Consider the following 56188-nt stretch of genomic DNA (forward strand, 5'->3'; position numbering starts at 1 on the left):
GCCTCGGCGCCGCCGGACCAGTTGCGCGCGGCCAAGCCGCGGGTGCCGCGGGTCGAGTCGCTCACCGGTCTGCGCTGGTGGGCGGCGTTCTTCGTCTTCACGCACCACATGACGAACCTCGCGCCGTTGCCGATCGCGGAGTTCCTCAAGTGGGGCACCTCGGGCGTCACCTTCTTCTTCGTCCTGTCCGGTTTCGTGCTGACCTGGTCGGCCCGGCCCGGAACGAAGATCCGGACCTTCTACCGGCGCCGGTTCGCCCGGATCTGGCCGGCTCACATGGTGGCGCTGCTGCTCGCCGTGTTCGTCTTCTACCGGCCCGACCCGGATCCGTCGATGCCGTGGATCAAGCCACTGGCCGTCGGGGTGCTGCTGCTGTCGGTGGTGCTGCTGCACGGCTGGTCCAACGATCCGACCATCATCTGGGGCGGCAACCCGGCCTCCTGGACGCTGTCGGTCGAGGCGTTCTTCTACGCCTACCACCCGTTCGTGCAGCGGGCGACGGCGCGACTGCGGGTGGCCGGCGGCGCGATCATGTGCGCGTCGATCGTCGTCATCGGATGCGCCTACTACCTGGCGCTGTTCCATTTCCCGAAGACCGTCCCGGTGTTCCCGCAGCCGGTGCTGCACTCGGTGGCGTTCCTGTTCGGCATCGGCCTGGCGATCATGATCAGGTCGCAGTGGCGGCCGCGCCTCCCGGTCTGGGTGGCGTTCCTGATCTTCGCCGTCGGCCTGTTCACCCTGTACTACACCGGCGAGCACCCGGCGCAGTTCCCGCTCGCGACGACGTTGGGTCTGACCCAGCGGGTCTGGCTGACCGTGCTCTACGGCATCGTGATCGTGGCCGTCGTGTCCAGGGACCTGCGCGGTGGCCGTTCGTGGCTGCGCAGCCGGCCGCTGGTCGCGCTCGGCCAGTGGTCCTACTCCTTCTACCTCGTGCACGCCACGCTGATCTACGCCGTCCGTGAATTCAACGGCCTGCAGGGTCCGCGGTCCTCGGACAACCTGACCTGGTACGCCGGCCTGCTCGTCCTCTCGATCTTCGCCTCCTGGCTGCTCTACAAGTTCGTCGAGCACCCGCTGGAGCGGCGACTCAGAGGTTCCCGATGAACGATTCAAACCAAGTGTTGGAGTTTCCGTGCGAGTGACAGTAGTTGCCCTGGGCAAGATCGGACTGCCGTTGGCGGTCCAGTTCGCGACCAAGGGCCACCAAGTGGTCGGCGTCGACATCAACCAAGGGCTGGTCGACCAGGTCAACGCCGGGCAGGAGCCGTTCCCGGGTGAGGCGCACCTGGCCGAACTGCTGGCCGAGACGGTCGGTGACGGGCGTCTGCGCGCCACCACCGACTACGCCGACGCGATCCCGGGCAGCGACGCCGTCGTCATCGTGGTGCCGCTGTTCGTGGACGAGAAGACCGGCGAGCCCGAGTTCGGCTGGATGGAGAACGCGACCCGGTCGCTGGCCGAGCACCTGTCGCCCGGCACCCTGGTCAGCTACGAGACCACCCTGCCGGTCGGCACCACCCGGAACCGCTGGAAGCCGCTGATCGAGGAGGTCTCCGGCCTCACCGAGGGCACCGACTTCCACCTGGTCTTCTCCCCGGAGCGGGTGCTCACCGGCCGCGTCTTCGCGGACCTGCGCAAGTACCCGAAGCTGGTCGGCGGGCTGTCCGAGGAAGGCGCCAAGCGGGCCACCTCGTTCTACGAGGCCGTGCTGGACTTCGACGACCGTCCGGACCTGGCCCGCGGCAACGGCGTCTGGGACCTCGGCTCGGCCGAGGCCTCGGAGTTGGCCAAGCTGGCGGAGACCACCTACCGCGACGTCAACATCGGCCTGGCGAACCAGTTCGCCCGGTTCGCCTCGGCGAACGGCATCGACGTGCACCAGGTGATCGAGGCCTCGAACTCGCAGCCCTACAGCCACATCCACCGGCCCGGCATCGCCGTCGGCGGCCACTGCATCCCGGTCTACCCGCGGCTGTACCTGTGGACCGACCCGGAGGCGACCGTCGTCCGCGCCGCCCGTGAGGCCAACCTCGGCATGCCGGACTACACCATCGGTCTGCTCGAGGGCGCGTACGGCGACCTGACCGGCGCGCGCGTCGTCGTGCTCGGTGCCGCCTACCGTGGTGCGGTCAAGGAGACAGCCTTCTCTGGCGTTTTCCCGACCGTCGAGGCGCTGAAGGCCCGTGGTGCCGAGGTGTTCGTGCACGACCCGATGTACACCGATGAGGAGCTGCAGGGCCTGGGCTTCACGCCGTTCCACCTCGGTGACGCGGCCGACGCCGCCGTCCTGCAGGCGGACCACCCGGAGTACAAGCAGCTGACCCCGGCCGAGCTGACCGGCGTGAAGGTGCTCGTCGACGGTCGTGACAGCACTGACCCGGCTCGCTGGGCGGGTGTCCGTCGGATCGTGATCGGAAGGTCGGTCGGCCTGTGACGAGGTCCCCGGAAGAACTTCGGGTGGTGATGCTCGTCGCGAACGACGTCACCAACGACAGCCGGGTCCGTAAGGAGGCCGCGACGTTGGCCGCGGCCGGTGTAGAGGTCACTGTTCTCGGGATCGCGCCGACCGGCGAACCCCAGTCCCGGGAGATGCTCGACGGCGCCCTGGTGGTCCGGGTCGCCGCGCCGTTCAACCTGCGCGAGGAGCGCAAGGAGCGGCGGACCCGGCGGCGGGACTGGCGCCCGCCGCTGGTCGGTTACAAGACCAAGCGCGCGTACGTCGCCCGCAGCCACCGGGTGCAGGCCGGCCTGAAGGAGCTGAAGGCGGACTCCGGTCACGCGATGACCGCGAAGAAGCCGGGCCCGGCCGGATCGCTCGCCTTCAAGGCGGGCGTGGTCACCCGGCTGGTCCGCCGGGTCGGCTGGCAGACCGCGGCCAAGGGTGTCTGGGTCCGCAAGGGCGTCGGCAACAAGCTGGACAAGCCGTTCAAGTTCGGCTGGCGCGCGTACGACGGTGTCATCCACCGGATGAGCTGGCCGGCGCCGTGGCGCCGGGTGCATCCCGAGGCGATCGATCTGGAGCTCGCCTTCGGCGACCTGGTCGACCGGCTCGAGCCGGACGTGGTGCACGCGCACGACATGCACGTGATCGGCGTCGCCTCCCGGGCGGCGGGCCGGGCGAAGCTGCGCGGCAAGGAGCTCAAGTTCGTCTACGACGCGCACGAGTACGTCGCCGGCCTGTCCCGGTACGGCGGCCGCACGCGCCGGTTCATCTCGGCCTGGGCCAAGCACGAGGCGGAGTACATCGGCACGGCCGACCGGGTGATCACGGTCAGCCCGGCGATCGCCCGCACGCTGAAGAGCCGCTACAAGCTGACCGCCGAGCCGACCGTCATCATCAACTCGCCGAGCCTGTCCGAGGTCTCGGCCGACGTCATCGACCTGCGCACTCGGCTGTCGCTGCCCGCGGACGTGCCGTTGATCGTCTACAGCGGTGGGGTGACCCGGGCCCGTGGGGTCGAGACCGCGATCGAGGCGCTCAAGTACCTGCCCGCGGTGCACCTGGCCGTGGTCTGCGTGCCGTCGACCAAGATCCCGTCGGTCGACGCGCTGAAGGAACTGGCCATCTCGCTCGAGGTCGACGACCGGGTGCACTACGTCGAGCCGGTCGGCTACGACGAGGTGGTCCCGTTCCTGAAGACCGCGGACGTCGGGCTGATCCCGATCCTGCGCTACCCCAGTCATGAGATGTCCCTGCCGAACAAGGTCTTCGAGTACGTCTTCGCCGGCCTGCCGGTGGTCACCAGCAACATGCCGAGCCTGACCGAGTTCGTCGAGCGGACCGGGATCGGCGAGGTGTTCGAGGCGGCCGACGCCGTGGACCTGGCCGCGAAGGTCAAGGTCGTGCTCGCCGACCCGGACCGCTACCGCGAGCGGCTGACCGACCCGGAGTACCTGCGGGAGGTTTCCTGGGACGGCCAGGCGGCGCACCTTCGCGACCTCTACACCGAGATGCTCGGCCGGCCGCTCGAGGTCGTTCGCCGGCCCGGTGACGAGACGCACGGCCGCCGGGTGCTGATCGGCCCGGTCAACAGCGCGGGCCAGGCCTACCTGTGGGCCACCTCGCTCACCCGTGAGGCCCCGTCCATCGCGGCGGAGTCGCTGACCACCGGTGGCGGCAAGTACGACTTCAAGGTGCATCGCACGGGGACATACAAGCAGTACCGCGGCGACCTGCGCTGGCAGCTCGACCTGACCTCGTGGACCCTGCGCAACGTCACGCACGTGCTGTTCGAGGCCGGCCGGCCGATGTTCGGGCAGCTCCGCGGGCAGATGTTCGACGTGGATGTGCCGATGCTGGACTCGGCCGGGATCAAGCACGGGCTGATCTTCCACGGCTCGGAGGTTCGCGATCCGGCCCGGCACCGGGCGAAGTACCGGTTCTCGCCATTCGCGGACCGCAACGACGAGCTGACCATGCGGTTGCAGGCGGCCAACGACCGGATGCGCGAGCACCTGGCCGGGTACGACGGGCCGCGGTTCGTCACCACCCCCGACCTGATCGAGTACGTCGACGACAGCGAGTGGCTGCCGGTCGTCGTCGATCCGGACGAGCTGGCCTCGTCGGAGCCGGTGCTGGAGCGTGAGATCCCGGTGGTGCTGCACGCGCCGTCGGCGAGCGCGCTGAAGGGATCGGTCTTCGTCGACCCGGTGCTGACCGCGCTGGACGCGAAGGGCGTGATCAAGTACCAGCGGGTCCGCGGGGTGCCGCACTCGGAGTTGATGGCGATGGTGAAGTCCGCCGACATCGTCGTCGACCAACTGCTGCTCGGCTCGTACGGCGTGTTCGCGTGCGAGGCGATGGCGGCCGGGCGGGTCACCGTCGGCCATGTCGCGGACCACGTCCGGGCCCTGCTGCCGACCGAGTTGCCGATCGTCGAGGCGACCCCGGACGACCTGGTCGAGGTGATCGAGCGACTGATCGCCGAGCGGGAAGAGGCACGCAAGCTCGCCGACGCCGGACCGCGCTACGTCCAGGAGATCCACGACGGCCGGAAGTCCGTCGAGGTGCTGCTGCCCTTCCTGGGTGGACGCTGAACCTTGGCGGAAGCTGACCTGCGGGTCCTGATGCTGGCGCAGTCCCCGATCTCCGGGGACTCGCGCATCCTGCGGGAAACCGCTGCGCTCACGGCGGCCGGCCACTCGGTTCATGTGGTCGGTCGCGACGTGCCGGATGGCTTTCCGGTGGAGGCAGGCGCGACCGTCGAGTCCGTCTCCCGTTCGGCCGGTCTGCGGGCCGGAGGGAACGGACCCGTGGTCGGCCACGGCCGGCGCGGGCTCAAGGTGCTCGCCCAGCGGGCGGTCCGGTGGCTGCTGCTGCCGGAGCACCGGCTGCGCACCGAGAAGCAATGGCGTACTGCGGCCGCCGGCCGGCTCGCCGCGATGCAGCCGTACGACGTGGTGCACGCGCACGACTTCAACACCCTCGAACTGGCCGCGGAGTACGCCGGTCGCTGGTCGGCCATCCTCGTCTACGACAGCCACGAGTTGTGGTTCGACCGGGCGCTGCCGGGCCGCCCGACTCCGTTCTGGCGGATCCGTGGCCGACGGTACGAGCTTGGCCTGGCTCGCCGGGCAAGGGTGGTCTTCACGGTCAGCGACGGGATCGCCCAGCGTCTGCGCGAGCGGGGTCTGCCGGACGTGCGGGTCGTGCGGAACACCTTCCCGCGGCCCGAGGTCGCGCCCGTTCTGCCCGCGAGCCCGGCCGGCCTGCTGTACGCCGGACGCGTCGGCGCGGGCCGGGATCTGCCGACCGTGGTCGAGGCTGCTCGTCAGTTGGCGCCGTTCAAGACGCTGCTGATGGGATCGGTCGACCCGAACTACCGGCTCGACCTCGGACCGGTGGAGAAGGTGCCGGAGACCTCGATCGACGAGGTCGACCGGGTCCTGCAGGAGTCCGGGATCTCCCTTGTCACGTTGACGAACACGTGCGAGAACCACCGGCTCGCCCTGCCGAACAAGCTGTTCCACGCGGTGCGGGCGGGAGTACCGGTGGTGGCCGCGGATCTGCCCGAACTGCGGGCGGTGATCACGAAGTACCACCTTGGGACGCTCTACGAACCAGGGAACGCGTCGTCACTGGCGGCGGCGGTGCGGGCGATGATCGCGGACTACGCCGGCTACGTCGACGGAGTACGGGCCGCGGCTGACGAGCTCAACTGGGAGCATGACTCCGAGCGGCTGGTGGCTGCCTACTCGACGTTGGCCAAGAGCATCCAGGTGAAGTGAGAAAGGCCCCGGCTAAGCCGGGGCCTTTCCTTTACCGCGAGGCTTCGACGAACTGTTCCATCAACTTGACCGGGTCCTTCTCCGGCTCCGGCTGCGCCAGCCGGGTGGCCGCGACCCGTGCCTGCGGGCCGTCCGTCGTGGTCAGGCTGGAGGTCGCGCCGGTCAGCGGCAACGTCAGCGACGACTTCGCCGGGTCCAGCGTGATGGTCGCGCCGGTGAAGGGGACCGACGGGTTGTCGGGCTCCACCGTGAGCACCAGGCCGAGCCGGTGGCCGGCCGCGAACACGACGTCGTCCGCGTTCAGCTCGAAGGTCAGGTCGTACCACTGGCCGGACTGCAGCGACTCCTTGCGCTCCAGCGACTTGTAGTGGCCGACGTCGGCCAGGGTCCGAACCACCACGGAGGCGTCCGAAACCGCCTTGTTGATCTGGGTCTGGGCGTAGCACCCGGTGTCGAGCGCGTTGCCGTCACCCCAGCACTTGCTGGTGTTCGGGATGTTCGACACGCTCGTGTAGCGGGTCGCCGTACCGTAGTCGACCAGCCGCGCCTTGATGCCGGCGGCAACCTTGTTGACCTTGACCCGGACCGTCACCTTGCCGGTGCCGGAGACCCGGACGGCCTGCTCCAGATCGTTGCTCAGGAACACCGCGCGATCCGGCCGCGTCGTGGTCGGGTCGAGCACAGCGGCGTCCGTCGACTCGTTGGCGCCACCGGTGAAGCTGACCGGGTCGCTCGTCGCCGCGGCGATCGAGAGGCCACCGGTCTTCGCGTCCAGTGGCTTGCTCAGGTTGAGCTTGGTGCTCTTGACGCCGGTGGCCGGCCACTTCGCCTCGTCGACGAAGGTGCCGTCCTCACGCTGGACCGTCGCCTGCGGGGTCTTCATCACGTCGTTCTTCAGGCCCTGCAGCCAGTAGTCGAACCACGGGTGCAGCTTGTCGACCCACGCGTCCCGGAAGCTGAATCCGTCCAGGTGCACGCCCTGGTGCAGGAAGATCTTCCGTGGTACGCCGTTCTTCGCCAGCTCGTCCCACCACTCGCCGAAGTGCCGGGTCTTCACGTTCTCGTCGCCGAGCCCGTGCACGACGTACACGGAGGCGTCGATCTTGCTCGCGTCCAGCCGGTAGTTCCGCGGGTCCCACCAGCGGCTGTAGCTGCCGGTGCGGGTGTCGGAGTCCTGCTCGATCTCATTGGTGAGCTCGACGCAGCGCGGGCTCTTGTCGTTGCTCACGTAGTCGTGCAGGAAGCCCATGTACTCGTCGTAGAAGGGCACTCCGTTGCTGCGGGTGTAGTCGTACCAGCTGGAGATCGCGGCGATCGGCACGATCGTCTCGAGCCCCTTCACGCCGGTGCTGGCGACCGAGTTCGCGATGGTGCCGTTCCAGGAGACGCCGATCATGCCGGCCTTCCCGGTGGACCAGTCGGCCTTCGCGGGCGCACCGGCCGGGGTGTAGCCCGGGACGCGGTGGTTCAGCCAGTCGATGACGGCCTTGCTGCCCAGCACCTCGTAGTCCCCGCCGACGTCGCTGCAGCCGGTGGACCGGAAGGTGCCCGGCATGTCGACGAACGCGACGGCGTACCCGCGCGGCACGAAGTAGTTGTCCAGCCAGCTCCCGAAGACCTGCCTGGTGCCGTCGGCGTCGAAGTACGCCTTGTTGTCGCCGGCGTAGTACGGCGACGCCTGGATGATCACCGGTACGTCGACGCCGGCCTGGGCGGCCTCACCCGGCCGGATGATGTCGACGGTGAGCCGGTCCTTGATCCCGTTCGCGTCGCTGTCGATGCCGGGGACCTCGACCTCGACCCGCTCGTGGATCGCGTTGTCGTAGTCGTAGGCGGCGACGGTCCGGGTCCCCTGCACGAACGGCTTCGCCGGCGCGGTCAGCTCGACTTCGGTAGCTGGTGCGGCCGGGCCGGCCGTCGCGGTCAGCGACGCCAGCGGAGCCAATGCGGCGGCGGCCAGTAAGGCAACGCCGGTGCGGAATGCGGTTCTCGATCGGTTTCGAGATGGGCGCATGCGTGTCTCTCCCCTGTGGGCGGTGGGTGGAGCACCCCAGCCCTCCCTCGACAGGGCCGTTGTGGTGAACGCACCTTAAGCAGAAGGTGACACCGTTGTCTGTACGCATCTCACCCGTTCGGTCACTTCGCGTGGACAGCACGGGAAAAACTTCGCCCGCGGCCGGGCCGAACTTCTTCCGGCCGGGCGCTGTCTACACCGGTGAGGAAGGCCACAGGGGAGCCTTCGGGGGACAGGGGAGAACTACATGAAGCTTCGCAGGACCATCAGCCTGGCCGGTGCCGCGGGCCTGGCGCTGACGCTGGGATCCACTCTCGCGCCGGCGAACGCCGCGGTGGCGGACGCCAACGCGCCTTGCTCACTCCACCTCGGCTCGGTGACCGCCGCCGGCGCCCACACCAGTCGCGTCATCACAGCGGGGGCCTCGCCCACCGTGGGCGCGGTGCGAACCACGGCCGGCGTCTACCAGCCGGGCCAGGTGAAGCACACCACCACCTTCAGCTTCGTTCCCAAGCCCGTCGGTGACCTGCGGGCCGGGATGACCGTGTTCGGCGGCGCTCTCTACAACACCGGGTACGGCACCCGCGCGAACGGTGACCTCGACCCGAACCACCCGCTCGTGCAACGGCGGGTCGGTGGCGGCTGGTCCGACTGGCGCTGGATCGAGCAGTCGGTCCACAAGCCGGCCGGCAGCACTCAGCCGCTCCGGTCGACGCTGTACGCGCAGAACACCGGTGGGACCTTCCACCGCTGGACCAAGGAGAACGGCGCCTGGCGCAGTACCGGCGGGATCGGCGGCCTCACCACGATGAAGTCGTTCACGCTGATCAGCCGCAGCCTCACCCATGACACCTTCCTGGCCAACAACCGCAACGGCGGGCTGTACACGGTCCGGATCCCCACCTCGCAGCCGTTCAGCCCGCAGGGCACTCCGGTCCGCACCGCGACGTGGCAGGGCCTCGATCAACTCATCGCGGCTCCGTGTGGCGCCGCCGGGACGGTGCTTCTCGGCATCGATCGGGACACCAAGTCCGCCTACCTCTACACGCTCGGCCACGCCAGCGGCACGAGCACGGTGATCAAGGGCCTGGGCAAGGTCCCGGGCACCTTCGCCGACCCGCACTACTTCCGCTTCGCCCCGGATCACGACACCCTCAACGGTTAGTGACCGCCCCGCCTCAGGATGGTTCAGCGAACCAGCCTGAGGCGGGTCTCCGCGATGGTGATGTCCAACCGCTGGCCCCAGGTGATCGAGAGAGTGTCGGACTCGATGCCGTCGCCGAAGACGACCAGGTCGGCTTCGGCGGTGACGGTCAGCCGGTCGTCGACCGTCAGCAGGCCCTCGGTGCAACTGGTGCCGGTCGCCGGTGAGGGCCAAGCCTCCCGAACGAACCAGCTGAGCGCGGCTTCGGTTGCCCCCGGCAACCTCAGCCCGCTGCCGCGTTCCTGCCAGGCCGACCGGCACCACCCCGTGGAACCTGTTCCGGTGCCGACCAGCAGGCCCGAGGAGGACTGCCGCTCCTCCAGACCTTCCGGCGAGGCGAGTCGATAACGAGCCGACTGGTGCGTCCGATGCCCGACATAGACCTCGTTCAGCGCCAGCAGTCGCTGGCCGTCATCGGTGCTCGCGGCAACCATCGTCCGCTCCTCGACGGTCCTGCTCCGCAACAGGTCCGCGGTCGCGGCCGGCTCGTGCGGCACCAGTACTCCGGGGTTGCGCGCGGGCTCCGGGTTGACTCCGATCACCGCCTGCCCGTCGAGGTACTTCGCGACGTTCGCGACCAGGCCGTCCTGTCCGACCGCGATCACCACGTCCTCCGGACCGAACACGAACCGGTCGAGGTCATCGCGCTCGGCCACAGCGCGCCGCCAGTCCAGCGGGATGGCCGCGGACACCACGGCCAGTGCATCTTGCTGAGCCTGGTGCCGGGCGTCCAGCTCGGCCAGGTCGCGGCCGCGGGTGGTCAGGAAGAAGCCGGCCTGCTGGCGGGTGCCGTGCCGGGCGACCAACTCGGTGAGCTCGGTCGCCCGGTGGACCACTACTGCCCGGGGAGGCAGGCTCATACCTGTTCTCCGGCGGTCAGCTTCGTCAGCAGCGGGGTGATCAGGTCCGGCGTCAGGTTCAGCGTGCCGATGTTCGGCAGCGCGCCCTGCTTGATCGCCACCGCCAGGATCGTTCCCTGGTCCAGCTCCGCATAGGCGTCGAGCAGGGCCTTCTCAGCGGCTGCCTCGGCCGCGCCGATCACTCGCTTCGCGTCCGCCTCGGCCTCGCTGAGCAGCCGCCTCCGGCCGGCCGCCGCCTCGGTTTCGATCCGGCCCGCCGCCGCGGCCTCGGTCGCGCGCTGACGCTCGTTCTGACCCTTCTGGGTGACCAGTTGCTCCTCCCGCCGGGCCAGTTCGATCTGGTTCTGCAGTTCGTTCTCCGCGATCGACCGCTCCCGCTCCACCGCCATCGCGCGCCGCTCGTACGTCGCCTTGTCCGCGGCCTGCTGGACCATCTCCCGGGTAGGAGTCTGCAGCGCACGCTCGACATCCTTCTCAGCCCGTACTGCGACCACGCGGACGTCCTCCACGCCGATCCCGAGACCGGTGAGCCGCTGGTCCTCGCGGAGCCCCGTGCTCACCGCCTGGCGCAGCGACGCCATGCCTTCGGACAGCGCCTGGGTCAGGTTCATCCGGGCCAGCAGGTCGAGCGCGGTCTGCTGGGCCAGCTCGGTCAGGAGTCCGCCGAGTTGCTCCAGCGGCGTGGACCGCCACAGGCCGGTGTCGGGATCGATGCCGAAGTCGAGCCGGGTCGAGGCCAGCGCCGGGTCGATCACCCGGTAGGTCACCGTCGCCTGGACCACGACGTCCTGGAAGTCGAGGGTGCGGCCGTGGAATAGCAGCGGCTGCTCCCGGTCGTCGATCGGCACCTCGCTCAGCGACGAGTTCAGCGCCCGGAACCAGAACGCCTGGCCGGCGCCGTCGTGCGCGAGCCTGCCCTTGCGCAGGTGCCGGACGTGCGTCGTCGGGTTCGCCCGCAGGTGGCTGATGAAACGGAACCGGGTGATGTCGGCCATCGGTCTTTCTCCTCACCGGACCCGGGTCCGCCCGGGTCGAACTGTCTTTGTCGTCACTCTGACGATAAACCTTGGGTCGCTTTTCGTCAAGGTGACGATTAGAGTGGTTCGCCATGGACTTCGTGCCGCTCGGCGTCGCCGTCGACCTGGTGATCCTGACCGTTCGCGACGGCTCGCTGCAGGTGCTGCTGATCCGCCGCGGGATCGCCCCCCACAAGGGCCGCTGGGCGCTCCCGGGCGGCTTCGTGCGCCCCGAGGAGGACCTTGCGGACGCCGCTCGCCGCGAGTTGGCGGAGGAGACCGGCCTGGTCTCGGACCGGATCCACCTCGAGCAGGTCGCGACGTACGGCGAACCCGGGCGCGATCCCCGCGGCCGGGTGATCAGCGTGGCCTATCTGGCGCTGGTCCCCGACCTGCCGGTCCCGGTGGCCGGCACGGACGCGGCCTCGGCCGAGTGGGTCGCGGTGAACGACGTCCTGGCGGATCCCCAGCGGCTCGCCTTCGACCACCACCGGATCCTCGGCGACGGCGTCGAACGCGCCCGGGCGAAGCTCGAGTACTCGCCGTTGGCGACCGCGTTCTGCGTCGACGAGTTCACCATCTCGGAACTGCGCGGCATCTACGAAGCCGTCTGGGGCGTCCCGCTGGACCCCCGCAACTTCCACCGCAAGGCCACCAAGACCGAGGGTTTCGTCACCCCGCTAGGTGCCACCACCACCCGCGACGGCGGCCGTCCGGCCCAACTCTTCCGCCGCGGCCCAGCCACCACCCTGCACCCACCCCTGACCCGCGGTTGACCTCGACTGCGCTTCAGCCGGTCCTGTCACCTCGAGCAGGCCTGGTCTGTAGGTACATCAACTGCTCGGCGGTGATCAGGTCGGTATGGGTGCCGGGGGAGCCGCAGGCCCAGGCGCCTGCGATGGTGCCGGCTTCGGCCGCCTCCTGGAAAGTGCGGCCGTCCAGCCAGGTGGTGAGGAAGGCGGCCACGTAGGCGTCGCCCGCGCCGTTGGTGTCGACGACCGGGCGGCCCGGGATGTCCATCGCCGGGAAGTGGACCGGCTCCTCGCCCCGGACGTGCAGGTAGCTGCCGTCGGAGCCGGCCATCGCGACCACCACCGAGGCCCGGCCGCTGGCGAAGATCCAGTCGATGGCCTTGTCCCGCAGCGCGCTGGTCGAGACGAAGACCAGGTCCGCGGTCAGCGCGAAGTCCCGGTGGTACTCGTTCTCGCCGTCCCAGTCGTGCAGGTCGGTCGACATCGTGCACTCCGCGGCGAGTACGTCGGGAAGTGCCCGCCGCGCGAAGTCCATGATCGAGACGTGCACATGCCGGGCCCGTCCGACGTGCCCGCGCCAGAGGTTCGGGTCCACCCGCATGCCCGGCGGATGGCGGTCGTCGTACAGGGAGACGCGGCTGCCGTCGGGCGACACCAGGTTGACGCTTCGCCGGGTGCCGCTCGGGTGGAACGCGACGGCCAGCGGCAGGCCGAGTTGCTCGTAGGTGGCGCGGATCCGGGCCCCGGCGGGGTCGTCGCCGATGACGTCCGCCAGCCCGGGGTACAGGCCGAGCCGGGAGCAGCCGAGGACGACGCCGTGCCCGGTGTGGCCGACGTACGTCTCGACGGGTGGAACGTGGATCGTCTCCTGATCGGGCAGCGGTAACCCCGGCACCCGCACGATGGTGTCGATTCCCACGCCGCCGATGACGAAGACATCCAGGTCCATGCATCCCATCCTTACCGAGACCGACTAATGGCAGGGTTGACGTCAGTCTCTGGTACCCATCCAGCGGCGCCCGACCCGAGCGAGCGCCGTACCTGCGCGGCCGTCCGGTGCCTGGCGGAACTCACCGAGGCACCCGGACGTCGCATTCAGTGCTTGATCGGGGCGCCGGTCTTCTCCTGGAGCTCGTCGAAGGTGACGCCGTCGGCCAGCTCGACCAACTGCAGGCCGTCGTCGGTGACGTCGAGCACGGCCAGGTCGGTGATGATCCGGTTGACCACGCCGCGGCCGGTGTAAGGCAGGTCGCACTCCTGCAGGATCTTCTGCGAGCCGTCCTTGGCGACGTGCTCCATCAGCACGATCACCTTCTTGGCGCCGTGGACCAGATCCATCGCGCCGCCCATGCCCTTGACCATCTTGCCGGGGATCATCCAGTTCGACAGGTCGCCGGTGGCCGACACCTGCATCGCGCCGAGGATGGCCGCGTCGATGGCGCCGCCGCGGATCATCCCGAAGGACAGCGACGAGTCGAAGAAGGAGGCACCGGGCAGCGTCGTGACGGTCTCCTTGCCGGCGTTGATCAGGTCCGGGTCCTCGTCACCCTCGACCGGGTACGGGCCGACGCCGAGGATGCCGTTCTCGCTCTGCAGCACGACGGTGACGCCGTCCGGGATGTAGTTCGGCACCAGCGTCGGCAGGCCGATGCCCAGGTTCACGTACGAGCCGTCCTCCAGCTCGGCGGCGGCGCGGGCGGCCATCTGCTCACGGGTGAGTGGCATCTCAGGCCTCCAGCTTCTCGCGCTGGGCCTCGAAGGCCTCGCGGGTTTGCACCGTACGCTTCTCGATCCGCTTCTCGATGTCCTTGCCGACCGCAACCACTCGCTGGACGTAGACGCCGGGCAGGTGGATCTCGTCCGGGTCCAGCTCGCCGGGCTGGACCAGTTCCTCGACCTGCGCGATGGTGACCCGGCCGGCCATCGCGGCCAGCGGGTTGAAGTTGCGTGCGCTCCGGTCGAACACCAGGTTGCCGTGGGTGTCGCCCTTGAGCGCGTGCACCAGGCCGAAGTCGGTGGTGATCGAGTCCTCCAGCACGTACGTCGTGCCGTTGATCTCCCGGGTCTCCTTCGGCTCCGAGGCCTTCGCGACCGAGCCGTCGGTGTTGTACTTCTGCGGCAGCCCGCCCTCGGCCACCTGGGTGCCGACGCCCGCCAGGGTGAAGAAGGCGGCGATCCCGCAGCCACCGGCCCGGAGCTTCTCGGCCAGCGTGCCCTGCGGGGTCAGCTCGACCTCGAGCTCACCGGACAGGAACTGCCGGGCGAACTCCTTGTTCTCCCCGACGTACGACGAGGTCATCTTGGCGATCCGCTTGTCCGCGAGCAGGATGCCGAGTCCCCAGTCGTCGACGCCGCAGTTGTTCGACACGACGCTGAGCCCGCTGACCCCCTTGTCGTGGATGGCGCTGATCAGCTGCATCGGGTTGCCGCACAGCCCGAAGCCGCCGACCGCGAGGCTCGCGCCGTCGCCGATGTCGTCGACCGCGGCCTGCGGCGAGTCGTACGTCTTGTCCATCAGGCTGCTCCGTTGCAGTCGAGACGCTGGGCTAGGGATCAGCCCGACTCTAACCAGCCACCGGAATTCCGGCGAGAGCCGCCCGGTGTGGCCGCTGCCACAGCTCCGGACGCGGCTATCGCTGCCAGCTCGGCGGCCGCTTCTTCTCGGGCCAGCTCGCTACCTGCTGGGCATCCCTCCAGGGCGGCCAGTGCGAATTCCTTGGCCGCAGGGAGATCCCCGGCATGCCGCGCAGCCCTGGCTAGCCCGAGCCGCGCCACAATCGCCGTCTCCGGCGTGCCCGCGAACTGCAGTGCGCATTGGTAGTCCGGCCGAGCGGCCCGGACGTCCCCATGCCGCAGGTAGAGGTCGGCGCGCCGGCAGAGCAGGAGCGCGGAGTCCTCATCAGCGCCTAACTCCTCGGTCACCGCCAGAGCCTCCCCAGTCAGCTCCACACAGAGACCAAGCTGTCCCGACCACGCTGCCAGCTCCGCCAGAGCGCTCAGAGCCATCGAGACGCCCCACCGGTCCCCAAGCAGGCGGAACTGGGCCAAAGCCGCCTGTACGGCCTTCTCAGCGCCCTCCGGGTCAGTCCCGGTCAGCCGGGGAGAGCCGGTGCACAGCTGGATCGCCGCCAAAGTCCACGGATCATCACTGACCGTATTGCGAGCCAGTACGTCGGCCACCTGGTCAGGCGGCAGGAACGGCCCGAGCGCCACAGCCCAGAGCAGCACAGTCACCGGATGCCGGAACACCCCGTCCAGGCCCTCCACCACCAGCGCAGCTTGCTCAAGATGGTCAGCCAGATCGAAGTCCTCGGTACTACCGGCAGCCAGCAGTACTGCGAGCAGGTACTCCTCGCCGAGCCCTTCCGGCACCCTCGGCCCGAGCACGCTCAGCAGGTCACGCGCCGAGCGAGCGGCCTCCTGCCGCAGGCCGTGCATCCACCAGTACGTCGACAGCCCGGCGACCAGGCGGAGCCCCACCGCGGGATCGTGCTCGGCCGACCAGTGGACCGCGGGCTCGACGGTGCCGGTCTCGGCCCGCAGCAACGTTGCCCAGCGCAACTGATCGGGGCCACGCAGGTACGGGTCAGCGCGCTGCACCAGTGCGAGCAGGTGCACCGCCCGCCGCGCGCGAAGGTCCTCGGCCATATGACTCATTGTCACCTCGCCCCGGATCGCGCCCGGGGGCGGGGTCAGTCGGCGACGAACTCGAGCACGCCCCACTGGTCCGGCTTGTGCATGTCGACCACGTACTGCGGCGACCAGACCCAGAAGTCCTGCTCGCTGCCCTTGCGGTACTCGCCGTCCACGACCTCGTGGTTCCACTCGATCCGCATCAGGTTCATCCGCCACTCGTCACCCGGTGCCGGCGGCGTCTGGCCCTGGTTGAACTGCGCCAACTCCGCCCATGGCAGCGCGACCTCCACGGACCACCCGGTGTCGGTGTCGGCCGGGTCGTTCAACGTCCCGTCCACCTGTACTGCGGTCCGCAGGCCCGGCAGGTTCGTCGGATCCACCGCCACGCCACCCTCGGAGTACGGCTTGGGCAGGGTGAGCTCCCAGATCGTGCCGAGCGGGTTGATCTCGAACTCGTAGTAGTTCTGCCCGTCGCCGTCCGGGTCGAGGAACAACTCGAAGTTGTTCTGCTCGAACAGCATGGTGTTCTTGTCAGCCATCGTCGACCAGACGTGCGGCTCCTCCAGCACGGCGCCGAGGTACAGGAACTCGTCGTCGTAGAGCAGCTTGGCCCGGGTCCGGAACCGCGGGGTGGTGGCGTCCGCGCCGCGGATGTCGACGAAGTCGCCGGTCCAGGGCGCGTCCTGCCAGACGGGGTGCGACATCGTGCCGTCGATCGGCGGCGGGGTGCCGGCCCGGCGACAGGTGTAGCGGGGGAGTTCAGGCATCGGCTCGCTCCAGCCATCCGGCGATCAGGTGTGCGATCAGGAAGGTAATCGCCGTCAGCGCCGGGACGACCAGCAGGGTCCAACTGGACAACAGGTCGTCGGACAGGAAGGCCAGCACGATCAGCAGCATGAAGCCGACACCGAGGAACGCCACCAGCTTCGGGTGTGGCATCGCCAGCCGGGTCAGCGTGAAGGCGGCCAGCACGACCGTCACGATCACGGTCAGCACGAGCAGCGGGAAACCGGCCGGCCCGCAGTTCGGCGAGCCGCGGACCTGGTCGCAGCCCCGCTCGCTCAGCCAGACCAGTCCTACGGTGACGAATCCGGCCAGCAGTCCGACCACGGCCAGGATCAGCGGCGGCGGCAGCGGCGGGGCGTCGTACCGGCCCTCTTCGGCTGCCTCCGCGGCCTCCTCATCGGCCTGTTCGAGCATCTCCTCGAGGTCTTCGGGCATCCGCCGCGTCGGCTCCTCGTCCGCGTCCGCGGCGTTGACGCGCTCGTCACCCATCCCCGCAGGCTACCGGTGCCGCGGCGCCCCGGTCAGCTCGCCTGGCTGACAGTCCGCACCGACGGCGGCTGTGCTGCGCCGAGGGCGACGGCTACGGCGTCGCGCACCTGCTGGTCGGTCGGCGCCTGGATGCCCTGCTGGGCCGCCAGCTCGGCCAGCGAGACCATCGTCACGTCGTGCAGGCCGCAGGTGGTGAAGGTGTGGAACACCGACATGTCGGGGTCGACGTTGATCGAGAACCCGTGGCTGGTCACCCCACGCCGGATCCGCATCCCGATCGAGCACAGCTTGCGGTGGTCCTCGGTCCAGACCCCGACCAGGCTGCTCGCTCCCTTGGGCGTGTCGCGGCGGACCAGCGGGAACCCGAGCGAGCCGAGCGCCTCGATCAGTCCGTTCTCGACCCACCGGACGATGTCGACCGGCCCGCGCTGCTTGAGGTCGACGACCAGGTAGCCGACCAGTTGCCCGGGCCCGTGGTACGTCGCGAAGCCGCCGCGGTCCACCGCCACCGTCGGGATCGCCGCGGCCTCGACCGGCAGGTCGTCCAGGGTGGTCCGGGGTCCGTAGGTGATCACCGGCGGATGACTCAGCAGGAACAGCCGATCGCCGGCATCCCCCTCGAGCCGCTGCTCGACCCAGGTCTTCATGTCCGCGGCAGCGACCTCGTAGCCCACTTCGCCGAGATCAACCCGCTCGATAGCACTCACACCCGCCAGCGTAGGCCGGAAAACAAGCAGGGCCGGTCACTCGAAAGTGACCGGCCCTGCTTGGTGGTCGGGCTGACAGGATTTGAACCTGCGACCTCGTCGTCCCGAACGACGCGCGCTACCAAACTGCGCCACAGCCCGAAGTCGGCGTTAGCTTACATGCGCCTACCGCTGGGACGAAATCGGGTTTGCCGACTGGGCTGCCGGTGGTGTTGCGCGGGGCACCAGGGTGAGCAGGGTCGCCTCCGGCCGGCAGGCGAACCGGACCGGCGCGTACGGCGAGGTGCCGAGCCCGGCCGAGACGTGCAGAGCCGCCTGGCGACCGTCGTAGCCCCAGGTGGTCAGGCCCTTGACCCGGGACGTGTCCAGGTCGCAGTTCGTCACCAGAGCGCCGTAGAACGGTACGGCGAGCTGGCCGCCGTGGGTGTGACCCGCCAGGACCAGCGGATACCCGTCGCCGACGAAGCCGTTCAGCACCCGCTGGTACGGCGCGTGGGTGACCCCGATCGACAGGTCCGCCGCCGGGTCCACCTCGCCCGCGATCTCGTCGTACCGGTCCCTCTTGATGTGCGGGTCGTCGGTGCCGGCGAAGTCCAGGCGCTGGCCGTTCACCTTGAGGGTGGAGCGCGCGTTGTTCAGGTCGGCCCAGCCGGCCCGGGTGAAGGCGGCGCGCAACTCCTCGAACGGGAGATCCGGGCCGTGCGGCTTGTGGCGCTGCTTGTTCGCCGGCAGCAGGTACTTGCCCGGGTTCTTGAAGTGCGGCTTCCAGTAGTCGTTGGAGCCGAAGACGAACACGCCCGGCAGGTCGAGCAGCTCGCCGTGCGCGCGCAGCAGCGGCTGCACCGAGTCCGGGTGGGCGAGGTTGTCGCCGGTGTTGACGACCAGGTCGGGCTCCAGCCCGGCGAGCTCGCTCACCCACCGGATCTTCTTCTGCTGGTTCGGCATCAGGTGCAGGTCGGACAGGTGCAGCACCTTGATCGGGGTGGCGCCCACCGGCAGCACCGGCACCGTCACCCTGCGCAGGGCGAACCAGCGCACCTCCACACCCGCCGCGTAGGCGACGCATGCGGCGCCCACGCCGGTGACGACGGCGGCGGTCTTCAAGGTCGTGGCGGCAAGCCCCCGGAAACTCATTTCACCAGCCTGCCACAATCGTGGGCATGTCCAACTCCGAGATGAAGCAGCGCCTGCACGACGACATGACCGCGGCCCTCAAGGCGCGTGACGATCTCCGCAAGTCGACCCTGCGGATGGCGCTGACGGCGGTGACCAAGCAGGAGGTGGCCGGCAAGGAGGCCCGCGCGCTGTCGGACGCGGAGGTCATCGAGGTCCTCACCGCCGAGGCCAAGAAGCGCCGCGAGTCCGTCACGGCGTACCGCGACGCCGGCCGCACCGAACTGGCGGACAAGGAGCAGGCCGAGGCGGACATCCTCGCCGAGTACCTGCCCGAGCAGCTGACGGCCGAGGAGATCACCGCCCTCGTCACCGAGACCATCGCCGCCACCGGCGCGGCCGAACTGGGCCCCCGCGGCATCGGCAAGGTGATGGGCGCCCTGCAGCCGAAGGTCAAGGGCAAGGCCGACGGCGGCACCGTCTCCGCCGAGGTGAAGCGCCAGCTCGGCGCCTAGACCCCCGGAACGCGAAGGCGGGCCCACACCGATCGGTGTGGGCCCGCCTTCTGCCGGCTAGCGGCCGGTGCAGTTCGGATACTTCGGATGCCAGGGCGGGCAGTTGGGCAGCGGGTTGCCCGGTTTGCCGGTGTTCGGCGGGTTGGGCGGTTTCGGGGAGTTCGGCGCGGTCGGCGGTTGCTGGGCCTTGCTGCCGTTCGAGACGTAGATGGTGACCATCGAGCCCTCGGGGGCACCCTCGCTCTGGCGCGGGCTGGTGTACGCGACCGTGCCGGCCGCCTCCTCCGAGTTCACCTGGCCGGGGGCGATCTGCGCCTGGAAGCCCAGGCTGCGCAGCTTGTTGGCCGCCTCGTCGGGGTTCATCCCGCCCAGCGAAGGCAGGTCCTTGACGTCACCACGCCTGGTCTTGTCGCTCGGCGCGGTGAAGCGGGTGCTCGGCAGGCCCTTCAGAGCGCCCTGCATCGCCGTCTTCCACAGCGGTCCGGCGGTGCCGGAACCCGAGGCGTCGCGCATCTTCTTGCCGTCGAGCGTCTGGTTGATCAGGTTGGTGTACGGCAGGTTGGCGTCGGCCACCACGCTGGCCGCGGCCATCCTGGTGGAGTATCCCGCGAACCACACGGCCTTGTTGGCGTTGATCGTTCCGGTCTTGCCGGCCAGGTCGCTCGAGCCGAACTTCAGGCTGCCACCGGTACCGCCCGGCATCATCACCTGCTGCAGGACGTAGTTGACGCCGTCCGCCACCTCGGGTGCGAGCGCCTGCTTGCAGCTCGGCCCGGGCGTCTTGAGCGCCTTGCCGTTCTTGTCCGTGACCGAGGTGATCAGCAGCGGCGCGCAGTACAGGCCGCGGGCGGCGAAGGTCGCGTAGGCGTTGGCCATCATCAGCGGGGTCACCGTGTCGACGCCGAGCGTCATCGAGACGACCTGCTGGAGCGGCTTGTTGGTCTGCGCGTCGTACATGCCGAGGCTGGCCGCGACCTTGGCGATCGGGCACAGGCCGATCCGCTCGGACAGTTGCAGGAAGTAGGTGTTGGTCGACGCCCGGGCGGCGTCGATCATGCTCAGGTCGCCCTGGGCCGAGGTGGAGTTGCTCGGCCGGTAGTCGTTCCCGGCCGTGGTGGTCCCGGTGCAGGTGCTGAACTTCGCCCCACCCAGGTCGATCGTCCGCGGCGAGTTGATCCGGTAGGTGAGCGGGATGCCCTTCTGGATCGCGGCGGCGATGGTGAACGCCTTCATCGTCGACCCGTTCTGGAACCCGCCGTAGCCGCCGGCGTACGACTTCTCGACGTTGTAGTTGTACGCCGTCTGGTTCCGGCCGCCGCCGTACGGCTTGCTCTGCACCATCGCCTTCACGATGCCGGTGCCGGGCTCGACCATGGTGATCGCCGCCACCGCCGAGTCGGTCGGCTTGGAGTGCTCGTTGATCGACTTCTGCGCGGCTTCCTGGATCTTCGGGTCCAGCGAGGTCCGGACCACGATGCCGGCGGTCTTGATGTAGTGCTCGCGGGCCTTGTCGGTCTTGCCGAAGGCCGGGTTCTCCAGCAGTTTGGCGACGACGTACTCGCAGTAGAACGGGTACTTCGAGTTGGCGCAGCCGTTCGGGACCGGCTTGACCTTGGCCGGGTCGAACACCGGGGTCTTCAGTGCGGCGTTGGCCTGCGCGACGGAGATCACCTTCAGCTCGAGCATCCGCTTCAGGACGAGGTCCCGGCGGTCCTTCGCGCGCTTGGCGTTGTTGGTCGGGTCGTAGCCGCTCGGGTTCTTCACCAGGCCGGCCAGCAGGGCCGCCTGGGGCAGCGTCAGCTTGGCCGCGGTGGTGGAGAAGTAGTGCCGGGCCGCCGCCTCGACGCCGTACGCGCCGTCGCCGAAGTTGGCCAGGTTCAGGTACTTCTCCAGGATCTCGCTCTTGGAGAACTGCTTCTCGACCGCCACCGCGTACCGCAGTTCGGCGACCTTGCGCTGGTAGGTCTCGGCGGTCGCGGCCTCGATCGCCTCCGGGTCGTTGGCGGCGTTCGCCTTCTCGATCAGGCTCATCTTCACGTACTGCTGGGTGATGCTCGAACCACCCTGCTGGACGGTGCCCTCGGTCTGGTTGCGCAGCAGCGCGCGCAGCGTGCCCTTGGCGTCCAGCGCGCCGTGCTCGAAGAAGCGGTCGTCCTCGATGGCGACGATCGCGGTCCGCATGATCGGGTTGATCTGGGAGAGCTTCACCGGGATCCGGTTCTGCTCGTACAGGTTGGCCACCAGGGAGCCGTCGGCGGCCAGGATCGCGCTCTTCTGGGCCAGCGGGACGGTCTTGAGTTCCTGTGGCAGATCCTCGAGGGTCTCCGACGTCTTCTCGGTGGTGAACCCGGCCAGCCCCGCGAACGGAATCGCCAGACCCGCCGCGAGAGCCCCCGAAAGGACACTCACCCCCAGGAACAGAACCACCGACTGGACGACGCCTCGATCGCCCTTATCCCTTGCGCGCATGGTGATAGAGCCTACGTGATCACAGCGCCATGCCAATTCCTCGAATGTGTTTTATGTCACGTCAACCTGAGCGTCCTTCGAAGCGTCTGTAAGGGAACGCGAAACGGCCGGCGGGACCCGTGAAGGAAGGTCCCGCCGGCCGTTGTTCCGGCTCAGCCCGGTACTACGCCGCGAACTGCCGCGCGTCCACCTGAGCGGGTTCGAGGGCCAGGTCGAGCACCTGGCGGACGTCGCTCACGGGGTGCACCGTCAGCTCCGCCAGCACCGCCTCCGGCACGTCTTCCAGATCCGGCTCGTTGCGCTTCGGGATCAGGATCGTGGTCAGTCCGGCCCGGTGGGCGGCGAGCAGCTTCTGCTTCACCCCGCCGATCGGGAGCACCCGGCCGGTCAGCGACACCTCACCGGTCATCGCGACCTCCGACCGCACCGGCCGTCCCGACAGCAGCGACGCGAGCGCCGTCGTCATCGTGACACCGGCGGACGGACCGTCCTTCGGTACCGCGCCGGCCGGCACGTGGATGTGGGTGTTCCGCTCGGCCAGATCACCGACCGGCAGACCCAGCTCCGCACCGTGCGACCGCAGGTAGGACAGGGCGATCTGCGCCGACTCCTTCATCACGTCGCCGAGTTGCCCCGTCAACGTGACTCCGGTCGGGCCGGTCTCCTTGTCCGCCAGCGACGCCTCGATGAAGAGCACGTCACCACCGGCGCCGGTCACCGCGAGACCAGTGGCCACACCCGGCAGCGCAGTACGCTCCGCCGAGTCCGGCGTGAACTTCGGCGAGCCCAGGTAGCCCTTCAGGTCGGCGGCGCTGATGGTCAGCGACCCCAACTCCTCGCCCAGGGCCAGCTTGGCCGTCACCTTCCGCAGTACCCGGGCGATGGCACGCTCGAGCTGCCGTACTCCGGCCTCCCGGGTGTACTCGCCGGCCAGCAACCGCAGCGCCGAGTCGTCAATGGCGACCTCGTCGACCGACAGACCGGCCCGGTCCAGCTGACGCGGGAGCAGGTGGTCGCGGGCGATGGTGACCTTCTCGTCCTCGGTGTAGCCGTCCAGCTGCACAAGCTCCATCCGGTCCAGCAGCGGTGCCGGGATCGAGTCGAGCACGTTCGCCGTGGCCAGGAAGACCACGTCGGACAGGTCCAGCTCGACCTCCAGGTAGTGGTCCCGGAAGGTGTGGTTCTGCGCCGGGTCGAGGACCTCCAACAGAGCGGCCGTCGGGTCACCCCGGTAGTCCGCACCCACCTTGTCGATCTCGTCCAGCAGCACCACCGGGTTCATCGAACCCGCCTCGGTGATCGCCCGAACGATCCGCCCGGGCAGCGCCCCGACGTACGTCCGGCGGTGACCGCGGATCTCGGCCTCGTCGCGGACGCCACCCAGCGCGACCCGGACGAACTTCCGGCCCATCGCGCGGGCCACGGACTCGCCCAGCGAGGTCTTACCCACACCAGGAGGACCAACAAGCGCCAGTACTGCGCCACTGCGCCGTCCGCCGACTACCCCAAGGCCACGATCCGCCCTGCGGCGGCGTACGGCGAGGTACTCGGTGATGCGCTCCTTGACGTCGTCCAGGCCCGCGTGGTCCGCGTCCAGGATGGCCCTGGCCTCACGGATGTCGTAGCTGTCCTCGGTCCGCTCGTTCCACGGCATCTCCAGGACGGTGTCCAGCCAGGTCCGGATCCAGCCGACCTCGGGGGACTGCTCCGCCGTACGTTCCAGCTTGTCGACCTCGGCGAGCGCGGCCTTCTTGACGTGCTCCGGCAGGTCAGCGGCCTCGACGCGGGAGCGGTAGTCCTCCTCCTCCGACTCGGCCTTGCCGTCCAGCTCGGCCAGTTCCTTGCGGACCGCCGCCAACTGCTGGCGAAGCAGGAACTCGCGCTGCTGCTTCTCCATCCCCTCCTGGACGTCCTTCTGGATCGTCTCGGAGACCTCGAGCTCGGCGAGGTGGTCCTTCACCCAGCCGATCAGCTTGGTCAGCCGCTCGGAGACGTCAGACGTCTCCAGCAGCCAGCTCTTCTGCTCGTTGCTGAGGTAGGACGCGTAGCCGGCCAGGTCCGACAGCTCCGCAGGGTTGTTCACCTGCTTCACCGAGTCGATGACCTGCCAGGCCTCGCGGCGCTCCAGCACGGTGGTCACCAGCGCCTTGTAGTCACGCGCGAGCTCGGCCGACTTGTTGTCAGTGGTTTCGTCCAGAACGGTCGCGCCGACCCACAGGGCCGCACCGGGACCGGTGGTCCCCGCGCCGATCAGGACCCGGGCTGTACCCCGGATGACGGCTGCCTGGGCTCCGCCCGGCAACCTGCCGATCTGCTCGATCTCGCCGAGCGTCCCGGCCTTGGCATATTTCCCGTCCAGGCGCGGCACCAGCAGGACCTGGTCCTGACCGGAGGCCTGTGCGGCATCGATGGCGGCGCGAGCCTCGGTGTCGGCCAGCCGGACCGGCACGACCATTCCCGGCAGGACCACGACGTCGTCGAGCGGAAGAACGGGAAGATTCAACGTCTCAGTCACGCTGTCACACCCTCTGTTGAAGATTGAGTCTGACAGGCTCAACCAGCATCCCCACCTGCTCATTCCCGGCACCTCCGAGCGTTCGCTCAGGGTGAAAGCAGGCGGTCAGCCCCGAAATGGTGGTAACAGAACGTCATGGGAAGGTCGGTGAATGGTTCAGGTGACACCAGGCTCGGACTACCCGGGCCACGAATCCTGGCTGATGGGTCGTAGGCCGCCTCTCGCGGCAAGCTGACCGCCGACTCCCCTACCTCTCAGATCAGGCGGTGAGGAGGGCGCCGATGGTGCGGAGGCCGGTGAGGTCGTGGACGTCGTCGGGGAGGGCGGGGACGTCGATGGTGGCGATCGCGCGGTGGCCGCGGCGGAAGCGGTCGGCTCGCTTGCGGTCGCTGACCACCTGCTGCATGCGGACGGCGTGCAGGCGCAGTACGGCCGCGGTCAGTTCGGACTTCTCGGCGGCCTCCAGTTTCTCGGCCGCCGCCAGCGAGCCCTCGGCCGACAGGTCCGGCACGTGGGTGGTGGTCACCCGGTTGAGGACGACGCCGGCCAGCGGCATCTTCTCCTCGCGCAACCGCTCGGTGAAGTACGACGCCTCGCGCAGCGCGTCGTTCTGCGGCGCCGCCACCACCAGGAACGCCGTGTGCGGCTCCCGCAGCAGCGCCACCGTCTTCTCGGCCCGCTCCCGGAACCCGCCGAACAACGTGTCGAAAGCCGCCGCGAAGGTCTGTACGTCGGTCAGCACCTGCGCGCCGAGCACCTTGTTCATCACCGACATCGCCAGGTTCACCCCGGCCGACATCAGCCGCAGCGGTCCGCGAGCCGGCGCCAGCAGCAGCCGGAGGAACCTGCCCTCCAGCAGCGACGCCAGTCGCTCGGGCGCGTCCAGGAAGTCCAACGCCGACCGCGACGGCGGCGTGTCCACGACGATCAGGTCCCACTCGCCGGTGCGCTCGGCCTGTTTGTGCAACTGCCCGAGCTTCTCCATCGCCATGTACTCCTGCGTCCCCGCGAACGACGACGACAGCGCCACGTAGAAGGGGTTCGCCAGGATCTGCTCGGCCTTCTCCGGGGTGGCGTGAGCGAGCACCACCTCGTCGAAGGTGCGCTTCATGTCCAGCATCATCGCGTCCAGCCGGCCGCCATTGATCGGATCGACGTCGGCTACCGCTCGCGGGGTGTTGTCCAGCTCGGTCAGACCGAGCGACTGAGCCAGCCGCCGGGCCGGATCGATCGTCAGGACGACGACCTTCCGGCCGCGCTCGGCGGCCCGCAGCCCGAGGGCGGCGGCGGTGGTCGTCTTGCCGACCCCGCCGGCACCACACGTCACGATGATCCGGGTCTTCGGATCGTCGATCAGGGCATCCAGGTCGAGATCGGCCATCAGTACCTCAGCTCCTCGGCCAGGTCGAACAGGGCGCCGTGGTCGATCCCGTCCGGCAGCAACGCCAGCTCGGTCACTTTCTTGCCCAAGGCATCGATTCGGTCGCGGTTCTCCCGCTCCAGCCCGACCCGTACGGCGTGGTCGTGCGCCTCCTTGGACAGCGCGGCGACGGTGTCCTTGGTGGCGGTGATCCCGGCCGCCTTCAGCCCGCGGGTGAGCTCGGCCGCGGGCAGTTTCTCCTTCACCGCAAGGGCCAGCGACTCGTCGTCGAGCGGGCTGTGCCGGACCATGTTCACCACGATCGAGCCGACCTTCAGGTCCAGGCCCTCGAGCTGTTCCACCGCGTCCAGGGTCTCCTGCACCGGCATCTCCTCGAGCAACGTGACCAGGTGGATCCGGGTCACGTCCGAGCGGAGCATGCCCATGATCGCGTCCGCCTGGTTGCGGATCGGCCCGACCTTGGCCAGCCCGGCCACCTCATGGTTCACATTGAGGAACCGGCCGATCCTGCCGGTGGGAGGCGCGTCCAGGACGACGGCGTCGTACGCGAGGCGGCCGTGGGCCTTGCGGCGGGTGGCCTCGTAGACCTTGCCGGTGAGCAGCACGTCCCGCAGGCCCGGCGCGATGGTGGTGACGAAGTCGACCGCGCCCACCTTGTCGAGCGCCTTCCCGGCCCGGCCGAGGTGGTAGTACATGTCCAGGTACTCCAGCAGGGCGGCCTCGGCGTCCACGGCCAGCGCGAACACCTCGCCGCCGGCCGGTCCCACCGCGATCCGGCGTTCGACGTACGGGAGCGGCGGTACGTCGAAGAGTTGCGCGAGCCCCTGGCGGCCCTCGACCTCGACCAGCAGGATCCGCTTGCCCTGGTCGGCCAGCGCGAGCGCCATTGCCGCAGCCACCGTCGTCTTGCCGGTCCCGCCCTTGCCGGTGACCACATGCAGCCTCGCCATGTCCTCCAGCGTAGGACGTGGCCCACAGCACACTGACCGGGGCGGTGGGGCGGGAGATGTATTGAGCGCAGCGACGCCCGTTAGAGTCCATCTCATGAAGAAGTTCGAGTACGCCACCGTGCCGCTCCTGGTCCACGCGACCAAGGAGATCCTCGACAACTGGGGTCAGGACGGATGGGAGCTGGTCCAGGTCGTCCCGGGCCTGAATCCGGAGAACCTGGTCGCCTACCTGAAGCGGGAGATCGCCCAATCATGAGCCACCCCGAGGAGAAGCTGACCGAGCTCGGCCTGAAGCTGCCCGAGGTCGCCAAGCCGGTCGCCGCGTACGTGCCGGTGGTGCGGACCGGAAACCTCGTCTACACCTCCGGCCAGCTGCCGCTGCGGGACGGCACCCTGATCGCCACCGGCAAGGTCGGCGACCAGGTGACCGCCGAGGTCGCCAGCGAGTGCGCCCAGCAGTGTGCGCTGAACGCCCTCGCGGCGGTCAAGTCCGAGATCGGCGACCTGGCGAAGGTGACCCGCGTGGTCAAGGCCGTCGCCTTCATCGCCTCCACCCCGGACTTCACCGGCCAGCCGCAGGTCGCCAACGGCGCCTCCGAGCTGTTCGGCCAGGTCTTCGGCGAAGCCGGCCAGCACGCCCGTAGTGCCGTCGGAGTCCCGGTCCTGCCCCTGGACGCTCCGGTAGAGGTAGAACTCATCGTCGAGGTCGGCTGACCGGACCCATGGTCCGGGACCTGAAGTCGCAGCTACTGGCTGGGCGGATGGCCGCTGAGGCCCTCGCGTTCGAGCGCGAGGGCCGTACCGCGGCTGAGCCTCGTCCGGCGTCGACCGTCATCCTGCTGCGCGACCGCACCGACGGACCCGAGGTCTACCTGCTGCGTCGCCGGCAGACGATGGCGTTCGCGGCCGGGATGACCGTGTTCCCCGGTGGTCGCGTCGACCCCACCGACTCGTCGATCGCCGACTCGTGGTCGGGCCCGTCGCCCGAGTGGTTCGGCGAGCGACTCGGCTGTTCACCTGAGACAGCGGCGGCTTACGTGGCGGCCGCCGTACGGGAGACCTTCGAGGAATCCGGTGTCCTGCTGGCCGGCCGGTCGACCGCGTCCATCGTCGGCGACACCACCGGCGACGACTGGGAGGCCGACCGCGTCGCGCTGGAGACCCGCGAACTCGGATTCGCGGACTTCCTGCACCGTCGCGGCCTCGTACTGCGCGCCGACCTGCTCGGCGCCTGGGCGCACTGGATCACCCCGGAGTTCGAGCCCCGCCGCTACGACACCCGCTTCTTCGTCGCCGCCCTCCCGGCCGGCCAGGTCACCCGGGACGTGACGAGTGAGTCCGACCAGGTCGCGTGGATGCGCCCGGCGGACGCAGTACGCGCCGTCGAGGCGGGCGAGATGCTGATGCTCCCGCCGACCTACCTGTGCTGCCGCGACCTCATCCCGTACGGCGCCGTCGCCGACGCGCTGGCGGCGTCCACCGACCGCGAGATCCGCCCGATCCTGCCCACCGTGCGGGTGGAGGACGACCAGGCCTACCTGGAGACCACATGACAGTCGAGGTCGTCACCGAGTACGCGAGCAGGGTGCTCGCCGCGAATCCCGGGCCGATGACCCTGGACGGCACGAACACCTGGATCCTGCGAGCTCCCGAGTCCGGCAGCGTCGTCGTGGTGGATCCCGGCCCGATGCTGGAGGAGCACCTGCGCGCCGTGCTCGACGCAGTCGCGCAGTACTCCGTGTCGGTGGTTCTGTTGACCCACGGTCACTTCGATCACTCCGAAGGGGCCGCCTGGTTCGCCCAGCGGGCCGACTGCGGGGTCCGCTCGGTGGACCCGGCCTTCCGGATCCCCACGGACCACGCGCACGGCCTGGCCGAGGGGGACGTGATCACCTCGGGCGAACTGCGCATCGAAGTTCTGCCGACTCCTGGGCACACGATGGACTCGGTCTGCTTCTGGCTTCCCCAGGACGGCTCACTGCTGACCGGCGACACCGTCCTGGGCCGAGGCACCTCGGTGGTCGCCCACCCGGACGGTGCCCTGGGCCCCTACCTGGAGTCCCTCGAAAGCCTCCGGGCCTTCGCGAACTCTCCGGCCGGCGTCGCCCGCCTGCTCCCCGGCCACGGCCCGGTCATCGACGACCCGGGCGCAGTACTGACCTATTACCTGGAGCACCGGCACGAACGCCTGGAACAGGTCCGCGCGGCGACCGCTGACGGCCACACCACCCCCGAGGCGATCGTCCGACACGTCTACTCCGACGTCGACCCCATCCTCTGGCCCGCCGCCGAACGATCGGTCCGCGCCCAGCTCGACTACCTGAACGCCCGTTGAGGGGTTAACCCCTCAGAGGCTGGGTTGCCCGGCCAGAATCTCGGCGGGCAGCCACGCTCCGCAGGGGTTATCCCCTCAAAGGGAGGTTATCCACAAGTCGGGGTAGAGGGGGCAGCGCGCGGCGGGGTGGCGCGGTGATGCTTGGGAGGTGAATCAGAAGTTGAAGGTGGTGGCGGCGGGGCAAGGCGGCGTGTTCAGCCGTGCGCAGGCCTTCGAGTGCGGCTACACCCGTGAACTCCTGCGCGAGCGGCTTGGTGACGGGCGCTGGGAGAAGGTTCGCTACGGCCAGTACGCCGAGCGGGTGGATCTGGGGCACCTTGCTCCCTGGGATCGGGAGCTCTGGCGACACCGGCGGCTGGCCTATGCCGTCGCGAATTCGATGAGACCCGGGACCGTTGCTCTGAGCCACCAGTCGGCCTTGGTCCTGCACGGTCTGCCGCTGTGGGGCGTGGATCTGAACGAGGTGCAGATCAGTCGGCTGGACGGACGCCGCGGAGGGCTGATCGCCGGGGTCCGACATCACCGGGGCAAGCTTGCTTCCACCGAACTGACGTCGATCGGTGGGCTGACGGTGACCACGATGTCGCGTGCCCTCGCCGAAACGGCTTGTACTGCGTCGTTCGAAGCGGTTGTGGTCTGTGCGGATGCCGCGCTCCGCGACCATCGCTTCACGGTTGAGGGGATACTCGGCAGAATCGAGTTCTGGCCGGGAAGCGCTACGGCCAGGGCAGCTCTCGCGTTCGCTGATCCGCTGTCCGAGTCGGTCGGAGAATCACGGCTGCGGGTACTGCTGGACAACCACGGCCTACCCGCGCCGCGGCTGCAGGTGGATTTCGCGGACGCCGACGGGTTCATCGCCCGAGTCGACTTCTACTTCCCGGACCACGGCACCGTTGTCGAGTTCGATGGGCTGGTGAAGTACGCGGGCGGTTCGCGGGAGATCCTGGTCAAGGAGAAGCTACGCGAGGACCGCCTCCGGACACTCGGTCTCGAAGTGGTCCGGATCACCTGGGCCGATCTGGCCCGGCCCGCCGACGTCGCCGTACGAATCCGTCGCGCCTTCGCCCGCTCCCGCCGTACTGGCTGAGGTGGGCCAACCCCTGAGCTGCTGGGTTGCCCCCCGAGTCTCCAGTGGTGCAACCCACCTTCTGAGGGGTTAAGCCCTCAGAAGGGAGGGGATCAGCGGGCGCGGCGCTGGAGGCGGTCCACGTCCAGGAGGACTACCGAGCGGGGCTCAAGCCGGACCCAGCCGCGGGAGGCGAAGTCGGCTAGGGCCTTGTTGACGGTCTCGCGGGAGGCGCCGACCAGTTGGGCCAGCTCCTCCTGGGTCAGGTCGTGGTGAACGTGTACGCCGTCGTCGGCGGTGCGGCCGAAGCGGCTGGCCAGGTCCAGCAGGGCCTTGGCGACACGGCCGGGCACGTCGGAGAAGACCAGGTCGGCCACGACGTCGGAGACCTTGCGGAGGCGGGACGCGAGCTGCAGGAGCAGACCGCGGGCCACCTCAGGGCGGCCGGCCAGCCAGCGCAGCAGCTCGTCGTGGGTCAGCGACATCATCGAAGCGTCGGTGACGGCGGTGACGGTGGCTGAGCGCGGGCCCGGGTCGAACAGCGACAGCTCGCCGAACATCTGGCCGGGGCCGAGCACGGCGATCAGGTTCTCCCGGCCGTCCGCGGAGGTGCGGCCGAGCTTGACCTTGCCCTCGACGACGACGAACAGCCGGTCGCCGGAGTCGCCCTCGTGGAACAGCACCTGGCCGCGGCGCAGCCTGCTCTCCGTCATCGAGGCGGTCAGCGCTTCGGCTGCCTCGTCGTCGAGCTGACTGAACAGCGGTGCCTGTCGGAGCACTGCGGCGTCCACGAATGGGCCTCCTCGGACCTTTGACCACAAGCCTGCGAAAGGGCTGCCACCCTCTCGGCACCGGACCGAACACACCCGGTTGCCCCAAAACCGTAGCCCCTCGGGTGTCGGCACCGCCACGTAGGCTGGCCTGCATGCCCACCCAGCGTGTCGCGGCCCCGGCGCCCGCACCCCTGCAGACAGCCCCCGCGGTGCCCCTGAAGCTGCCCCGCAAAGCCCCCGTCTTCGCCGACGAGACGCCGACCCAGCTGGTCCGCCGGGCCCGCAAGATGCACAAGGTGCTCACCGAGACGTATCCGGATGCTCACTGCGAGCTGGACTTCACCACCCCGCTCGAGTTGCTCGTCGCCACCATCCTGTCCGCCCAGACCACCGACGTCATGGTCAACAAGGTCACCCCGACCCTGTTCGCGAAGTACCCGGACGCCAAGGCGTACGCGGAGGCCGACCGGGAGGAGATGGAGACGATCCTCAAGCCGACCGGCTTCTTCCGGGCCAAGACGAACAGCCTGCTGAAGCTCGGCCAGGCGCTGGTCGACGAGTACGACGGGGTGGTCCCGGACAAGCTGGAGGAGTTGGTCAAGCTCCCCGGCACCGGCCGCAAGACCGCGAACGTCGTCCTCGGCAACGCCTTCGGGGTCCCAGGCATCACCGTCGACACGCACTTCGGCCGGCTGGTCCGCCGGTTCGGGTGGACCGAGGAGGAGGACCCGGTCAAGGTCGAGCACCTGATCGGGGCGCTGTTCCCGAAGAAGGACTGGACCATGCTGTCGCACCGGCTGATCTTCCACGGCCGCCGCCGCTGCCACGCCAAGAAGCCCGCCTGCGGCGCCTGCCCGATCGCCCAGTGGTGCCCGTCCTTCGGCGCGGGTCCCACCGACCCAGACCTAGCCGCCAAGCTGGTGAAGACCCCCGCGTGAACCACACCCCGCCTCCACTCCACCCGCGCACCGCGCCGGCTGCTGGTACTGCGCGGTCGGGCGAGCCCGGCGCTGTCTCGCCAGCCGGCGCGGCGCTTCGCCGCGGGCGGGAGTTGTTTCGGCGCGCGGAGCGACGCCGCGCGGGAAGGCATGCTGGGTCATTGCCTGGGCTCCGACCGGTCGCTCTGGGCGACCTCGGCTCGCCGCCCAGCGGCGGCCGGTCGCCGCGCGAAAGCCGGCTGCTGCGGGCGGTTGGGCTGGTGGTTTTGTTGGGTGTGCTGGCGGCCTGTGGGGAGCAGCCGGCTGGGGACGGAGCGGCGGAGTCGCCAAGTGTTGCTGAGTCTCGGAGTCGGAATGTGGCAGGCGCGGAGAAGCTGGCGCAGTGCCCGAGCACTCCGTCGAAGCCGCCGGTCTCCAACGCTCTCCCGGATGTCAGCCTGCCGTGCCTCGGCGCAGGCCCGGACATCCGGCTCGCGGACCTCCGGGGTCCGCTGGTCGTCAACGTCTGGGCGCAGTGGTGTGGTCCGTGCCGAGACGAGGCGCCCTATCTCGCCGAGCTGCAGAAGAGGGCCGGGGGCAAGGTCAAGCTGCTCGGAATCGACTACGCCGACCCGCGGCCCGAGCTCGCTGTGCGGTTCGCGATCGAGCAGAAGTGGGACTATCCGCACCTGGTCGACCCCGACAAGCTGACCCAGCAACCGCTCCGGATCGGGGGACCGCCGTTGACCGCGTTCGTCGACGAGGACGGCAAGGTCGTCCATGTCCATCGCGGCGTGCTCACGTCGCAGCAGCAGCTGGACCAATTGGTGCGAGACAAGCTCGGGGTGACCTGGTGACCAGCACGACCTTCGATGTGGAGCTGCCGGCCTGGTTGCAGACCCTCGCGACCGCGTCCAAGACCGTCGACCCGCGCGAGTTGTCGCGCTTCCTGCCGCCGGACGACCCGGCCGTGCGGGCGTCGGCAGTACTGATTCTGCTTGCTGATGGCAACGATGTCGACGGCAACGGTCCGGACGTGCTGCTGACCGAGCGGGCCTGGACGTTGCGCTCGCACGCCGGCCAGATGGCGTTCCCGGGCGGCCGCACGGACGAGGCCGACGGCCCCGGCGTCGACGGCGCGATCCGTACCGCGCTGCGCGAGGCCGAGGAGGAGACCGGGCTGGACCCCGCCGGTGTCGAGGTGTTCGCGGTCTGGCCCGCGCTGTGGGTGCCGGTGAGCAACTTCGGCGTCGCACCCGTGCTCGGCTGGTGGCGTGAGCCGTCGCCGGTCGCGGTGGTCGACCCGGCCGAGGTGGCCTCTGTGCACCGGGTCTCGCTGGCCGCCCTGGCCGATCCCGCCAACCGGATCAGTTGCCTCCACCCCTCTGGTTTCACCGGACCCGCTTTTGTCATCGGCAACCTGTTCATCTGGGGCTTCACCGCCGGTCTGCTGGACAAATTGCTGATCCTGGGTGGCTGGAAACGGGACTGGGACCCGGCCAACGTCGTACCGTTGCCCGACCGGCTGGTCGAGGCGGCCTGGCGGAGTGAAGGGCGGCGGTCGGAGGATGTGCGCCGGCTGACGGCCATCGAGCACGACCTGGGGCGTCCGGAGGGTGTGGAGTGAGCGGTCTCGATATCGCGCTGCTGGTGGTGACCGCGCTGGTGGCGATCTCGGGCTACATCGAGGGATTCGTGCTCGGCGCGTGCGCGACGCTCGGGCTGCTGGCAGGCGCGGCCGTCGGCGTGTACGGCGTACCGCGGGTGCTGGACCAGTTCTCCCCGAGTGTCGAGGTCTCCTTCGCGGCCCTGGTCCTGGTGGTGATCCTGGCCTCGATCGGGCGGACCGTCGGGGCCTTGCTCGGCTCGAAGCTCCGAAACAAGATCTCCTGGAAACCGGTGAAGGCCGTCGACGCGCTCGGCGGCGCCGCGCTGGCCGCCGTGTCCGTCCTGGTCGTCTCGTGGGTGCTCGGGGTCGCCGTGAGCGGCGCGCGGATCCCCAGCGTCACCTCCGCCGTACGTGGGTCAGAGGTGCTCGCCAAGGTCGACCAGGCGCTGCCGAGTGGAGCCGACCGGGCCCTGCAGGCCTTCAACGACGTGGTGAACACCGACCTGTTCCCGCGGTTCCTCGACCCGTTCGTGCCGGAGCGGATCCGCGACACCCAGCCGCCGGACGGCGCGATCGCCCGGAACCCCGCGGTCCGCGCGGCGTACAGCCGGATCGCCAAGGTCACCGGGGTGGCGAACTGTTCGCGCGGCCTGGAGGGCAGCGGTTTCGTCTACGCGCCGCAGCGGGTGATGACGAACGCGCACGTGGTGGCCGGGGTCAGTTCGCCGAAGGTCGAGGTGAACGGGCAGAAGTACGACGGGACCGTGGTGCTGTTCGACTCCAGCGTCGACATCGCCGTGCTCTACGTGCCTGAGCTCGAGGCCAAGCCGCTGGCGTTCGACCTGGACGGCAAGGCCGACGCGACCGCGGTGGTGCTCGGCTACCCGGAGAATGGCCCGTTCGACGCCGAGGCGGCCCGGATCCGCTCGGAGGAGCGGCTGCGCGGCCCGGACATCTACGGGGACAAGACGGTGACGCGGCGGGCCTTCTCCATCTGGGCCTCGGTCCGTCCTGGTAACTCCGGCGGCCCGCTGATCTCCCCGAAGGGCACCGTGTACGGCGTCGTCTTCGCCGCGTCGGTCGAGGACAACCGCACGGGCTACGTCCTCACGGCCGAGCAGGTCGCGGAGGACGCGGCCGCCGGCGCGCGAGCCACGCAGGAAGTCTCCACCCGCAGCTGCACCTGACCGGCTGCTCCATCCCGTCCGGCCGGTGACAGGGCGCGGCGTGAGCTCTTAGCTGCCGGCCGAGTTCTCCCGTTGGGCGTCGGCCAGTTGATCCTCGAGGCTGATGATGCGGCAGGCGGCGTCGAGGGCCGTGCCTTCGTCGACCAGTTGGCGAGCGCGGGCGGCCAGACGCAACTGATGGCGTGAGTAGCGGCGGTGGCCTCCGCTCGACCGCTGCGGCTGGATCAGCCCGGCGCTACCCAGGCTACGGAGAAAGCTCGGCGTGACACCGACCATCTCGGTCGCCCGCCCCATCGTGTAGGCCGGGTAGTTGTCGTCGTCGAAGCTGTCCGGTTCGTGGCTCGGAGGCTGTTTCCTCGATCTGGCCATAAGTCTCCCGTTGAGCGGTACCGACCGTTTCCGGTCGCCGGGACCAGTTGGCGGCACCAGAAATTGTAACGCCCGCTACCGACTGTCCACCACACAGCGGACAGTTTTCTTGGCTCGATGGCTTGACTATTTCTCGTCAAGAGTGACAATTTTCCTGCAAGCAGGAGAATCAATAATCTGTCTCAGTGATCATAGATTTCAAGGCGGTGGGGGCATGACGGAGCACCTGGTCGAGACGGCCGAGGCCTTCGCGCGGTTGGCTCTCGAGCTGCACTCCGAAGAGGGTGTGGTCGAGACGATCGAGGCGGTGGCCCGCTTCGCCTTGAAGGCGGTCGACTGCAGCCAGGCAAGCATCGTGCTCGCCGCCCGGCGCGGGGGAATCGACCCGGGCGCGGCCACCGACGTGACGGCGGAGAAGGCGGACCTGCTGCAGGTGGAGCTCGGCGAGGGTCCGGCCACCACGATCGTGGCCGACCGGGAAGCGGCCATCGTGATCCCGGACACGCTGCGGGACGATCGCTGGCCGGCCTGGGCGCAGGCGGTGGCCGAGCTCGGGCTGCGCAGTGTGCTGGCAGTCCGGTTGCAGATCCGGGACCAGACCGTCGGAGTGCTGGAACTCTTCAGCAGCAGGCCGGATGCCTTCGAGCCGGACGACGTCGCCGTCGCTCAGATCCTGGCGCGCCATGCCTCGGTGGCGGTCGGCACCGCCCGTCAAGAGGCGACGCTGTGGCAGGCGATCGACGCCCGCAAGCTGATCGGCCAGGCGCAGGGCATCCTGATGGAGCGGTTCAACCTCGACCAGGACCAGGCCTTCGCAGTACTGCGCCGCTACTCGCAGGACAACAACGTCAAGCTGCGAGATGTCGCTAGGTTGCTCGTCGACACCGGCCGGCTCACCTCACCCGAGGGTGGCGAGCCAGTCGAGCAGTAGCGCGTTGAACATCGCAGGCGCCTCCTCGTGCGGGAAGTGCCCGACTGTGGTCAGTAGTTCGTAGCGCAGCGGACCGTCGACCAGCGCAGCAGGAGTTGCGGCAGTAGCCGGGTTCAGCGCGCCATCCAATGCCCCCTGCACCTGCAGAACCGGTACTGCGACCGGGGTGCGCATGCGAGCGGAGTACCGGCGGCCGTCGGGGCGGAGGCGGGACCGGACGAACCACCGGTGGTACTCCAAAGCGCAGTGCGGAGCGGGCCAGACCTGGAGAGCGGCCCGATAGCGACGCGAGGCTTCAGCGTCCGGGAAGTCACCACCCTGCGCGGACCATGCCCGGAGCAACTGTTCGATGTGGATCCCGTCATGCGCGAGCAGGCGGCGCTCCGGCAAGATCGGCAGCTGGAACCATCCCACCTGGGCGACAGACTTCGGCTGGCCCGACCGCAGCAACAGGAGCGGATGTGGCGCTGAGACGGCCGCGACAGCCCGTACCTGCTTGGGGGTGAGCACCGCGGCCGACCAGGCGACGAACCCGCCCCAGCCATGGCCGACCACCACCGCGTCGGAGGCTCCGAGGGATCGGATGACGCCGGACACGTCCGCCGAGACAGTGAAGGGGTCGTAGCCGCGCGGTGTCTTGTCGCTGGCTCCATAGCCGCGCAGATCCATGGCAACGGCTCGATACCCGGCTGCGGCGACCGCGGGCAGTTGATGCCGCCAAGCCCACCAGAACTCGGGGAAGCCGTGCAGGAACAGCACCAGAGGATCGTCAGCCGCCCCACACTCGGCGACGTGGAACCGCGCCCCGTTGGCCGCCACCAGCGAATGCGACCACGGCCCGTCGACGAGTAGGTCACTTACCCCTGCGGGGCTCAGTGGTCGTCACCAGGCGCGACGGCCACTAGTCGCCCTTCCCGATGGACTTGAGGGCCTCGACGGACTCCTTGGACGTCTCGATCGCGCGCTGCGGGCCCTTCGCCTTGCCGAGCATCCGCTTGCCGACCAGGACCAGCGCGAGCGCGATCAACAGGTAGAGCACGGCGACGATCACGAACGACAGCGCCGGGTGCAGCCCGAGCGCGCTCACCCCGTACGCCGCGGCGATGGACAGCAGGATGACCGCCAGCAGGGCCAGGAAGCCGGCCGCGCCGAACATGCCGACGCCGGTCCCGGCAGCGACCGCGGTCGCCTTCAGTTCGGTCTTGGCCAGCTCGACCTCACTGCGCACCAGGCTGGACAGATCCCGGCTGGCGTTGGCGACGAGTTGCCCGACTGTGGGCTCATCCTCGGTCTGCCCCATCGACATGGCACTCCTTCCACGGGTCCGTTCCCCGACCCTAGCCTGTACCCGCGCCTCAATCCTCGGCGTACGCGCGGTTCCGCCGGAACAGCAGCGCCGTTGCGATCAACGCGGACAGCAACGACGCCACCAGAACAGCCGCCTTGGCCCGTTCGATCTGAGCGACGTCGTCGCCGAAGGCCAGTTGGGCGATCAGCAGCGCGACAGTGAAACCGATCCCCGCCAGCACCGACACCGCCCCGACGTCTCGCCACGCGAGGTCGGAGTTCAGCTCCGCCCGGGTGAAGCGCGCGGTCAGCCACGACCCGCCGAAGACCCCGATGATCTTGCCGAACATCAGTCCGGCGACCACCCCGATCGCCACCGGGTCCGTCAGCATCTCGCGCAGTGCGTCGCCGCCGAGCGTCACCCCGGCCGCGAACAGCGCGAACACCGGCACCGCGACCCCGGCCGACCACGGCCGCAGCCGATGCTCGAGCCGTTCGGCCGGGGAGCTCGTCTCGTCCGGATCCCGCAGCACCCGGGTGACCAGGCCCAGCGCGACACCCGCGATCGTCGCGTGGATGCCGGACTCGTGCATGAACCACCAAGCGCCCAAGGCGAGTGGAACGTACACCAGCGGAGTACGGACCCTGAAACGCTGGAGCAGGAAGAAGGCGGCAATCAGAGCCAGGGAGGCGAGCAGGGCCAGCAGGTTGAGGCCGTGGGAGAAGAACGCGGCGATCACCAGGATCGCGCCGAAGTCGTCGACCACCGCGAGCGTGAGCAGGAAGGCTCTCAGCGCGCTGGGCAACGAAGAGCCGACGATCGCCAGCACCGCCAGGGCGAACGCGATATCCGTTGCCGTCGGCACCGCCCAGCCCTGCGGTTTGCCGTCGTCGTCGACGAGGTTGATCACCGCGTAGATCAGGGCCGGCATCGCCATCCCGCAGAACGCCGCGACCACCGGTACGACCGCCTCGCTGATCTTCGACAGGGTGCCGACCACCAGCTCACGCTTGAGCTCGACACCGGCCAGGTAGAAGAACAGCGTCAGGGCGCCGTCGGTCGCCCACTGCTCGACCGTCAGCGGCCCGAGCTGTGCGTCGCGGAGGTGGTGGTAGGCGTCCTGCCAAGGAGAGTTGGCCCAGATCAGGGCGATCACGGCCGCACCGACAAGAACTAGGCCACCGGTGGTCTCGGCGCGCAATGTGCTGGCCAGGAAGGCGCGCTCGGGCCCCAGGATCCGTGGGAACGCTCGTCGTTTCTGCAGCAACCGCACCGGCGGCCCCCTTCGCTCGGGCGTGATCGAACCAATCGCCGACCAGACTTCCCGGCACACCAAGCCGATGGCCGCGGTGGGCGTCAGGCTCCCTCGGGATTCTAACGGAGCCGGACCGGTCAGGCAGTCCAGCTGCGAGGGTCGGGACCCTTCGGCACGATGCCGTTCGGGTTGATGGTGGTGTGGGTCAGGTAGTAGTGCCGCTTGATCTGGTCGAAGTCGACCGTCTCCCCGAAGCCCGGCTGCTGGTAGAGGCGCCGCGCGTAGGCCCACAGGTTCGGGAACTCGGTCAGCTTGTTGCGGTTGCACTTGAAGTGGCCGTGGTAGACCGCGTCGAACCGGACCAACGTGGTGAACAGTCGGACGTCGACCTCGCTGAGGCTGTCGCCGAGTAGGTAGTCGCGGTCGTCCAGCCGCTGCTCGAGCACATCGAGCCTGGCGAACAGAGCGTCGTACGCCGCCTCGTACGTCTCCTGCGTGGTCGCGAAGCCGCAGCGATAGACGCCGTTGTTCACGTCCGCGTAGATCTCTTCGATCAGCTGATCCATCTCCTCTCGCTCGGCCGGAATCAGATCCGGCGCGCCCGGGCGGTGGAAGTCGATCCACTCGGTCGACAGGTCGAGAGTGATCTGGGGATAGTCGTTCGTCACGACCTGCCCGGTCACGGTGTCCACGATCGCCGGCACAGTCACCCGCCCCTCGTACTGCGGGTCGGTGGCGAGGTAGACCTCGGACAGATAGCTGATCCCCAGGACCGGGTCCCGGCCGTCCGGGTCGAGGGTGAACCGCCAGCCCTGCTCGTCGCGGATCGGGTCGACGATCGCCAGACTGATCGCGTCCTCCAAGCCGAGCAGTTTCCGTACGATCAGGGAGCGATGCGCCCACGGGCAGGCCAGGGAGACCACCAACCGGTACCGGCCCGGCTCGACCGGCCAGCGGCCGTGCTCGTCGGGTCCCTCGCCGGGTGCCGACGCGGAGTCTCGGCTGATCCGGCCGGTGAACCTGTTGCCCTGTCGTTTCCACTCTCCGGAGGGCGCGCTCTCGGTGACGAACTGTGCGGGAGTCATGTCGTCAAAACTACCCAGGCTTGATTAGATGGTTACTGGCCGTCCTGGGGAACCGGACAGTACTGTCGGTTCAGGGAAGCGCCAGACACGCCCTAGAGCGGTTGGTTGACACAGTTGGTGACAAGATCAGGAGCCCGCACGGCGGCTCGCGGCCCCCGGCAACCGGTTTGCCGGACACAATCCCAGGGATACTGACGCCATGGCCCGCCCCAGGAACAACCCCGGTGATCTCGCGGAGCTCCCCACCGAACTCCGCACCGACCGGCCGAAGGGTGACCAGATCCGCGAGATTCTTCTGACGCTCACCCGCACGCTGGCAGCCGGCACCGTACTGCCCTCCGAGCGGGTGCTGGCCGAGCGCTTCGGGGTCGCGCGGATGACCGTGCGCCAAGAGGTGGACCGGGTTGTCGCCGAGGGCCTGGCCGCTCGTCGTCCTGGTGGCGGCACGTTCGTCGCCGAGCCACGGCCGGCTCGCATGCTCACGTCGTCCTTCAGCGAGGACATGCGCGCCCGCGGCATCACCCCTGGCGCCAAGGTCCTCGAGCACCGCATCGGCACCGCCGACGAGACTTTGGCCGCCGAACTGGAAGAGCCGGTCGGTACTCCGGTGCTGCACCTGGTCCGTCTGCGCACCGCGGACGGCGAGCCGATGGCGGTTGAGCGGACCTCCCTCTCCCTGCGCCGCTATCCGGGCCTGGACGAGTTGGACCTGAGCGCCGTCTCGCTCTACGACTCGCTGTCTTCTCGCTGGGGTGTCACCCTCGGCATGGTCTCCGCCTCCATCATCGCGGCCGCGCCGGACGAGGCGGACCGCCAACTCCTGGGCATCGACGACACCACGCCGTGCCTCATCATCACGTCGGCGCCGCGCACCGCGTCCGGTGAGGTGATCGAGTTCGGTCGCTCGATCTACCGCTCCGACCGCTACGACATCACCATCGCCTACCGCGCTACCTGATTCCTGCGAATCGGGAAACCGATCACGAGTTGAGGCTGCGCAACACCTTGGGCGCCCGCCCGCGCTCGCTCATCAAACTGCTCAGAGGTGGACCGACGCGACACCTAACGCGAAGGCGGTTCCGGCCAGGGTCAGCATGATGATGGCGAGGGTGAGTAGTTGGCGTTGCAGGGAAGGGCGTTCCGTGCTGGTGGCGAAAACGCGGCGGGGCCAATGGCGCCAGGAGACGTACCAGAAGATCGCCGTTGCTGCCAGCAACAAGACGGCCTTGATCACGTGCAGCCACCAGCGCTCGGTGTCGAGCAGGAGGAGGGCGAGGCCGGTGGCGGCGATCACCATGATCAGGCCGAGTACCTTCCAGCGGTTGCCTGAGGCAATTACTGCGGTCAGGGCCTCGCGGTCGTCCTCGGCCGGGCCGAAGAACTTCTTCAGCTTGGGCTGGACGACGAACAGCGAGTAGGCCATGCCACCCACCCAGGCAGCGGCCAGGCCGGCGTGGACGATGGCGATCAGGGCGGTCATCCCCAGATGATGACAGCCTGTACGCCGAAGTACGGCGTACAGGCTGTCTTTCAGGTCAGGCGGAGTCAGTCCTCGTCGGACTTGCCGGATTCCAGGTTGGTCTTGATCAGGTCCATCACGGTGGAGTCGGCCAGGGTGGTGACGTCGCCGACCTCGCGGTTCTCGGCCACGTCGCGGAGCAGGCGACGCATGATCTTGCCCGACCGGGTCTTGGGCAGTTCGGCGACGACCATGATCTGGCGCGGCTTCGCGATCGGGCCGATCTCCTTGGCGACGTGGTTGCGGAGTTCCTGGACCACGTCCGGACCGCCGTCGCCGGCCTCCGAGCGGAGGATGACGAAGGCCGCGATCGCCTGGCCGGTGGTCGGGTCGGACGCGCCCACGACAGCCGCCTCGGCGACCTTCGGGTGCGAGACCAGCGCGGACTCGATCTCGGTGGTGGACAGCCGGTGGCCGGACACGTTCATCACGTCGTCGACCCGGCCGAGCAGCCAGAGGTCGCCGTCCTCGTCCTTCTTGGCGCCGTCGCCGGCGAAGTACATGCCGGGGAAGCGCGACCAGTAGGTTTCCTTGAAGCGCTCGTCGTCACCCCACAGCGTGCGCAGCATGGCCGGCCACGGCTTGGTCAGGACCAGGTAGCCGCCGGAGCCGTTCGGTACCGGCTGGCCGGCGTCGTCCACGACCTCGGCCGCGACACCCGGGATCGCCTTCATCGCGGCACCCGGCTTGCCCGCGGTCACGCCGGGGAGCGGGGAGATCATGTGCATGCCGGTCTCGGTCTGCCACCAGGTGTCGACCACCGGCGCCTTGTTGCCGCCGATGTTCTCCCGGTACCAGATGTAGGCCTCGGGGTTGATCGGCTCACCCACGGACCCGATCACCCGCAGGCTCGACAGGTCGAACTTCTCCGGGATCTCCTTGCCCCACTTCATGAAGGTGCGGATCGCGGTCGGAGCGCAGTACAGGATGGAGACCTTGTACTTCTGGATGATCTCCCACCAGCGACCCTGGTGCGGGGTGTCCGGGGTGCCTTCGTAGAGGACGGACGTGGTCGCGTTCGCGAGTGCGCCGTACACGATGTAGCTGTGGCCGGTCACCCAGCCGATGTCGGCGGCGGTCCAGTAGATGTCGGTGTCGGCCTTGAGGTCGAAGACGGCCCACTGCGTGTACGCCGTACCGACCAGGTAGCCACCGGTCGTGTGCAGGATGCCCTTCGGCTTGCCCGTGCTGCCGGACGTGTACATCACGTACAGCGGGTGCTCGGCGTCGAACGCCTCGGGCGTGTGCTCGGTCGACTGCTTGCCGACGAAGTCCTCCCACCACAGGTCGCGGTTCTCGACCATGGCGGTCTCCTGGCCGGTGCGCTTCACCACCAGCACATTGCGTACGTCGGGGCAGTCCACCAGCGCGGCGTCCACCGCGGGCTTCAACGCCGCCGGAGCGCCCCGGCGGTAACCGCCGTCGGAGGTGATCACCACGCGCGCGTCGCAGTCCAGGATCCGGCCCTTCAGCGCGTCCGCGGAGAAGCCGCCGAAGATGACCGTGTGCGGGGCGCCGATCCGGGCGCAGGCGAGCATCGCCACCACGGTCTCGGGGATCATCGGCATGTAGATCGCGACCACGTCGCCGGCCTGGACGTTCAGCTCGACCAGCGCGTTGGCCGCCTTGCTGACCTCGTCCTTCAGTTGGGCGTAGGTGATCTCGCGGGTGTCGCCGGGCTCGCCCTCGAAGTAGTACGCGACCTTGTCGCCGAGGCCGTTCTCGACGTGCCGGTCGACGCAGTTGTACGCCGCGTTCAGCTTGCCGTCGGCGTACCACTTGGCGAACGGCGGGTTGCTCCAGTCCAGCGTCTGGGTGGGCTCGACGGCCCAGCTCAGCCGCTTCGCCTGCTCCGCCCAGAAGCCCTCGAAATCGGCGTCGGCCGCCTCGTACGCGTCCGCCTTGACGTTCGCGTTCGCGGCGAGCTCGGCCGGCGGCTCGAACCGGCGCTCCTCGTGCATCAGGTTCGACAGCGCATCGGACTGGTGGGACTCGGAACTGGTCACGTCGCGGACTCCTCGTTGAGAGCTGCAAGACAGCGGAACGCCTGGCGCTCCGGTCACCTTTCTACCAACGCCGGACCAGCCGCGGTACTGGTGCGTCGCCCAGCCGCCCCCGATCTGCGCCGAACGGAGACCGCCGCCGGTCGAACGGCGTTCTGCGTGAACCCCATCACATCACGGGAACCACCCGGCCCCGCGCCGCATCGGAGCACATGTTCCACCCCGTGAGACCCGTGAGACAGAGGAGATCCCGTGATGCATGCCGCGACCGCGCAGTACCCGTCCGCTTCGACGGACCCGGCCGAGGCGCGCCGCAAGATCTCCCGCGCCGCCCGCCGCCGCGTCCACGCCCGCGAACGCCGCATCCGCCGCACCCACCGCACCCTCCGCGCTCAACTCCCCGCCGCGTGGTGATCGAGGACCTTGGTCAGCAGGCGGGTCAGTTCGCCTCGCTCTGAGGGGGAGAGCGAAGCGAAGAGGGTGTTCTGGGCCTGTTGAACGAGTGCTTCGAGGCGGTTGAGTTGGGCTTGGCCGGTGGGGGTGAGAGTGATGATGTTGCGACGGCCGTCGGTGGGGTCGGGGGAGCGTTCGACGTAGTTGGCGGCGGAGAGTTCGTTGATGGCTGCTACGACGTCGCTGCGGTCGATGCCGGTACGGCGGCCGAGGGAGGCCTGGCTCTGCGGGCCGAACTCGGCCAGGGTCGCCAGCAGTCGGTAGTGATAGCCGCGGGCCTCGCCGGCGGCGAAGGCCTCGCTGATGATCCGGTGGGCGTGCGCCGCGGACTGGGTGAGCAGCCAACTCGGCAGCTTCTTCAGCGCCGCGGGGGCCAAGTCATCCGTTGCCATGGTGGCGAGTGTAGCGATCCGTTGGGTTGGCCAACGATAGCTCGCGGGCGTCGAGAAGTTCGTCCCAGTGGTCGGCGGCCCACTCGCAGGCAACCCGCATCGGCTCGAGCATGCTGTGGCCCAGGGGTGTCAGTTCGTAGACCACCCGCCGGACCGGTACGGCGTACTCCGTCCGGCGGACGAATCCGTCGCGCTCGAGCGAGCGCAGGGACTGGGTCAGCACCTTCGGGGTGACCCGGTGCAGCGGGACGCGCAGTTCGGAGTATCGGCGGGGGCCGTCCTCCAGGCAGCGGATCACCAGCGGCGCCCACTTGTCGCCCGCGAACCGGATCGGGTTCAGCGTGGACGGGCAGAGTTCGTCGAACATGTCCGGCCGCAGCGATTCCATTTCACCAGCGTAGTGAGTATCCGATCGGTAACCACCTCTCCGCCTACGGTCGGCCGCAGCAACCGATCGAAGCGGAGCACAGATGAGCAAGGTGCTGGTATTCGGCGCGGGTGGACGAGCAGGCAGGGCGGCCGTCGAGGAGGCGCGGCGGCGCGGGCACGAGGTGACTGCCGCGGTGAGAAACCCCAGCAAGTACGCGGATCTCGACGCGGTCGCGGGCGATGTGACGGATGCGGCGCGGGTCGCTGAGCTCGCGGCCGGTCACGACGCGGTGGTTGCGGCGGTCTACGACGGAGGTGGCGATCCGGCGGTCTTCTTCCCGACGGCGGCTGGGGCGCTGGTCGACGGTCTCACCAAGGCAGGTGTGCCGCGGCTGGTCTGGGTCGGGCTGACGCCGCTCCTGCCGACGGTGGTCGGCACACTGCTGATGGACACGCCCGGCTATCCGCAGGACTACCGCGTCTTCTTCCTCGCCCACGCAGCCGCGGCCGACGTGTTCGCGAGCTCGGAGCTGGACTGGGTCTCGATCGCCCCGGCCGGCGACTTCGACCACGAGCATCCCGAGCGCACCGGCGGATACCGCGTAGTCCCCGCCGCCGCGGACAGCAGGATCTCGTACGCCGACCTCGCGATCGCCCTGATCGACGAGGTCGACGCGCCTGACGATCGCCGGCAGCACCGGACGCAGTACGGCGTCGCTCCCGCCTGACGTCAGCTAAGACCGGGAACCACCGACACCGTGTACGGCGGAGTGCCGGGTGCCACGTCGAGCTGGCTGTTCACCCAGAGCAGGCGATTCCCGTCCCGGGCCACGGTGGTCGGGGTGGCATTGGTTGCCCCTGGCATCGAATCCGCGATCACCCGCGCCTTCGTCCAGTCCCGGTCGAGCACGGCCAGGCGGGTGACGTACTTGCCGCCGCCCGCGTTGTAGACGGCGTACAGGCGACGTCCTTCCAGCAGGTAGCCGTCACCCGAGAGGATGCCGTTCGCGCCGGTGACCTCCAACGGGCGGACCGCCTTCGTTCGCAGGTCGACGCGGTACGTGACGTCCTGGCCCTGCTCGCCAACGAGCAGAGCCCGGCCGTCGGTGACGATGCCGTTGAGGAAGTACGGGATCGGCTCGATCTTGTCGCGGGTCAACCAGGGCTTGAGTTGGCCTAGGCCGTCCTTGGTGAGGGTGGCTCGCCAGATCTGGTTGTGCGCCGAGTCGGTGACGTAGACGGCGTCGCTGGTGAACGTGAAGTCGTTGAGGAACGAGCCTTGCTGAGCTGCCCGGATGGCGAGCAACCGGCCGCGGGCGTCGTACATGTAGAGCTTCGAGGTGCTGGCGCCGGCGACGAGGACCCGGCCCCAGCGGTCGACGTGGACGCCGGTGGCCGAGGTCCGGCCGTCGCTGCCGGCTGGCAGGAACGGCTTGAGGTTGGGGCTGCGGACCGTGCCGCGGTAGACCGCGCCGGTGCCGACGCTGGTGACGTAGATCGTGCCGTTCCTGGTCACCTCGATGCCTTCCGGGGTGTCGCCTGGCGTGGTCGAGACCACGTAGGTCTGCGGGTGGTGATGGTGGGTCTGGTCGGCTTGGGCCGCGGAGGGTTGGACGGCGGTGGTGAGGAGGAGCGGAGCGGCCAGCAGTACTGCGGCGGCGGTGCGTCTGCGGATCATCGGCTCAGGGTGGCCGGATCGGTGCTCGTGGATCGACCGGTTTCGGCCAGGGCCGAAGCAGTACGCCGTACTGACCCTCGAGCGGGCACAATCGCCGGTACAGGGAGGCGACGATGATCCGGATCCACTTCAGCGCGGGCGATCTGGCCCGGGTGACGTTCCCGGCCGAGCCCGAACCCCTCTGGGAGGCGGCCCTGGCCGCGCGGGCGCTCGGGGACCGGGCGATCCCACCCGTCGCGCGCCGGTGGCGGCGGGAGGTGGCGCCGCTGATCCGCCCGTCGATGCGTCCGCTGTTCAAGCTGATCGGGCCGGGCGGGCAGTTCCCCGACTTTCTCACGCCGGAGGTGCCCGCGCCCGGGCTGGATTCGGCCGTGAGCGTGCTCATGGACACTCCGGCCGAGGTGGTCCAGGAGGCACTCGGGCCGTATCTGCCGACGGAGATCGACCTGTATATGAAGGGTCTGCTGGCCGGTGCTCCGGAGTCGCGGCGCGCGCTCGGCAACGCAGTACGGGAGTTTCATCAGGATGTACTGGCGCCGGCCGGGGTGGAACTCGAACGCCGCTACGGCGCTGACCTCGCGCTGCGCTCGCGTGCACTCCTGCAGAGCGGAGTAGACGGCATGCTGACGGGTCTTCACCCGGACGTCGACTGGGATGCGCCCGTACTCACGACGTACGGGATCGGCGCCGGCCCCACCCTCGACGTCGACTTGGCCGGCCGGGGGCTACTCCTCTACCCGTCCTCCCTCACAGCCGAATGCCTGGTCCTGGACGCCCCCGACCGCCGCCCGGTCCTCGTCTACCCCTGCGCCGACCTACCTTCCGCGGACGACGTCGACGTAGATGCCCTGGCAGAACTACTCGGCCGCACCAGAGCCGCAGTACTACGCTCCCTCACCGCCAGCGCCAGCACCACCCAACTAGCCCGCCGCACCGGCATCTCCCTAGCCTCAGCCAGCGACCACACCCGAGTACTCCGCAACGCCGGCCTACTCACCACCCACCGAACCGCCGGCACAGCCCACCACTCCCTAACCCCCACGGCCCACCGCCTACTGCTCTCGCCAAGTCCGCAACTCCTGCAGCCCAAACAGGCATAAGAAAACGGNNNCGTTCCGTGTTTGAAGGTTAGTTGCGGATCAGGGTGAACGTGGACGTGGTGTTGCGGATGTCTACTGCGTTGTTGGTGAGGGTCAGGTTGTTGAAGGTGGCGGTGCCGGCGGCTGGGCCTTCGCCGGGTTCGGGGAGTTCGTTGGCCCAGATACCGAAGCCGGACTTGGCGTCGAAGGCGTCGCCGGACTTGCGGGCGCCGGAGATGGAGACGTTGGTGAGGATGGTGTCGGCGATCGGGAAGAGTCGCTGGCCGCCGACGTAGTCGGTCTGGAACATGATCCCGCTGTAGGTCGGATCGACGATGTCGACATCCGTCAGGCGGATGCCCTGGAAGACCTTGGTGGCGGAGTAGATCCAGATCCCCGGGAACGTCTGGGCACCCCAGAAGTGGCCGCCGGAGCGAACGACCGAGATGTTCTCCCAGCGTGTCGGCGGGGTGGCGCCGAAGCCGTTCATCGGGATGCCGAAGTCGAGCGAGCTGATCGTGATGCCGGAGTACACCAGGGTGTCCGCGACGTACAGGTTGCGGAACACGTTGTTGGTGCCGCCGTAGACCGCGAAGCCGGCCGCTCGCCAGGTCAGTATCGAGGAGAGGTTCTCGAAGACGTTGTCCCGGACCTCGCCACCGCCGCCGTCGACGGCGTTGAACAGGGCGAAGCTGTCGTCACCGGTACTGCGGGCGTCGTTGTTGCTGACCGTGTTGCCCGCCGAGCCGTTCGTCATGTTGATGCCGTCGGCGAACATGTCCCGGATCCGCGAGTTCCTGATCGTCGAGTTGTCGGTGTTCGCACCCCAGTACAGGCACATCTGGTGCTCGACCCAGATGTTGTCGATCGTCATGTTCGACGTGCCGTTGAAGTTGAACACCTTGCCGGGGCCGTCGTTGCGGCTGTCGTAGTTGCCGAAGTACGCGAACCCGCTGAACGTCGACCCGTTCGCCGACGACTGCGCGTCGAACCCGACATCGGTGTTGGTCTGCGAGGTCGGTGCGATGAACCTCGTGAACCAAGGCCCGGCGCCGACCACCTTGATCGCCTTGCCGTAGACGTTGAACTTGTTCGACGTCGGGTAGTCACCGGCAGGCAGGTACACACCCTGCAACGAACTGTCCTGACGCACCCGGTCGATCGCGGCCTGCACGTCCTGCTGACTGAACCCGGCCGGTACTGCGTACCCCGCGCCCGGGTTGGCGATCGGCGCGACCTGCTCGGTGTTGATGAAGTCGATCGCGTAGGTGGTGGTGTTCGCCGGGTCCTTCTGCAGCTTGATCTTCGTGCCGGCCGGGAAGCTCGCGTCCAGCTTGATGTTCGCCTCGTCGTAGATGTGCCGCGGCGAACCGGCGCCCGGCGAGTTCCCCGGACCGGCCTCCGCGCCGTACAGCCAGGCGTACTTCGAGGTCAGCGGCAACGCCTTGTGGAAGGCGCCGTTGACGTACACGTTGATGGTCGAGTTGATGCCGCCACCGCCGGCCGAGTCCGGGATGGAGAACCGGGTGACCAGGGTGTTGGTGCTCGCCCGGGTGGTGAACTCGACGAACGAGCCGTTCGAGTTCAGCGTCACCGCGCGCCGGCCGGACGCCTCACCCGCGAGGTCGCCGATGGTCCGGTTCGGGCCCACCACCTGGGCGCCGCCGCCGACCGAGGCGTCCTCGGCTTCCAGGTGGTCGTACGGCATGTTCGCGCCGCGGCCCACGAACAACGGCCGCTCGCTGGTGTTGTTGGTCCGCTTGACCGGCAGTTCGTTCGCGTCGTCGGCGAGGACCACGCGGACGGAGTACCGGCCGTTGGCCGCGGGCCAGGTGCCCAGGTTGACCGGTGCCGTGGTGGCTCCAGCGGCGATCGCACCGGAGTACGAGCCGGTGAGAGTCCGTACTACGGTGCTGCCGCTCAGCAGAGTCAGCGTGATTCCGTGCGCGCCGGTCGCGGAGGCGATGCTGCCCTGGTTCTTGATCGCGACGGAGAACGTCACGGTATTGCCCGCCGACGGGTTGCCCGGCGACCAGGACACCGTGGGGACCAGGTCCGAGCTCGCGATCGGGGTGACCACCAGCGGGCTGCTGTTCGACGCCGAGTTGTTCGCGTCGTTCTGCTCGATGATCGTGTTCGACTCGTCCACCTTGGCGCTCAGCGGGTAGCTGCCCGCGTCACGGGCCCCGATGGAGGCTGTCACCGTGGCAGACGCACCTGCGGCGATGGCGCCGACAGCCGCAGTACCGACCTTCGTGGTGCCGAGGTAGAAGCTGACGTCGGTCGCCGCCGAGCCCGCGGTACCGGTGTTGTTGACTGTCGCGCGCAAGGTGATCGCGTCCGTCTCGACCGGTGAGGTCGGGGTCCAGGACACGTTCGACAGTGTCAGATCCGGGTTCGGAGCGGGAACGCCCATCACCTGGAGTTCGGCGACTTGGCCGGCCGGGGAACCGGTGTTGCCGGTGAAGTTCAGCCGTACGTCGGCGGCGCGGGCGCTGACCGGGATCGTCACCGTGTTACCGCTGGACGGGCTGAAGTTGTACGCCGCGGAGGCCGCGATCGTGGTGAAGCCGGTCGCGCTCTGCTCGCGGCCGAGGACCGAGAACGTCTGGGTACGGTTGCCCCAGGCGGAGTCCGGGTTGAGCCGGACCACGATCGAGCTCAGGTCCGCGTTCGAGCCGAGCTGGGTGGTGAGGGTGGCCGGGTTGCCGTTGCCCTCCCAGTAGGTCTGCACGTTGTCGTCGTTCGCGTTGGCCGCGACGAACGTGTGCACGTGCCCGGAGGCGGTGATCGGCTTGCCGAGCGCGAGGTTGCTGCCCGGGCCGTTGCTGCCGCCCCGGGTGACGGTGTTGCTGTTCGCCGACTGGTTGCCGACGGCATCCTTCGCGCGGACGAAGTAGCTGATCGAAGTACTGGCCGGCTGGTTGTCGGTGTAGGTGAGGACGCTGCCGCCGACGCTGGTACGCAGCGCGCCGTTCGCGTAGACGTCGTAGCCGGTGACGCCGACGTTGTCGGTCGAGGCGGTCCAGGCGAGCCGGATCTGGCCGGCGGCGGGCTCGGTGAAGGACAGGTTGCCCGGGGCGGTGGGAGCCTGGGTGTCACCGGTCGCCGGTCCGTAGACCTCGAGTTCGGACAGTTGACCGGCGGGCCAACCGGTGTTGGCGGTGATCTGGATCCGGACGTACCGCACGGTCGAGTTGCCGTAGTCGATCGTGACCGTGTTGCCCGGTGCGTTGAAAGCCCGCGAGGCGGAGGCGGACAGGTCGTTGAAGTTCTGGCCGTCGGTGCTGCCCTGGACGGCCAGTGTCTGGTTGCGCGATCCCCAGCCGGAGGACGGCAGCTTCAGCACCACCTGGTTGGTGCTGACGGAGGAGCCGAGGTCGACCTGCACCCACTGCGGGAAGGCGTTGTTGGCGCTCTCCCAGTAGGTGCCCTGGTTGCCGTCGGTCACGTTCGAGGCGGTGTAGTTCTGATTACTGCTGCTCGCGCTCGCGGGCTTACTCGCCGCGAGATTGGGACCGGCCAGTACTGCGGCCGCCGCCGTGGCGCCGGGGCCGGCCTCGGCCGCGCGGAACATCGGGCCGGCGGTCAGCAACAGACTGGCGGACAGCATGGCGGCCGGCAGCCGCCACTTCTGCGGTTTCGTTCTCATGGCATCCGGGGCCTCTCCTGATGGGCGTGGTGGTGAGGGCACAGAGGATTTCCGGCTGCCAAGAAATTGCAGAGATGCTCTAGAAGTTGCTCAACTTTTGCTAAATTCTTGCGCAGCGCTGGCTCATTGTTACGGCAGCGCTACCAGAGCGTCAACGGTTCGTGACCGTCAATCGGCCGAGGTGTCCGAGCTGAACCAGCGCGTCGGGCGGAAGGTGAGCAGCAGGACGGTGTTCTCCGGGTCGCCGAGTTCGCCCTGGACGAAGCCCTGCGCGTGCTCCTCGGGCATGTAGCGGCGGAGGATCACCAGCATCTGCTCCGGCGTGGGCGGCCCGACGTCGACCAGTTCCGCCTCGACGGTCACGTACGCGGGCGGCATCGCCTCGCGCTGGGCGACGAGCGTGATCACCCCGGCCTCCTTGATCCGCTCGATCCGCTGCGGCGCCCTGCGCTGCGTACCGGTGAACATGGTGATGTCGCCGCCTGGTTCGTAGGCGTAGAACGTCGGCACGCTGGTCGGTGCCTGACCGGCCGGGCCGGCCACGCTCAGCACACCGACGTGAAGGTCGGCCAGAAACTCTTCCCGTTGCTGCTTCGTCATTGTTGTCATGTAGTAAGCTTCATAAAAGCAAGTATGATCTGTCAAGTAGAGTAGGCGACTATGACGACGAAGACCTACGGCCAGTACTGCGGGGTCGCCCGGGCGCTCGAACTCGTCGGGGAGCGCTGGGCGCTGCTGATCGTGCGGGACCTGCTGGTCGCGCCGAAGCGGTACACGGACCTGAAGGCCGGGCTGCCGAAGATCCCGACGAACGTGCTCGCCACCCGGCTGAAGGAACTCGAGGCCGCCGGTCTGGTCGTCCGCACGATCCAGCCGCGCCCGTCCGGCGCGATCGTCTACGAACTGACGCCGTACGGCGCAGGCCTCGACGAGGTGGTGCTCGCGCTGGGGCGCTGGGGTGCGCGCTCGCTCGGTGAGTTGCGGCCCGGGGAGATCGTCACCGCGGACATCCTGGTGATGGCGCTTCGCTCGACTTTCCAGCCAGGCAAGGGGAAAGCGGCGTACGAACTGCGGTTCGGGGATCTGGTGATCCACGCGCTCGTGGACGGCGACGAACTGACCGCCCAGCCGGGCCCATTGACTGGCGAGGCGAAGCAGCCAGTGGTGGTGGAGGCGTTCGCGCCCCTCGGCCCGTTGCTCACGGGCGCGGTCGACGGCGCCGAGGCGCTGAAGCAGGGCCTGATCAAAACCAGCGGAACAGCGAGCGACCTCGATCGGTTCGCCGGGAGTTTCCGGATCGGCCCCGCGCCGGCGTGAGGTTGAACGGTTCCGGTACGGCGTGCGCGCTGGACGATGCGCACGCCGTACCGGGACGTTTCAGTGCTTCGCCGGGCCCTCCGCGCCGGCGCCGGTGAGGGCGCGGACGGTGAGTTCGTTGTAGCGGTTGGCGGCGGTCTTGTCCTTGCCGAGGTACGTGCCGAGCACGCCGAGCAGGAAGCCGAGCGGGATCGAGACGATGCCCGGGTTGGACAGCGGGAACCAGGAGAAGTCCGCACCGGTGATCATCGACGACGGCGAGCCTGAGACCACCGGCGAGAAGATCACCAGCACCACGGCGGAGATCAGGCCGCCGTAGATGCTCCAGACCGCGCCCGAGGTGTTGAAACGCCGCCAGAACAGGTTGAACAGCAGCGCCGGCAGGTTCGCCGAGGCAGCGACCGCGAAGGCGAGCGCGACCAGGAACGCGATGTTCAGTTTCTGCGCCGGGATCGCCAGCCCGATCGCGACCGCGCCGATGCCGATCGCCGCGAACCGCGCGACCCGGATCTCGTTCTTCTCGGTCACCTTGCCCTTGGCGATGACGTTCACGTACAGGTCGTGCGCGAACGACGACGCCGAGGTCAGCGTCAGTCCGGCGACCACCGCCAGGATGGTGGCGAACGCGACGGCCGCGATCAGGGCGAGCAGGATCGCGCCACCGATCGAGCCTGGACCGCCGCCGACCATCTCGGCCAGCAGCACCGACGCGGTGTTGCCCTTCGAGGCGGCGACCGCGCTGTCCTTGCCGGTGTCCAGCAGCGCCGCGGCGCCGAAGCCGAGGGCCAGCGTCATCAGGTAGAAGGAGCCGATCAGGCCGATCGCCCACTGCACGGACCGTCGGGCCGACTTGGAGTCCGGCACGGTGTAGAAGCGGATCAGGATGTGCGGCAGACCCGCGGTACCGAGGACCAGCGCAAGGCCGAGCGACAGGAAGTCGATCTGCCCGACCAGGTCCTTGCCGTAGAGCAGGCCGGGCGCCAGGAACGAGTCGCCCTTGCCGGAGTTGGCCGCGGCCGCGCCGAGCAGCTTGGACGGGTTGAAGTCGAACTTCAGCAGCACCAGGAAGGTGATCAGCAGGGTGCCGCTCATCAGCAGTACGGCCTTGACGACCTGCACCCAGGTGGTGCCGCGCATGCCGCCGATCGTCACGTAGATGATCATCAGCGCGCCGACCAGCACGATCACGCCGGCCTTCAGGCCCTCGCTGGTGACGCCGAGCAGCAGGCCGACCAGCGAGCCGGCGCCGACCATCTGGGCGAGCAGGTAGAAGATCGACACCACGATCGTCGAGGACGCCGCCGCTGTCCGGACCGGCCGCTGCTTCATCCGGAAGGCCAGTTGGTCGGCCATCGTGAACCGGCCGGAGTTGCGCAGCAGTTCGGCGACCAGCAGCAGCGCGACCAGCCAGGCGACCAGGAAGCCGATCGAGTACAGGAAGCCGTCGTAGCCGTAGAGCGCGATCTGGCCGGAGATGCCGAGGAAGGACGCCGCGGACATGTAGTCGCCGGCGACGGCGAGTCCGTTCTGGGCGCCGCTGAACGAGCGCCCGCCGGCGTAGTAGTCGGCGGTGGTCTTGTTCTGCCGGGACGCCCACCAGGTGATGTACAGCGTCACGGCGACGACCGCGGTGAACAGTGAGACGGTCAGCGCCTGGTTGCCGGGCTCGGCGTCGACCAGCGGAAGGAGAAGAGTGGTCACCGGCGGCGCTCCCTCTTGTACTTGGCGTTCAGGCCGGCGGCGAGCGGATCGAGCTTCCGGTTCGCGAACCGTCCGTAGATGGCGGCGATCAGGAAGGTGGACACGAACTGGAGCAGGCCGAAGATCAGCGCCACGTTGACGTTGCCGATCACCTGGTGACTCATGAAGTCACGAGCCCAGTTGTTGCAGGCGACGTAGGCCAGGTACCAGGCCATGAACGCGACCGTCCACGGCACCACGAAGTTCTTGTACCGGCGTTTCAGCTCCTGGAAGTCGCGCGCTTCGTGCACGGCCTCGTACGCCCGAGCTTCCCGCTCGAGCCCAGTTTCCTCAGACATCTGCACCCCTCGGTAAGTGCCCTGCACCGAACACCAGCACGTCGTCCCCGGCGCCCAGGCGGGCACCTCGCACTGGCGCCCGGTGCAGGACACAGAACGCGAACAGGTGCACGCTAGCGCTTGGTCGGGCGTTTGTGACCGAATGCAACCAAAACGTTTTGGGCTAGAGCGGCGGAGCGAGGGGTGCGTCGAGGGTGCGGCGGTAGTTGGCCAGGTCGCTGGGGCGGGTGCGGTAGCAGTTGGTGAAGTACGGCATCCGCAGCGGCTCCGGCGGGCGGGCGGTGCCGTCGTAGATCGCGTCGATCTGATCCAGCACCGACTCCCGCCGCGACTCGGTCAGTACGGCGACCCGCGAGTGCGACATCGCCAACTGCCGCAGTCCGGAGCGATCCAGGTCGTGCCAGTGCCGGAATCGGGCCGTCTCGACCATCGAGAACAGGTCGGACTGCAGCAGGGTCGGCATCGGGTCGAACTCGTCGTTCCCGGCCAGGAAGTCCTCGCCGATCATCGCCCGGTGCAGCCGCCGAACCCACGGGACCACCGTGTCGTAGTTGTTCCAGAGCAGCCCCAGGACACCGTGCGGGCGCAGTACGCGGGCGATCTCCGGCAGCGCGCGGGCGTGGTCGAACCAGTGGAAGGCCTGGCCGACGATCACCGCGTCGACCGAGGCGTGCGCGAGCGGGATGGACTCGGCGGCTCCGACCATCGTGTCGACCCCGGGCAGCTTGCGGCACACGGCCAGCATCTCCTCGGACGGATCGACCGCGACCACGTCGTGCCCGAGCGCCGCGGCGACCTGGGTGAGCTTGCCGGTGCCCGCCCCGAGATCGAGGATCTGCAGCCGCCCGGGACCGAGGATCCAGGTCAGCGCGTCGGCAGGGAACGTCGGCCGGCCCGCGTCGTACGCGGCCGCGACGGCGCCGAACGAGTGCGCGCGTTCTGAGTCATCGGTGGTCATCACCGTAAATCATGCCGTAGCCACCGCCCCGCGGGGCGTCACTCGCCGAGCTTCTTCTGTTCGATGTGCTCGTTGAGCGCGGGAAGTTCGGGGTGTTCGGCCAGTAGAGCGACCAGATCGGCGCAGTTCAGCCGGTCCGCCCGGTACTTCTCGATCAGCGTGGTCAGCAGCAGCCGGTCGTCCTCGGTGTCCAGCGTCAGCCGGTACTGCGCGCCGCCGCCGTGCCACGGCAGGTTGAGCAGCTGGACGTTCCCAGGGCGGTTCTGATGCAGGTACGGCGTGACGTGCTCGCGGTCCGCGGCCAGTGTCGCGTGCGTTTCGGCGTCGAGGAGTCGCGCGGTCGAGAACACCTCGTAGTCCATCCCGCGCGGGTAGGTCCGCTCCAGGCAGTTCGACACGTACAGGTTCTCGTCGTCCTCCTCGCGGAACCGTTCGACGCCTGCGGCAACCACCTGGGCGTCGATCAGCGGGCAGTCCGAGGTGACCCGGACGACCCCGTCCAGCCCGTACCCCCGGGCCGCACCCGCGAACCGTGACAGCACGTCGTGCTCGCTGCCGCGGAACACCCCGACCCCGGCCTTCTCGGCCAGCACCACGATCGGGTCGTCGTCCACGTTCGTGGTGGTCGCGACGACCACCGGCAGCCCGGTGCCGGCAAGCCGGTCCAGGTGGTGCTCGAGAAAGGTGCGGTCGCCGGCGGTCAGCAGTACCTTGCCGGGAAGTCTGGTGCTGGTCGCGCGAGCCTGGGTGATGATGCCGATGGTCACCATCTGAACATCTCACGGATCTCGGCTGGGCAGGCCAGGTTCGCCACGCCCAACTCGGTGTCGGTGAACTCGCGGGCCTGGTCCAGCGGCACGTACGGCTGGTCCATTTCGGGCCACAGCCGCTTGATCCTGGCCTGGCCACCGAACGACGGGTGCTCGTTCTCCAGCAGCATCGGATCGCCGTAGACGCCGGGCTGCAGGCCGAGCGAGGCGCCGTACAGGACTGCGGAGCTGAGCCGGTTGGAGGCGACTCGGCGGTGCTCGCGGATCTCCTTGAGCTGCTTCAGCAGGAAGTCCGCGTCGGTCCTGCGCCAGTGCAGCCCGCGATAGCCATGGGTGATCACCCGGAAGCCGGCGCTCTCGTACACCTGCCGGATGGCGACGTTCTCGTACTCGTTCCAGTACAGGCAGACGGTCACCGGACCCGCTTCATGCTCGTTGATCGAGGCAACGATGCGGCCGTGGTCGCCGAGTACATGCTGGCCTTCCCAGCCATGGAACGGGTAGAA

Annotated in this window: 55 protein-coding genes and 1 tRNA gene (1 of these 56 cut by a window edge); 22 read left to right on the forward strand and 34 right to left on the reverse strand. The window is 68.9% G+C overall.

The features are described from left to right. The 4 genes from ABD255_RS25045 to ABD255_RS25060 all read left to right on the forward strand — a co-directional run. The coding region (locus tag ABD255_RS25045) for an acyltransferase family protein (protein WP_344218025.1) at positions 1-1107 on the forward strand (1107 nt) is incomplete at its 5' end. A 28-nt stretch (positions 1108-1135) separates the two neighbouring features. Continuing rightward, complete coding sequence (locus ABD255_RS25050) at positions 1136-2437, forward strand: nucleotide sugar dehydrogenase (RefSeq protein WP_344218027.1); 1302 nt, start codon at positions 1136-1138, stop codon at positions 2435-2437. Further along, a complete protein-coding gene (locus ABD255_RS25055; RefSeq protein ID WP_344218029.1) occupies positions 2434-5040 on the forward strand; it encodes a glycosyltransferase family 4 protein in 2607 nt (868 codons plus the stop codon). Before ABD255_RS25050 ends, ABD255_RS25055 begins: the two co-directional genes overlap by 4 nt. A 3-nt stretch (positions 5041-5043) precedes the next feature. Beyond that, positions 5044-6231, forward strand: coding sequence for a glycosyltransferase (locus ABD255_RS25060; RefSeq protein WP_344218031.1), 1188 nt, complete (start codon positions 5044-5046; stop codon positions 6229-6231). A 31-nt stretch (positions 6232-6262) separates the two neighbouring features. On the opposite strand, the gene ABD255_RS25065 is transcribed toward ABD255_RS25060, so the two are convergent. Then, positions 6263-8245 carry a CocE/NonD family hydrolase gene (locus ABD255_RS25065; RefSeq protein WP_344218033.1) on the reverse strand — a complete coding sequence of 661 codons (1983 nt, stop codon included), beginning with the start codon at positions 8243-8245 and terminating at the stop codon, positions 6263-6265. A 247-nt stretch (positions 8246-8492) separates the two neighbouring features. Here ABD255_RS25065 and ABD255_RS25070 point away from each other — a divergent pair, with 247 nt between their 5' ends. Continuing rightward, positions 8493-9410: a hypothetical protein gene (locus ABD255_RS25070; protein ID WP_344218035.1), complete on the forward strand. Its 918-nt coding sequence runs from the start codon at positions 8493-8495 to the stop codon at positions 9408-9410. 23 nt (positions 9411-9433) lie between these two features. Here ABD255_RS25070 and ABD255_RS25075 read toward each other — a convergent pair whose 3' ends face one another. Both ABD255_RS25075 and ABD255_RS25080 read right to left on the reverse strand, forming a co-directional pair. Beyond that, positions 9434-10309, reverse strand: coding sequence for a diacylglycerol kinase catalytic domain-containing protein (locus ABD255_RS25075; protein WP_344218037.1), 876 nt, complete (start codon positions 10307-10309; stop codon positions 9434-9436). Next, positions 10306-11304 (reverse strand): SPFH domain-containing protein, encoded by a 999-nt coding sequence (locus ABD255_RS25080; RefSeq protein WP_344218039.1) that lies wholly within the window; start codon positions 11302-11304, stop codon positions 10306-10308. The genes ABD255_RS25075 and ABD255_RS25080 overlap by 4 nt, the downstream gene beginning before the upstream one ends. A 113-nt stretch (positions 11305-11417) precedes the next feature. Here ABD255_RS25080 and ABD255_RS25085 point away from each other — a divergent pair, with 113 nt between their 5' ends. Next, positions 11418-12101 carry an NUDIX hydrolase gene (locus ABD255_RS25085; protein ID WP_344218041.1) on the forward strand — a complete coding sequence of 228 codons (684 nt, stop codon included), beginning with the start codon at positions 11418-11420 and terminating at the stop codon, positions 12099-12101. Between the two features lie 13 nt (positions 12102-12114). On the opposite strand, the gene ABD255_RS25090 is transcribed toward ABD255_RS25085, so the two are convergent. From ABD255_RS25090 to ABD255_RS25130, 9 genes are all read right to left on the reverse strand, one after another. Then, complete coding sequence (locus ABD255_RS25090) at positions 12115-13026, reverse strand: carbohydrate kinase family protein (RefSeq protein WP_344218043.1); 912 nt, start codon at positions 13024-13026, stop codon at positions 12115-12117. A 146-nt stretch (positions 13027-13172) separates the two neighbouring features. Further along, positions 13173-13802 (reverse strand): CoA transferase subunit B, encoded by a 630-nt coding sequence (locus ABD255_RS25095; protein WP_344218045.1) that lies wholly within the window; start codon positions 13800-13802, stop codon positions 13173-13175. Position 13803: 1 nt separating this feature from the next. Then, on the reverse strand, positions 13804-14592 hold the full coding sequence (locus ABD255_RS25100) for a CoA transferase subunit A (protein WP_344218047.1): 789 nt from the start codon (positions 14590-14592) through the stop codon (positions 13804-13806). A gap of 38 nt (positions 14593-14630) precedes the next feature. Beyond that, positions 14631-15725 (reverse strand): tetratricopeptide repeat protein, encoded by a 1095-nt coding sequence (locus tag ABD255_RS25105; protein ID WP_344218049.1) that lies wholly within the window; start codon positions 15723-15725, stop codon positions 14631-14633. A 44-nt stretch (positions 15726-15769) separates the two neighbouring features. Next, the gene (locus tag ABD255_RS25110) at positions 15770-16480 is read right to left on the reverse strand and encodes a carbohydrate-binding family 9-like protein (RefSeq protein ID WP_344218051.1); all 711 of its coding nucleotides are present in this window, start codon (positions 16478-16480) and stop codon (positions 15770-15772) included. Beyond that, entirely contained in the window at positions 16473-16988 is a 516-nt protein-coding gene (locus ABD255_RS25115) for a hypothetical protein (RefSeq protein ID WP_344218053.1), read from the reverse strand. Before ABD255_RS25115 ends, ABD255_RS25110 begins: the two co-directional genes overlap by 8 nt. Before the next feature lie 32 nt (positions 16989-17020). Further along, positions 17021-17695 carry a lipoyl(octanoyl) transferase LipB gene (gene lipB / locus ABD255_RS25120; RefSeq protein WP_344218055.1) on the reverse strand — a complete coding sequence of 225 codons (675 nt, stop codon included), beginning with the start codon at positions 17693-17695 and terminating at the stop codon, positions 17021-17023. 64 nt (positions 17696-17759) lie between these two features. Beyond that, positions 17760-17836, reverse strand: a tRNA-Pro gene (locus ABD255_RS25125). 24 nt (positions 17837-17860) lie between these two features. Then, a complete protein-coding gene (locus tag ABD255_RS25130) occupies positions 17861-18829 on the reverse strand; it encodes a metallophosphoesterase (protein WP_344218057.1) in 969 nt (322 codons plus the stop codon). 26 nt (positions 18830-18855) lie between these two features. On the opposite strand from ABD255_RS25130, the gene ABD255_RS25135 reads away from it, so the two are divergent. Next, positions 18856-19323 (forward strand): GatB/YqeY domain-containing protein, encoded by a 468-nt coding sequence (locus ABD255_RS25135; RefSeq protein ID WP_344218059.1) that lies wholly within the window; start codon positions 18856-18858, stop codon positions 19321-19323. Positions 19324-19380: 57 nt separating this feature from the next. Here the strand turns inward: ABD255_RS25135 and ABD255_RS25140 are convergent, their stop codons facing one another. From ABD255_RS25140 to bagA, 4 genes are all read right to left on the reverse strand, one after another. Beyond that, a complete protein-coding gene (locus ABD255_RS25140) occupies positions 19381-21792 on the reverse strand; it encodes a penicillin-binding protein (protein WP_344218061.1) in 2412 nt (803 codons plus the stop codon). A gap of 163 nt (positions 21793-21955) precedes the next feature. Next, positions 21956-24307: an endopeptidase La gene (lon, locus tag ABD255_RS25145; protein ID WP_344218063.1), complete on the reverse strand. Its 2352-nt coding sequence runs from the start codon at positions 24305-24307 to the stop codon at positions 21956-21958. 259 nt (positions 24308-24566) lie between these two features. Beyond that, a complete protein-coding gene (gene bagB, locus ABD255_RS25150) occupies positions 24567-25688 on the reverse strand; it encodes an ArsA family ATPase (RefSeq protein ID WP_344218064.1) in 1122 nt (373 codons plus the stop codon). Beyond that, positions 25688-26638: an ATPase BagA gene (gene bagA, locus ABD255_RS25155; protein ID WP_344218065.1), complete on the reverse strand. Its 951-nt coding sequence runs from the start codon at positions 26636-26638 to the stop codon at positions 25688-25690. The genes bagB and bagA overlap by 1 nt, the downstream gene beginning before the upstream one ends. Positions 26639-26732: 94 nt before the next feature. Here bagA and sp36 point away from each other — a divergent pair, with 94 nt between their 5' ends. From sp36 to ABD255_RS25180, 5 genes are all read left to right on the forward strand, one after another. Next, complete coding sequence (sp36, locus tag ABD255_RS25160; protein WP_344218066.1) at positions 26733-26894, forward strand: Sp36 family protein; 162 nt, start codon at positions 26733-26735, stop codon at positions 26892-26894. Continuing rightward, positions 26891-27352: a RidA family protein gene (locus tag ABD255_RS25165; protein WP_344218067.1), complete on the forward strand. Its 462-nt coding sequence runs from the start codon at positions 26891-26893 to the stop codon at positions 27350-27352. The genes sp36 and ABD255_RS25165 overlap by 4 nt, the downstream gene beginning before the upstream one ends. Positions 27353-27360: 8 nt before the next feature. Further along, positions 27361-28191 (forward strand): NUDIX hydrolase, encoded by an 831-nt coding sequence (locus ABD255_RS25170; protein WP_344218069.1) that lies wholly within the window; start codon positions 27361-27363, stop codon positions 28189-28191. Continuing rightward, a complete protein-coding gene (locus tag ABD255_RS25175; protein ID WP_344218071.1) occupies positions 28188-28973 on the forward strand; it encodes an MBL fold metallo-hydrolase in 786 nt (261 codons plus the stop codon). The genes ABD255_RS25170 and ABD255_RS25175 overlap by 4 nt, the downstream gene beginning before the upstream one ends. Positions 28974-29121: 148 nt before the next feature. Continuing rightward, entirely contained in the window at positions 29122-30060 is a 939-nt protein-coding gene (locus tag ABD255_RS25180; protein ID WP_344218073.1) for a type IV toxin-antitoxin system AbiEi family antitoxin domain-containing protein, read from the forward strand. Positions 30061-30152: 92 nt separating this feature from the next. Here the strand turns inward: ABD255_RS25180 and ABD255_RS25185 are convergent, their stop codons facing one another. Continuing rightward, complete coding sequence (locus tag ABD255_RS25185; RefSeq protein ID WP_344218075.1) at positions 30153-30830, reverse strand: Crp/Fnr family transcriptional regulator; 678 nt, start codon at positions 30828-30830, stop codon at positions 30153-30155. A 134-nt stretch (positions 30831-30964) separates the two neighbouring features. On the opposite strand from ABD255_RS25185, the gene nth reads away from it, so the two are divergent. The 4 genes from nth (at position 30965) to ABD255_RS25205 (ending at position 34525) form a co-directional block, all read left to right on the forward strand. Beyond that, entirely contained in the window at positions 30965-31750 is a 786-nt protein-coding gene (gene nth / locus ABD255_RS25190; RefSeq protein ID WP_344218077.1) for an endonuclease III, read from the forward strand. Between the two features lie 356 nt (positions 31751-32106). Then, positions 32107-32586: a TlpA family protein disulfide reductase gene (locus tag ABD255_RS25195; protein WP_344218079.1), complete on the forward strand. Its 480-nt coding sequence runs from the start codon at positions 32107-32109 to the stop codon at positions 32584-32586. Then, positions 32583-33356 (forward strand): NUDIX hydrolase, encoded by a 774-nt coding sequence (locus tag ABD255_RS25200; RefSeq protein WP_344218081.1) that lies wholly within the window; start codon positions 32583-32585, stop codon positions 33354-33356. The genes ABD255_RS25195 and ABD255_RS25200 overlap by 4 nt, the downstream gene beginning before the upstream one ends. Beyond that, the gene (locus ABD255_RS25205) at positions 33353-34525 is read left to right on the forward strand and encodes a MarP family serine protease (protein WP_344218083.1); all 1173 of its coding nucleotides are present in this window, start codon (positions 33353-33355) and stop codon (positions 34523-34525) included. The genes ABD255_RS25200 and ABD255_RS25205 overlap by 4 nt, the downstream gene beginning before the upstream one ends. A 48-nt stretch (positions 34526-34573) precedes the next feature. On the opposite strand, the gene ABD255_RS25210 is transcribed toward ABD255_RS25205, so the two are convergent. Further along, positions 34574-34894, reverse strand: coding sequence for a MerR family transcriptional regulator (locus tag ABD255_RS25210; protein WP_344218085.1), 321 nt, complete (start codon positions 34892-34894; stop codon positions 34574-34576). Positions 34895-35108: 214 nt separating this feature from the next. Here ABD255_RS25210 and ABD255_RS25215 point away from each other — a divergent pair, with 214 nt between their 5' ends. After that, positions 35109-35825: a GAF and ANTAR domain-containing protein gene (locus tag ABD255_RS25215; protein ID WP_344218087.1), complete on the forward strand. Its 717-nt coding sequence runs from the start codon at positions 35109-35111 to the stop codon at positions 35823-35825. Here the strand turns inward: ABD255_RS25215 and ABD255_RS25220 are convergent. The 4 genes from ABD255_RS25220 to ABD255_RS25235 form a co-directional block, all read right to left on the reverse strand. After that, positions 35793-36644 (reverse strand): alpha/beta fold hydrolase, encoded by an 852-nt coding sequence (locus ABD255_RS25220; protein WP_344218089.1) that lies wholly within the window; start codon positions 36642-36644, stop codon positions 35793-35795. The genes ABD255_RS25215 and ABD255_RS25220 overlap by 33 nt on opposite strands. Before the next feature lie 82 nt (positions 36645-36726). Next, positions 36727-37125: a phage holin family protein gene (locus ABD255_RS25225; protein WP_344218091.1), complete on the reverse strand. Its 399-nt coding sequence runs from the start codon at positions 37123-37125 to the stop codon at positions 36727-36729. A gap of 55 nt (positions 37126-37180) precedes the next feature. Further along, a complete protein-coding gene (nhaA, locus tag ABD255_RS25230) occupies positions 37181-38386 on the reverse strand; it encodes a Na+/H+ antiporter NhaA (protein WP_344218093.1) in 1206 nt (401 codons plus the stop codon). Between the two features lie 119 nt (positions 38387-38505). Then, positions 38506-39453 carry a glutathione S-transferase family protein gene (locus ABD255_RS25235; protein ID WP_344218095.1) on the reverse strand — a complete coding sequence of 316 codons (948 nt, stop codon included), beginning with the start codon at positions 39451-39453 and terminating at the stop codon, positions 38506-38508. 199 nt (positions 39454-39652) lie between these two features. Here ABD255_RS25235 and ABD255_RS25240 point away from each other — a divergent pair, with 199 nt between their 5' ends. Then, the gene (locus ABD255_RS25240; RefSeq protein WP_344218097.1) at positions 39653-40411 is read left to right on the forward strand and encodes a GntR family transcriptional regulator; all 759 of its coding nucleotides are present in this window, start codon (positions 39653-39655) and stop codon (positions 40409-40411) included. Positions 40412-40492: 81 nt separating this feature from the next. Here the strand turns inward: ABD255_RS25240 and ABD255_RS25245 are convergent, their stop codons facing one another. Then, positions 40493-40933 (reverse strand): hypothetical protein, encoded by a 441-nt coding sequence (locus ABD255_RS25245; RefSeq protein ID WP_344218098.1) that lies wholly within the window; start codon positions 40931-40933, stop codon positions 40493-40495. 65 nt (positions 40934-40998) lie between these two features. After that, positions 40999-42933 (reverse strand): acetate--CoA ligase, encoded by a 1935-nt coding sequence (gene acs, locus ABD255_RS25250; RefSeq protein ID WP_344218387.1) that lies wholly within the window; start codon positions 42931-42933, stop codon positions 40999-41001. 297 nt (positions 42934-43230) lie between these two features. Here acs and ABD255_RS25255 point away from each other — a divergent pair, with 297 nt between their 5' ends. After that, on the forward strand, positions 43231-43389 hold the full coding sequence (locus ABD255_RS25255; RefSeq protein ID WP_344218100.1) for a hypothetical protein: 159 nt from the start codon (positions 43231-43233) through the stop codon (positions 43387-43389). On the opposite strand, the gene ABD255_RS25260 is transcribed toward ABD255_RS25255, so the two are convergent. After that, the gene (locus tag ABD255_RS25260) at positions 43368-43820 is read right to left on the reverse strand and encodes a MarR family winged helix-turn-helix transcriptional regulator (protein WP_344218102.1); all 453 of its coding nucleotides are present in this window, start codon (positions 43818-43820) and stop codon (positions 43368-43370) included. The genes ABD255_RS25255 and ABD255_RS25260 overlap by 22 nt on opposite strands. Then, positions 43807-44208, reverse strand: a complete 402-nt coding sequence (locus ABD255_RS25265; RefSeq protein WP_344218104.1) for a winged helix-turn-helix transcriptional regulator — start codon at positions 44206-44208, stop codon at positions 43807-43809. The genes ABD255_RS25260 and ABD255_RS25265 overlap by 14 nt, the downstream gene beginning before the upstream one ends. A gap of 82 nt (positions 44209-44290) precedes the next feature. Between ABD255_RS25265 and ABD255_RS25270 the strand changes: the two genes are divergently transcribed. Beyond that, on the forward strand, positions 44291-44917 hold the full coding sequence (locus ABD255_RS25270) for an NAD(P)-dependent oxidoreductase (protein ID WP_344218106.1): 627 nt from the start codon (positions 44291-44293) through the stop codon (positions 44915-44917). 2 nt (positions 44918-44919) lie between these two features. On the opposite strand, the gene ABD255_RS25275 is transcribed toward ABD255_RS25270, so the two are convergent. Further along, positions 44920-45867 (reverse strand): SMP-30/gluconolactonase/LRE family protein, encoded by a 948-nt coding sequence (locus tag ABD255_RS25275; RefSeq protein ID WP_344218108.1) that lies wholly within the window; start codon positions 45865-45867, stop codon positions 44920-44922. Positions 45868-45980: 113 nt separating this feature from the next. Between ABD255_RS25275 and ABD255_RS25280 the strand changes: the two genes are divergently transcribed. Then, positions 45981-46967: a winged helix-turn-helix domain-containing protein gene (locus ABD255_RS25280; RefSeq protein ID WP_344218110.1), complete on the forward strand. Its 987-nt coding sequence runs from the start codon at positions 45981-45983 to the stop codon at positions 46965-46967. A 28-nt stretch (positions 46968-46995) separates the two neighbouring features. Here ABD255_RS25280 and ABD255_RS25285 read toward each other — a convergent pair whose 3' ends face one another. After that, positions 46996-50598 carry a discoidin domain-containing protein gene (locus ABD255_RS25285; protein ID WP_344218112.1) on the reverse strand — a complete coding sequence of 1201 codons (3603 nt, stop codon included), beginning with the start codon at positions 50596-50598 and terminating at the stop codon, positions 46996-46998. 168 nt (positions 50599-50766) lie between these two features. Beyond that, positions 50767-51207: a pyridoxamine 5'-phosphate oxidase gene (locus ABD255_RS25290; protein ID WP_344218114.1), complete on the reverse strand. Its 441-nt coding sequence runs from the start codon at positions 51205-51207 to the stop codon at positions 50767-50769. Positions 51208-51258: 51 nt separating this feature from the next. Between ABD255_RS25290 and ABD255_RS25295 the strand changes: the two genes are divergently transcribed. Continuing rightward, on the forward strand, positions 51259-51915 hold the full coding sequence (locus ABD255_RS25295) for a winged helix-turn-helix transcriptional regulator (protein ID WP_344218116.1): 657 nt from the start codon (positions 51259-51261) through the stop codon (positions 51913-51915). Between the two features lie 60 nt (positions 51916-51975). Here the strand turns inward: ABD255_RS25295 and ABD255_RS25300 are convergent, their stop codons facing one another. The 5 genes from ABD255_RS25300 to ABD255_RS25320 all read right to left on the reverse strand — a co-directional run. Next, positions 51976-53616: a solute symporter family protein gene (locus ABD255_RS25300; RefSeq protein ID WP_344218118.1), complete on the reverse strand. Its 1641-nt coding sequence runs from the start codon at positions 53614-53616 to the stop codon at positions 51976-51978. Continuing rightward, positions 53613-53954: a DUF485 domain-containing protein gene (locus tag ABD255_RS25305; RefSeq protein WP_344218120.1), complete on the reverse strand. Its 342-nt coding sequence runs from the start codon at positions 53952-53954 to the stop codon at positions 53613-53615. The genes ABD255_RS25300 and ABD255_RS25305 overlap by 4 nt, the downstream gene beginning before the upstream one ends. Before the next feature lie 163 nt (positions 53955-54117). Continuing rightward, positions 54118-54912 (reverse strand): class I SAM-dependent methyltransferase, encoded by a 795-nt coding sequence (locus ABD255_RS25310; protein ID WP_344218122.1) that lies wholly within the window; start codon positions 54910-54912, stop codon positions 54118-54120. A gap of 38 nt (positions 54913-54950) precedes the next feature. Next, complete coding sequence (locus ABD255_RS25315; RefSeq protein ID WP_344218124.1) at positions 54951-55682, reverse strand: cytidylyltransferase domain-containing protein; 732 nt, start codon at positions 55680-55682, stop codon at positions 54951-54953. After that, positions 55676-56188, reverse strand: the 3' portion of a protein-coding gene (locus tag ABD255_RS25320) for a hypothetical protein (protein ID WP_344218126.1). Its footprint extends 297 nt past the window's final position; only the last 513 of its 810 coding nucleotides appear in the window; the start codon falls outside the window, past its right edge; the stop codon is at positions 55676-55678. Before ABD255_RS25320 ends, ABD255_RS25315 begins: the two co-directional genes overlap by 7 nt.

Source organism: Kribbella sancticallisti, from assembly GCF_039530625.1.
GTDB lineage: Bacteria > Actinomycetota > Actinomycetes > Propionibacteriales > Kribbellaceae > Kribbella > Kribbella sancticallisti.

Excerpts from the sequence above, each read along its gene's own strand:
- ABD255_RS25065 (WP_344218033.1), bottom strand. The coding sequence starts at position 8,245 with ATGCGCCCATCTCGAAACCGATCGAGAACCGCATTCCGCACCGGCGTT.
- ABD255_RS25070 (WP_344218035.1), top strand. The coding sequence starts at position 8,493 with ATGAAGCTTCGCAGGACCATCAGCCTGGCCGGTGCCGCGGGCCTGGCG.
- ABD255_RS25075 (WP_344218037.1), bottom strand. The coding sequence starts at position 10,309 with ATGAGCCTGCCTCCCCGGGCAGTAGTGGTCCACCGGGCGACCGAGCTC.
- ABD255_RS25080 (WP_344218039.1), bottom strand. The coding sequence starts at position 11,304 with ATGGCCGACATCACCCGGTTCCGTTTCATCAGCCACCTGCGGGCGAAC.
- ABD255_RS25085 (WP_344218041.1), top strand. The coding sequence starts at position 11,418 with ATGGACTTCGTGCCGCTCGGCGTCGCCGTCGACCTGGTGATCCTGACC.
- ABD255_RS25090 (WP_344218043.1), bottom strand. The coding sequence starts at position 13,026 with ATGGACCTGGATGTCTTCGTCATCGGCGGCGTGGGAATCGACACCATC.
- ABD255_RS25095 (WP_344218045.1), bottom strand. The coding sequence starts at position 13,802 with ATGCCACTCACCCGTGAGCAGATGGCCGCCCGCGCCGCCGCCGAGCTG.
- ABD255_RS25100 (WP_344218047.1), bottom strand. The coding sequence starts at position 14,592 with ATGGACAAGACGTACGACTCGCCGCAGGCCGCGGTCGACGACATCGGC.
- ABD255_RS25105 (WP_344218049.1), bottom strand. The coding sequence starts at position 15,725 with ATGGCCGAGGACCTTCGCGCGCGGCGGGCGGTGCACCTGCTCGCACTG.
- ABD255_RS25110 (WP_344218051.1), bottom strand. The coding sequence starts at position 16,480 with ATGCCTGAACTCCCCCGCTACACCTGTCGCCGGGCCGGCACCCCGCCG.
- ABD255_RS25115 (WP_344218053.1), bottom strand. The coding sequence starts at position 16,988 with ATGGGTGACGAGCGCGTCAACGCCGCGGACGCGGACGAGGAGCCGACG.
- ABD255_RS25130 (WP_344218057.1), bottom strand. The coding sequence starts at position 18,829 with ATGAGTTTCCGGGGGCTTGCCGCCACGACCTTGAAGACCGCCGCCGTC.
- ABD255_RS25135 (WP_344218059.1), top strand. The coding sequence starts at position 18,856 with ATGTCCAACTCCGAGATGAAGCAGCGCCTGCACGACGACATGACCGCG.
- ABD255_RS25140 (WP_344218061.1), bottom strand. The coding sequence starts at position 21,792 with ATGCGCGCAAGGGATAAGGGCGATCGAGGCGTCGTCCAGTCGGTGGTT.
- bagB (WP_344218064.1), bottom strand. The coding sequence starts at position 25,688 with ATGGCCGATCTCGACCTGGATGCCCTGATCGACGATCCGAAGACCCGG.
- bagA (WP_344218065.1), bottom strand. The coding sequence starts at position 26,638 with ATGGCGAGGCTGCATGTGGTCACCGGCAAGGGCGGGACCGGCAAGACG.
- sp36 (WP_344218066.1), top strand. The coding sequence starts at position 26,733 with ATGAAGAAGTTCGAGTACGCCACCGTGCCGCTCCTGGTCCACGCGACC.
- ABD255_RS25165 (WP_344218067.1), top strand. The coding sequence starts at position 26,891 with ATGAGCCACCCCGAGGAGAAGCTGACCGAGCTCGGCCTGAAGCTGCCC.
- ABD255_RS25170 (WP_344218069.1), top strand. The coding sequence starts at position 27,361 with ATGGTCCGGGACCTGAAGTCGCAGCTACTGGCTGGGCGGATGGCCGCT.
- ABD255_RS25175 (WP_344218071.1), top strand. The coding sequence starts at position 28,188 with ATGACAGTCGAGGTCGTCACCGAGTACGCGAGCAGGGTGCTCGCCGCG.
- nth (WP_344218077.1), top strand. The coding sequence starts at position 30,965 with ATGCCCACCCAGCGTGTCGCGGCCCCGGCGCCCGCACCCCTGCAGACA.
- ABD255_RS25210 (WP_344218085.1), bottom strand. The coding sequence starts at position 34,894 with ATGGCCAGATCGAGGAAACAGCCTCCGAGCCACGAACCGGACAGCTTC.
- ABD255_RS25215 (WP_344218087.1), top strand. The coding sequence starts at position 35,109 with ATGACGGAGCACCTGGTCGAGACGGCCGAGGCCTTCGCGCGGTTGGCT.
- ABD255_RS25225 (WP_344218091.1), bottom strand. The coding sequence starts at position 37,125 with ATGGGGCAGACCGAGGATGAGCCCACAGTCGGGCAACTCGTCGCCAAC.
- ABD255_RS25235 (WP_344218095.1), bottom strand. The coding sequence starts at position 39,453 with ATGACTCCCGCACAGTTCGTCACCGAGAGCGCGCCCTCCGGAGAGTGG.
- ABD255_RS25240 (WP_344218097.1), top strand. The coding sequence starts at position 39,653 with ATGGCCCGCCCCAGGAACAACCCCGGTGATCTCGCGGAGCTCCCCACC.
- ABD255_RS25245 (WP_344218098.1), bottom strand. The coding sequence starts at position 40,933 with ATGACCGCCCTGATCGCCATCGTCCACGCCGGCCTGGCCGCTGCCTGG.
- acs (WP_344218387.1), bottom strand. The coding sequence starts at position 42,933 with ATGCACGAGGAGCGCCGGTTCGAGCCGCCGGCCGAGCTCGCCGCGAAC.
- ABD255_RS25255 (WP_344218100.1), top strand. The coding sequence starts at position 43,231 with ATGCATGCCGCGACCGCGCAGTACCCGTCCGCTTCGACGGACCCGGCC.
- ABD255_RS25260 (WP_344218102.1), bottom strand. The coding sequence starts at position 43,820 with ATGGCAACGGATGACTTGGCCCCCGCGGCGCTGAAGAAGCTGCCGAGT.
- ABD255_RS25265 (WP_344218104.1), bottom strand. The coding sequence starts at position 44,208 with ATGGAATCGCTGCGGCCGGACATGTTCGACGAACTCTGCCCGTCCACG.
- ABD255_RS25270 (WP_344218106.1), top strand. The coding sequence starts at position 44,291 with ATGAGCAAGGTGCTGGTATTCGGCGCGGGTGGACGAGCAGGCAGGGCG.
- ABD255_RS25275 (WP_344218108.1), bottom strand. The coding sequence starts at position 45,867 with ATGATCCGCAGACGCACCGCCGCCGCAGTACTGCTGGCCGCTCCGCTC.
- ABD255_RS25280 (WP_344218110.1), top strand. The coding sequence starts at position 45,981 with ATGATCCGGATCCACTTCAGCGCGGGCGATCTGGCCCGGGTGACGTTC.
- ABD255_RS25285 (WP_344218112.1), bottom strand. The coding sequence starts at position 50,598 with ATGAGAACGAAACCGCAGAAGTGGCGGCTGCCGGCCGCCATGCTGTCC.
- ABD255_RS25290 (WP_344218114.1), bottom strand. The coding sequence starts at position 51,207 with ATGACAACAATGACGAAGCAGCAACGGGAAGAGTTTCTGGCCGACCTT.
- ABD255_RS25295 (WP_344218116.1), top strand. The coding sequence starts at position 51,259 with ATGACGACGAAGACCTACGGCCAGTACTGCGGGGTCGCCCGGGCGCTC.
- ABD255_RS25305 (WP_344218120.1), bottom strand. The coding sequence starts at position 53,954 with ATGTCTGAGGAAACTGGGCTCGAGCGGGAAGCTCGGGCGTACGAGGCC.
- ABD255_RS25310 (WP_344218122.1), bottom strand. The coding sequence starts at position 54,912 with ATGACCACCGATGACTCAGAACGCGCGCACTCGTTCGGCGCCGTCGCG.
- ABD255_RS25315 (WP_344218124.1), bottom strand. The coding sequence starts at position 55,682 with ATGGTGACCATCGGCATCATCACCCAGGCTCGCGCGACCAGCACCAGA.